Origin of the sequence: Gilvibacter sediminis (genome assembly GCF_028561565.1) — a bacterium.
Taxonomy (GTDB): domain Bacteria; phylum Bacteroidota; class Bacteroidia; order Flavobacteriales; family Flavobacteriaceae; genus Gilvibacter; species Gilvibacter sediminis.
The window spans coordinates 1019570-1077240 of record NZ_JAQQTE010000001.1; the positions used below are offsets into that span (position 1 = coordinate 1019570).

Here is a 57671-nt window from a genome sequence, read left to right on the forward strand (position 1 = left end):
CCTAAAAGCTAGTCTTCAGATCCCAGGACGCCTATTGAGCATCTACCTATCTTACAATAACTTGAACTTTGCTTCTGCTAAGCAAGCTGTTCAACTAGACTGGAATGTTAACGCTCAAGCTCCAGCCTTGACAGAGATTAGCATCGCTGCCTAGTTATAAGAGACGTTTTTGTTTTTCAAAGAAAGCATCGGCCTGCAACTGCATAAGTTTGCGGGCCTTTTTCTTTTACCATTTGTACTTCTGCACGGCTAAACACATAAATCTAAATACCCTCAGAATAAGAACTGCTAACAGATAAGGATTGGTCTTAAGCCTAAGTATCTTCAAAAGGATTTCAAAGCTTTTCATCTTAGCTTCAACTTTCGGTGAATGGTTTATCTGTCGATGAATGGTATTCGTCTACAGCAAACTGGTGCTGACCGAAAACCCCCGTAAAAAGCCGCTTCGCTGGGATATGTTTGTATGAAATAAAAACAAAAACAAATCTCTACTACGATGAAAACTGGAATTATTATCCCTTGCTACAACGAAGCCGATAGAATCAACCAAATTGCCTTTTTAAACTTTGTAAAGGAAAATGAAGGATACCATCTTTGTTTTGTTAATGATGGCAGTTCTGATGAGACTATCACCGTTTTAAACCGACTTAAGCGCAACGCTGACAACCGTATTTCTGTTGTTGACATTAAGCGCAATGGTGGAAAAGCTGCCGCAGTAAGAGCAGGAGCTCGTTACTTGCACACACGCTCAGATATTGAGTTTGTAGGCTTTATGGACGCAGACCTATCCACTGACTTTGAAGATTTCAAAGCTTTAGTGGATAGGCTTAAAAGCCAGAAAGAGTTGGTTAGCGTATTCGGATCAAGAAATCTAGGAGGAGGAAACATCCAACGTAAAGAAGATCGTGGCATCATGTCTAAGATCGTTGGGATGTGTATCCGTTTCATCTTGAGATTACCTATCAAAGACACCCAATGTGGTGCTAAAGTATTCCACCGCGACATTATTCCTGTGATCTACAGCAAGCCTTTCGTGAGTCGTTGGTTGTTTGACGTGGAGATCTTCTTGCGCTTGAAGAAGCACTTCGGAGCAAAACACGTCATGAACCATATCCATGAGCAGCCCCTAATGCGATGGATTCACGAAGAGGGTTCTAAGCTTGATTTAAAAGCTAGCCTTCAGATCCCAGGACGCCTATTGAGCATCTACCTATCTTACAACAACTTGAACTTTGCTTCTGCTAAGCAAGCTGTTCAACTAGACTGGAACGTTAACGCTCAAGCTCCAGCCCTAACAGAGATCAGCATCGCTGCCTAGTTATAAGAGACGTTTTTGTTTTTCAAAGAAAGCATCGGCCTGCAACTGCATAAGTTCGCGGGCCTTTTTTCTTTTGTAATCGTAGGCTTCTTGTTCTTCTGCAATATCTTCATAAACTCGGTTATTGAGCTGCAGATCTGTATCCACTAAAATGTTGCGTTGTTGTTTTTGCTGTGCTGCCCAAGATGCAATGGCTCCTTCTTGTTCCTCTAATTTATGGTCATAAGGACCTCTTGGAGAAAGTAGCTTTGCAAAAATTGGAGACGTTTCTACCGCCAAAAAGAGTAAAAAGATAAAGAATGATGGCAGCCAAGGTAATTTGTCCAAAGCATTCACTCGGGCCATCAAGCCGTCAAAACCTTCAATGACCGGCTGGGTTTCCACCACCTTATCGTCGTACTGCGTTTGGAGTTCGGTAATCTCAGTTTCCAGATCGGCTATTTTTGCCGCATTGGCTGTTCTGAGTGCGGTCAAAGCGGCTAGTTCTGCATCGTGTTTATCACGTTTTTCTTGATAGACAGGACCTTTACCAACCAGTTCTGTACCTGCGCGCCCTTCAGCCTCTGCAATATAGGTCTCATAAAGCGCATTCACGCTGGTCTCTTTGTCCACAACTTCTTGCTTAAGGCCTTCAATTTGCCCGTTGAGTTCGGCAATTTTAGGCTGATACTGCAAGGCAATCTGATCCTGATTGTCCAAGGTCATTTGGTTCTTTTCCTCCAACAAGACCTGATTGATCTCCTTTTCAAAGATCTTCAGCTCCAAAGGTTTGGCAATAACAATAGCAATAATAACCGCTAATAGAAGTCTCGGAGTGGCTTGCACCAGTTCGTCCCAAAACTTCCCGCGTTTCTTAATAGTAGAGACAATAAATCGATCCAAATTAAAGATCAGTAATCCCCAAACCAGCCCAAAGGCAATAGCAACAGGATAGCTGTCAAAAACTGTGAATAGGGCGTAGGTGGCCGCAATGGCAGCCATAACAGCCGTAAAGAATACCGTGGCGCCGATCCCGGCATACTTGGTGCGTTCTCCGGGAGAACATTGGTCGAGGATATCGGTATCCGCTCCCGAGCAGAAGATGAAAAAAGATTGTAACATGATTGATGAATTAATGTTTTCGGATTCAGTACAGTGCTGCTTCCGAGATTATTAGAACGCGATTTACCCCTATTTGTTACATAATAAAGCATTAAAAAGCCCCGAATTGTCGGGGCTTTCATTCATCTGTGGGTATGCTTTACTGTTTCATCAGTACTTTAGGCGGATTATTATCTACCTTTTCCACATCGATATAGTTGATCTTATCTGCTTTGACAAGTTCTAAAGCTTGGCTTGAGCTGATCTTTTTGCCGTCTAGATAGAAGGTGGCTCCTTGATCGATCAGATCCTTGATGGCCTCAATGGGTTCCTTTGGTGGTGGCGGTGGTGGCGGCGTTAAAGAATCTGGATCTTCAACCACTTCAATGATGATCACTTCTTCATCCGGATCACCTCCGTTGATATAAGCTTTGCGCTTCACCTTGGTTTGTACGTTTTCAACCTCAATGATCTCTTCAAGTTCTTCTTCAACTTCTTCAACTTCGTCTTTTTCAACGATCACGTATTGGACATTCTGAGCATCTCTAATTTCAATTTCAACCTCTTCCACAACAGGTGCTGGTGGCGCTGGTGGTGGCGGTGGAGGAGGTGGTGGATTGAGGCCATAAGGGAATTTACTCGGATCGGCCTTGTAGAGGTCAGTCTCTTTAAAGATATCATTGAGTTTATTGATGAAATCCTTGTTTGGGTTTTTGATCATGAGTTCTAAATCAACGCGATTAAAATCTGATTGACTCCAGTCTTTAGTAGCTTCATTGACCACAGCTTTGAACTGCTTCAATGAAGTTTTCACGCCGTTGACGTAAACGCTCTTGCCTTGAATACTGATCTGTAATTCCTTGTCACCGTTTACGGCTTGATCAATAAGAAACTCTTTCATTTCTTCAGGAATAAACCCAATACCCTTTTGATCTTGCCAGTAAGAATTGGACATGACATCAACTTGAACGTAGTGCTTTCCATAGTTCACTGCATTCTTGGCCAATTTACTTTCTGTAAAGTAGGGAAGATCGTCTGGGTGGTATTCAAAGATCTCCTTGTTGGCCACGCGTTTGCCGTCTATCCAAAGACCGTATTGATCGCTGTCTTGCCAGCGCTCAAAATCGTCTAAGGTTGGGTGCTTAACAGGCAGATAGGCTTCTTTGGTTGTCTTTTGAGACTGATCGGCGATTTCCTCTACAGGGATTTTCTCTTCAATCAGCACCTCATTGGTACTGCTAAAGCTGTACAGCAAGACCGCCAATAAAGGGAGCAGCAATAGGCCTTTGGCCCATTGGGTCTTTTTTGATGATGAATTTTTCATGAGTGTGAATCGTTTTTTGATAGATGAATAATTAATGGCACTGGCCAACTCCGGACAGGTCCGAGGATTTAAATAGGCCAGTAAAGTATTTTGATATTGACTCTTGGGCACGCCCGTCTTTAAAACGGCTTGGTCTGCCAAGAATTCGTGATTGAGCAAAATGCTGTGCTTTATAAAGTAGACCAGTGGATTGAACCAAAAGACCACTTGCATCAGTTCCGCAAGCAACACATCTACACTGTGAAGTTGTTCCGCATGAGCTTGTTCATGCAACAGGACTTCTTCTGGAATGGCCTGCGCTGTAAAACGTTTTTTGTTGACAAAGATGTATTGCAAAAAGGTGTGTGGTTGCACCGGACGTCCTAATAAAACAAAGAAGAGTGGTTTTTTGGCAGACTTGGGATGCGCCCAAATACTGCGGATCAGTTTGCTGAGGTTCCATAAAAATCGCATTGCAAAAAGTCCAAAGCCAATCCAATAAACGGTCCATAAAATCTTGCTGTAGTTCAGACTTTGCCAAAAGGATTGCTGTGCAAGCTCGGCGCCATTTTCTCCGCGGACCATATAGATGACGGCTTCTCCATCCACTAAGACATAAGAGGTAAAGGTGATCAAAGGAATGATGGCTCCAAGTACCAATCCGCCTAACAAATACCAACGTTTTAGATGATGCATGCTTTCACGCTCTAAGACCAATTTGTAAAAGCCGTAGAGAATCGCCCAGCAGGCTGCCGTTTTCAATGCGTAGAATTCCATGACTATTTATTTTTGATTTCGCGATCGATCAATTTTCTCAAAGACTCCAATTCCTCTTTGCTGAGGTCTGTTTCCTTGGCGAAAAAAGAAGCGAATTGAGCCGCAGAATTATCAAAGAAATTCTGGATCATGCCTTTCATTTGCTTGGAAAAGTAAGACTGCTTTTCTACCAAAGGATAGTACTGTCTAGCGCGTCCTTCTTGGGTGTAATCCACAAAACCTTTATCACGCATACGCTTCAATAAGGTGGCAATGGTGGTTTGTGCCGGCTTGGGATCTGGATAGGCAGCAATGAGATCATTCATATAGGCCTTTTCTTGTTCCCACAAGAGGTGCATGAGTTGTTCTTCTGATTTTGATAAGGACATGGTCACTAGAATATTTATTCTCTACAAATGTAGAATAATATTTTAATTCTACAACTGTAGAAAGAAAAATTTAACAAGAAATATGTTTTTAAAAGGGTTCGATCAGCTCTTTAAGCCGACTTTTTTCAGGAATGTATCCCAACGCGGATCTTGGTGTAAGCCATTGAGCAATGGCTCGGAGATCATTTCTACCATCCCAAAATCTTGGGATTCATAGGCGTTCTCCAGCCATGCAAAAGCCAGATCAGTAGCGCCCCAGTAGGCGTAGGTTTGTGCAATTTGATAGTCGGCATAACCTTCATATTGCTCAATAAAAGCGTCCAAGGCTTGTTGGGCTTGCGCCTTTTTGCCCTGCCTGTACAGCAGTAAGGTATTGAAATGCTCTTGCCAAAGCGTATCTGATTCTTTTGCTATGGCTTCCTGCGCTTTATCGGCCTCGCCCAGCATAAGGTAATTTAGGCCAATGCTGTATTGGGCGGCGTAGATGTCGGGTTCAATGGTCAAAGCTTTATTATGGGCCGCAATTGCCAACTCATATTGTTGATTGTAATAATAGGAGTTCCCCAAATTATACCAATTATCAATATTCACAGGGTCTAGCTCTGCCGATCTTTTATTGTAGGCTACAGCGCTATCCGTATTGCCCAAAACAATAGCTAAAGAAGCGGCTTGGTCAAAAACTACATCATTGTTGGGTTCCAGCATGAGGGCTTTTTGATTGTATTCACTGGCCTTTTGAAAGTCCCAATCGTACTGCCAAGCAATATCGGCAAGTGTCGTGAAGACCAGAGCGTTCTCAGGGTCCAATTCTAAGGCCGTATTCACTGCTTCTTTGATCTTGGGGTAGCCTTCTTCAAACGCAATAAAGCGCGAAGAGGTCTGCAAATCATAGATCTTGGCCAGCAGTACCCAGGCTGGAGCGTATAAAGCGTCAATCGCAATGGATTGTTCGACCAAAGTTTTGGCTTTTTCAAAATTCTCGGCCAAGAGATTGGGGTTTTGATACCAGTGTTTCCCCTCTAAATACAGGGCGTAGGCCCGTGGATCTGTCTGGTTCTTATTTCCCAATAATGGTGCATTGAACTGCAACTTTAAATTGTTTACCACCGCCATGGTGATCGAGTTTTGAACCTCAAAGATGTTCTCCAGCTTTTTGTTCCAAGTTTGGGACCAAATACCTTGATCGGCTCTACTATCAATAAGCTGAATTGTAATTCTAATAATACTGTCTGCAACCCTTACGGAACCCTCAACAATATAATTTACTCCTAACTGCTCGGCAAGCGTAGGAATGTCTATGGCCTTATTTTTAAATGAGAAGGCCGAGGTTCTTGAGGTCACCTTTAGTTCAGGAAGCCGAGTGAGCGAACTCAGCAGTTCTTCCGCCAAACCGTCGGCAAAGTATTCTTGATCCTTATTGGGCGAGAGGTCTGTAAAAGGGAGCACAACAATGGAGTTTTCAGGTATTTCGGATTGCGCAAGGGCTTCAATCTCTACTTGCTGCTGTTTTTGAAGCCGGAATCGGTCCACAAAGAGCAGGATCACCGCCAAACTCAAAAAGGAAATGATGAGGATGTTGAGTTTCTTTCCGGTGATCTTGGTTTCTGATGCTTCCTCGGGAACCTCACTGGTTTTTTTGATTCCTTCTGAGGTAAACTCGTAATACCAAGAGATCAAGATCCAAACGGGGAAAAAGATCAAAAGCACCACAAACAGCGTTTTCCCGATCCAATCCGGAGCGTCTAAAATGTCAGAAAGTAAAGCTGCAACTTGCAAGATGACCCAAGAGATCACCAAATAGGAGATGCAAGCTTTTATGACATTACGTCGCTGTAATTCTTGAAAAAAGCGATTTATTCGGTTCACCGCGAGTTAGTTGGTACTCAAAGATAACCAATAGTTTGAGACTGCTGCGTGAGAAAAGGAGTGCGAACCCCTTGTCTATCTATTATTCGGCGTCTCATTGATCCAATGGAAACCGCGATTGATGAGTCTGATCTGAGAAAGATCTCTGGCTCGCAATCGAATTTGCAGACTGTCTTGATCCAAGACACCTTTTAAGATGAGTTGAATGGAGTCGGTTTGGGTAATGGTAAAATTTGATTCCGTTAGCGTATCAGATCTTGAACGCATGGTCAAAGATTGACCGGTCGAATCCACAATAAAATTAAAGCGCTTGGTGCTGTCATTCATCATTTTAACCGCTGCATAACCCTTACGATCGATCACCAAATAGCGCCAACGGTCAGATCGGGTGATTAGTGGAGCAATGGTGTCACCGTTCTTTAAAAACTCTTCAGCTTCCCAAATTCCATAGTATTGCGGTTTGGGGCGTTTGTCACCAAAACTGTGTTCTGCATTATAGCCTTGATAGCCCATCAATGCAAAGAGTATGGCTATCCCAGCAACTTTAAACCACATTATCACGGTATGGTAGACTGGGTCTTTAGTGGGTTTATAATATTCAACAGCCTCAGTGGGTTTGTTTTTGATGAACACATGACTGAAGCGTTTCCAATCCGCAACAAAGATCAGCAAGCCAAAAAGCATCAAATGAGCAGAGAATAGCTTTACGGGGATGTCGTAGAACATATTCATCATAAAGATCTGCAGCATGACTCCAAAGACCACAATACCTCCAAGAGCTTGAGTGCGTTTAGGAATCAATAGCAAACCGCCCAAGACTTCCATAAAACCAGTAAACATATTGAAGCCCTCACTTTGCGCCATATAGGTCCATGCGAGCCCCATGGGAGACATATCGCCTATGGGTTGTAAGAGTCTGAGTAGAGAAGGTCCTGCAAACTGCGACTTGTAGATCTTGGCAAAGCCGTAGGTGAACATGAAGAATACCAAAAAGATCCGCAAGATCACGGTATACCAATAGAATGCGGCATTGTAGGAGCGCCTTTTTCGATCTAGAACAGACCACAGGACTGTACCTAAGACCACTAAAATCAATTGAGTAAAAAGGCCGGCATAGGCCATGGTGGTGTCACCGCTTCCCGTAGCGAAGAATTCATAGCGGCCTTCTATGCCCAGCACATCACGGCCAAGCCATACAGTCAATGGTTTGAACAGTCTACTGCCGCCAAACATCATTAGAATGTACAGCCAGCTGTAGAGCGCTACAAAGCGGAAAGCCCATTTCTGGGTCTGGGACCACTCACTATGGGGTTGGAAAGTAAAAAGCACTAAAAGAGATTATTTTACACGTACGCCACCAGTACTTATAGTTGCTTCGGAATCATCTTCAGGTAGGGTAAAGGTCAAGGTCTTCCAAGCGGTACCTTCCAGGCCGATTAGTTTATATTCTCCACGCATCTTAGCTATGCTGAATGAGAACTCTGAAAGTTCATCTGGGTTACTCGCTGTTTGACGGTCTCCCTTCATTCCGAATTGATCCACAGTAACTGAAAGTCCACGTCTTGGGCTTTCAAAACTTAAGGTCTCCCAAGCACATCCGGAACGGCAAGCCATAACGATCTGTTTACCGTCTTTGGCAATGGTTAGGTTAAAGGTCTTTTTTTGACTGGTGTCTCCCAACTGTGCGCTGGCAGTAAGCCCAGTGAATACGGTTAAAAGAAAAGCGATTACATAGGTTTTATTGAATTGCATAATCGTTGATTTTATGAGGTTAATTGTTGTGATTTTGTGCGTAATAATGATAGAACTGCGGAATGGTCTCAATGCCTTTTAAGTAGTTCCAGATCCCAAAATGTTCATTCGGAGAGTGAATGGCATCGCTGTCCAAACCAAAGCCCATCAAGATGGTCTTGCTTTTAAGTTCTTCTTCAAAGAGAGATACAATAGGGATACTACCTCCGCTGCGTTGCGGAATTGGTGTCTTTCCAAAGGTAGCTTTATAGGCCTTTTCAGCGGCTTTATAGCCTGGAAAGTCAATTGGCGTCACATAACCTTGGCCTCCGTGATGTGGCTTCACCTCCACACGAACACCCGCAGGAGCAATGGCCTCAAAATGCTTTTTGAACAGCTCCGTGATCTCTTGCCAGTCTTGATTAGGAACCAAACGCATGGAGATCTTGGCATATGCCTTAGAGGCAATTACCGTTTTGGCGCCTTCACCCGTATATCCACCCCAAATACCGTTAACGTCTAAGGTTGGACGGATGGAGTTGCGTTCGTTGGTGGAATAGCCTGCTTCTCCGTAAACCGAATCGATGTCCAAGGCATCTTGATAAGCTTCTAGATCAAAAGGAGCCTCGGCCATTTTTGCGCGCTCTGCGGCAGAGAGTTCTTCTACCTTATCGTAAAAACCTGGAATAGTAATGTGATTGTTCTCATCGTGCAATGAGGCAATCATCTTGGTCAAAACGTTGATCGGGTTGGCAACAGCGCCTCCGTAAAGTCCGGAGTGCAGATCGCGATTAGGCCCGGTCACTTCCACCTCTACATAACTCAATCCGCGGAGCCCTGTGGTAATGGAAGGAATATCGTTAGCGATCATTCCGGTATCACTGATCAAAATTACATCGTTGGCCAGTTTTTGCTGATTGCGTTTTACAAACCAACCTAAACTTTCACTGCCCACTTCTTCTTCACCTTCTATCATAAACTTGACATTGCAAGGCAATTGATCGGTTTTGGTCATGTATTCCAAAGCCTTTACGTGCATATACATTTGACCTTTGTCATCACAGGCGCCGCGAGCAAATATGGCACCTTCAGGGTGTAATTCTGTATTCTTGATCACGGGCTCAAAAGGTGGGCTGTCCCATAAGTCCAGAGGATCTGGTGGTTGTACATCGTAATGTCCGTAAACCAGAACCGTGGGTAAGGCTGGGTCAATGATCTTTTCTCCAAAAACGATCGGGTAACCTGGCGTCTCGCAGATCTCTACAGTTTCACAACCTGCTTCTAAAAGGCGCTGCTCAATGACCTTAGCTGTAGCGATGACATCTTCCTCATAGGCAGAATCTGCGCTGATGGAAGGAATCTTTAAAAGGTCAATGAGTTCCGAAAGGAATCGGTCTTTATTTTGTTCTATATAGTCTTTGGCACTTTTCATCTCAATTTTTTAAGGCTCACTAAGGTATCAAAAAATGCATTAAATTCAGCCTTCCATTTGATAAGCGAACTATGACCGATCATATAACTAAGGATTCAGAATTTTTTGAGCGAGTGCTTCCTTTTCTGGAGCAGGTAGGCATTCCTGTTCAATTAGAGTCTTTTGAGTTCGAATCTTTTTTGCCAGGCGTAGGATTGCATAAGGGGCAACTTTGGATTGACCTTGCTCAACTCACTGCTCCAGGGGATGTCTTACATGAAGCGGGACATTACGCGGTTACTCAGACTGACAAGCGGGCTCAAGTCGATCAGCAGGTTTTAAAAGACAACGACCAGTTGGAAGGAGAAGAGATGGCTGCCATGCTTTGGAGCTATGCCGTAGCTGTGCATTTGGAGCTTCCGCCATCAATGGTTTTTCATCAGAAAGGGTATAAAGGACAGGCAGATTGGATCCTGCAGCGTTATGCTGAGGGTGATTTTTTTGGTCTTCCTTTGCTGCAATTTTTTGGGATGGCATATTATCCCGATGAAGGCCCGTCATTCCCCAAAATGAAGCAGTGGTTGCGCGCTTAGAAAAAATTAAATAAGTCCTTTTGGATTTACCAATATTAATTATATTTGCAGCCCTAAGCGGATGTGATGGAACTGGTAGACATGCTAGACTTAGGATCTAGTGCCGCAAGGCGTGGGGGTTCGACTCCCTTCATCCGCACTTCAAAAAGCCCACAGCGAAAGCTGAGGGCTTTTTTCGTTTGCTGAAGGTGTCGAACCGCTTGCGCGGCAGTCACGCTCCTCAAATAGTTGCCTTAAATCAATGTTTTAGAAGTATCACTTCCAACGCGACAGGCCCACCCCTCACTATTGATGTCCACAGGACATCATTTTTTCGTTCGGGGGCACCCGCACTTCAAAAAGCCCACAGCGAAAGCTGAGGGCTTTTTTCGTTTAAGCGTTTGAGAGTTATCCTTCTGGTTTGTTTAGTGAGTGCTTTTGAGCTAAAGCCGGTATTACTTCTTGTAGATGGAGTCCATGATCTGCTTTGCAACATGTGGACGGTAGTGGGCGCTCTCGTAGTAGTTGCGGTAATCTTGGGTGATCTCATTGATTCCTGAGAAATCAAATACCGAATCCGTTCCGAAGGTCTCATTCAGAAAGGCTAAATCCTCTGGATTGAATTTCTTTTGATCATAAGCCGGGCTGATCACAATGCGAAGTTTTGTGTTCTGTTTTTCAACAATAGCGGCAATTTCATTGAGCATTCGCTTTTGATTCTCCTTAATGCTCGGTTTCAAATAGGTCTGCTTTGAGTCGCGGTCATAGAATACAGCCAAGCGCTCTGGCGTGTAGTATTCGCCTTTTTCAATGAGCTCTTCATAGTGCTCAAAGCGAATTTCATTGGTCAATGGGTCGTAGTTGCGTTTTCGGTCATCCAAAAGATTGCCTTTGCGCATATAAGGCTTGATCTCGTCAGTGATCTTATAATCCATAAAGGCGTACAAGAACTTTGGGTTTAAAAAGGCAGTGAAGAACTCCTTGTGGAATTCAAATTGGTTGTTGTTGTCTACCAAAGCTGGAGATATAACACCTAAGTGACCAGATTTAGGTTGATCTTGAATTAAAGTATCAAAGTCAAGGATCAACAGTATATTATCTATCTCATTGCCTTGCTCATCAATGAAAAGCACCTTTTTATGCAAGGCCCATAGCGACTCTCCAGAGGCGTCAAAGTGAAAGCATTTGGCATCAGGAGATAAATGCGGTTTCCAATCGGCTACTTCATAAAAAATAGAACGCGAGCTTCCCAGAATAAAACTGTCGTATTGCTCGTCAGGATTGTTTTTGATAAAGGTTGATGTAGACAGAAAATCTCGATTCAAATTAACCACATCCTTAGAAGCGCTGTCGTAGAAGCTATCGTACTCATAAAGGACCTTAAAGGGATCGTAGTACAAATAGATGCCGCCAAAGATCAGAACCGGAATCAATCCTATCACAGAAAACCTCAATATTTTACCAATGAACTTTTTAATCATCTAGAACTGGAAATAAATGAATTGTTGTTCTTTTCCGCTGAACCAAAAAATAGCAATGATAATGGCGTAGTAAAATGCATAGCGCAAAGAGCGCTTCCATTTTAGCCCCAGATCTGCAATGGCGAATTCACTTTCACGTCCTAACCATTCAACAAAGAGCAGAACTCCAATTAGTAGGAGCGTGGTTAGGCCTTTCCCCATTCCTAAGAACCAAGGGAGTTCAAAGAGTGAGCTTGAAAATATACCAGAGATATAACTAATGGCGTGTCCAATATTCTCAGCCCTAAAGAAGATCCAAGCCAATACGGTCAAACCAAAGGTTAGTAACATGAGGCCGAGTTCTTTGATAGTAGGTAAATATTTGCCTTTAGCAACAATCTCCATATTGTTCCTATTGTTGTTGGTCAACAGTAGCGGAAGAAAGTAAAATGCGTTCAAAGCACCCCAAACAATAAAGGTCCAATTGGCCCCGTGCCAAAAGCCACTAACAATGAAAATGATAAAGGTGTTTCTCACTTTCATGGCAGTGCCTCCACGGCTTCCACCTAGCGGGATGTAGAGATAATCTCTAAACCAGGTAGATAATGAAATGTGCCAGCGGCGCCAGAATTCTGCAATATCCCGAGAGAAATAAGGGAACGCAAAATTGCGCATCAGGTTAAATCCAAAGAGGCGAGAAGTACCAATAGCGATGTCTGAATAGCCAGAAAAATCACCGTAAATCTGGAAGGTAAAGAACAGCGCCCCAAGTACTAAGGTGCTACCGTTCATGTCTGCAGAGTTATTGAATATTTGATTTGCAAACTCTGCACAGTTGTCTGCTATCACAACTTTTTTGAACAAGCCCCAAAGGATTTGACGCATGCCGTCAACCGCTTTGGTATAGTCAAAACTTCGTTTGTTGTAAAATTGTGGCAACAGGTTGGTAGCGCGCTCAATCGGGCCCGCGACCAGCTGTGGAAAGAAGCTTACAAAGGCCGCAAATGCTACAATATCTTCCGTTGGTTCCAATTTGCGTTTATAGACATCTATGGTGTAACTCAAAGTTTGGAAGGTGTAAAAACTAATTCCAACGGGAAGGATGATATTCAACGAACTGGCCGATATCTCCATTCCAAAGAAGGAGAAGGCGGACACAAAATTATCGAGGAAAAAATTGTAGTATTTAAAAAAGCCTAAGAACCCCAAATTGACTAAAATACTGGTCCAAAGAAGCACTTTTCGCTTACCTTTGTTTTCCTCGGTTTTTAGCCTGCGACCCACTAAGTAATCGACCATCGTACTGAATACAATCAGCGAAAGAAAGCGCCAGTCCCACCATCCGTAGAAAACATAACTCGCAACAACAATTAGAAAGTTTTGACTTCTCAAATTGTTGTTCAGCACGTACCAATAGAGCAAGAACACTATCGGTAAGAATATCGCAAAGTCTAAAGAGTTAAAAAGCATTTATTCCTTCATTTGGTTTGCAACGGCTTTTAAACCGTACCAGCTTCCATTTTTTTCAATGCGCTGCAAAGGTATTAATTCTGACTGATGTATTGCTTTTAGAAAGCCTCAGTTTACAATTCAAAAAGCTTGCGCTAAAACAACCGATCAATCACATGGGTGGTCTTTGGAATTCAAGCCGCCGACCGCAGACTGAATAATGGCGTGTAATTAATTCACCGTAGCACTTTATCAAATTCAATTAGTTATTGTAAATCAGTTATTTACAAAATAATTGCTCGGTTTAAATAGTATATAAATCGGAGGATTTTGTTGTGTGCGCGGTCAAACTTCTGCCAGAAATTTGCAGTGTATTTAATTGTTAATACACACACTTATGAAGAACACCAAATTCTATCCGAGTATTTGGCAGACCTTTCCAAACAGTTTGGACCTGGCTGCCCATTGGGAGTCGCAAGCTAAGCGCACCCTTAATTTAAGTTTGACACAAAATGAGGCTGATTCGCTAAAAGTGGCTGAGATGTCTCTAAATATAAACGGTTTTGCACTGGTCGATACTAACGGCAAGACCACAAATATTGAATCTTTTACCCAGCAGACCTGTTTAAAGTTAAAAGGACAGCAGACCGGGCTTTATATAAAAACACGCGAGGCTGTTTCCTTGCCAGAGGCGGAATATACCAAGGTGCGTTTTTACTTAAAAGCTTGGGACAACTCCTTTATCTTGAACGACTACACTAAAAAAGAGGTCTTTGATACGCCTTATCTAGATTTTGATATCGTGGGTGGGTATCGTGTAAGGCAGACCCATCCTGCAGAGCTTCGTTTCCAGTTCAGTTTTTCAGCCTATAGTTTTCTGGGGATTACACGCTGGTTAAAACACCGAATTTTAGGAAAGGTAAAGCCAAAAATGGCCTACCGTTTTGCCCATTAGGGATCATTTTACACTTAAAGCGAAGAAGCAGCCTCCGGGCTGCTTTTTTTATGGCTTATCCCAACTTGGACATTTCTATTATCTTAGTGGCACAACTAAGTATGCAATGATGCGATATCTCCCTTTTTTCCTTTTTGTATTGCTTGTGGGATGTAAGGAGACTACGACCACAGATAATACAAACGCTCAGCAGTTCACCTCAAACTACGACGAACCCTATCGTTTGCAATATCATTTTTCGCCACCCGCTAAGTGGATGAATGACCCGAACGGTTTGGTTTATAATGACGGGGTTTACCATTTGTTCTATCAGTATTATCCAGAAGATATTGTATGGGGCCCGATGCACTGGGGGCATGCCACCAGCAAAGATTTGGTCCATTGGGAAAACAAGCCCATCGCCCTATATCCCGATGAGAACGGACTCATTTTCTCAGGAAGCGCAGTTGTTGATAAAGACAATACTTCAGGTTTTGGTGAAGATGGAGTTGCGCCCTTGGTTGCAATTTTCACCTATCATCTAATGGAAGGAGAAAAGGCTGGCCGTACCGACTTTCAAACCCAAGGTATAGCCTACAGTTTAGACAACGGAGACACTTGGACTAAGTATGAGGGCAATCCGGTCATTGGTAATGAGGGCATTAAGGACTTTAGAGATCCCAAGGTGTTTTGGGATAAGGATACCAAACAATGGGTCATGATCTTGGTTGCTGGAGATCACGCTAAATTCTATAAATCTCCAAACCTCAAGGATTGGAAATTGATGAGCGAGTTTGGCAAAGATCAGGGCGCTCATGGAGGGGTTTGGGAATGTCCCGATTTGTTTCCATTAGATCATCCAGATCCGGACCACTACGCTAAAAAATGGGTGCTGCTTATCAGCATGAATCCAGGCGCTCCAAATGGAGGTTCTGGGACGCAATATTTTATTGGAGATTGGGACGGGGAAAAATTCACCACGGATCAAAAGGAACCTCTTTGGTTAGATTACGGCATGGATAATTACGCCGGTGTTACCTACAACAATGAACCTTATGGAGAACGAATCTTTATAGGATGGATGAGTAATTGGAATTATGCTAGAAATACACCCACAGAAGCTTGGCGAAGCTCCATGACCTTACCCAGGACTTTGAAACTAAAACGCTTTAATGAGGGAGTACGCTTGACCAACTATCCTTATGATAAAGTAGATACCTTGGTTTATGACCGTGAACCGGTGTACTATACGGAAGGACCTGGGCAGGTTTATTTTGACTCTGTAAATCTCAATCAGCATAGAATTCAATTCAAAACTTCCGCTAAAACGGACACCTATTTTATTCTGAGCAATAATCTGCGTGAGGAGATCGAGATCGGTTTCTTCCCAGAGGCTGGGAAAATGACCTTTGACAGAAGCCAGAGTGGGAAGGTAGATTTTGAGCCCTCTTTCGGAGCCCAGCGGCAAGAACAGCCTTTTAACCCAGATGGTGATGACATTTACGTCACCGCTTATATTGATGCTTCCTCTATTGAGATTTTTGTAGATTGGGGTCGATATGTCTTTACCAACCAGATATTTCCAAACGAACCCTTTGATGAGGTCCAAGTAGTGCCCGCAGACGAAGCTGCCCTTCGCTGGTTTAGGATCGATGCTATACCTTCCATTTGGAACAAACCAACTAACTAATAGTAGATGAACAAAATTGTAATGTGGTCAGTCACTGTGGCACTGGCCGGTTTTCTCTTCGGATTTGATACCGTAGTGATCAGTGGAGCCAATAAGCCCATTCAAGCCCTTTGGGATACTTCACCTTTATTTCACGGGACCTTTATTATGTCCATGGCGCTGTGGGGAACTGTTTTAGGATCTCTAGCCGGAGGTATTCCAACCAAACGCTTAGGAAGAAAGAAGACCTTGTTTTGGATAGGAGTGCTCTTTTTTGTTTCCGCAATTGGAAGTGCACTAGCGCCAGATCCGTATTCGTTTTCCTTCTTTAGGTTCATGGGTGGAGTAGGAGTTGGGGTCTCCTCAGTCGCGGCACCGATCTATATTTCCGAGATCACTTCCGCGCAGAATCGCGGAAAGATGGTGGCCCTATATCAATTTTGTTTGGTCTTCGGAATCTTGATCGCCTTTATATCGAATTGGTTGCTCAAAGGATTTGACGGAGCCAATGATTGGCGTTGGATGCTGGGAGTAGAGGCCATTCCTGCCTTGCTCTATACCATAATGGTACTTAAAGTACCTAACAGTCCGCGTTGGCTGGCCATTGTTAAAAAGGACGATGAAGCAGCGCTTGGAGTTTTAGAGACTATTTACCTCGGAGCGGAAAAGGCGAAAAACGTTTTGCAAGAGATCAAAAAAGATCTATTACAACCCAAAACCAGTGAAAAGTTATTTCAAAAGAAGTACAACCGCGTGCTGTGGTTGGGCTTTTTGATCGCCTTTTTCAATCAGCTCAGTGGAATCAACTTTGTGCTGTATTACGCGCCTCAAATCCTGGAGCAAGCAGGTTTGGGAGGAGAAGAATCGCTTTTTAACTCTATTGCCATTGGGATTGTGAATTTGGTATTCACACTCATTGGAGTGCGATTAATTGACAAATTAGGACGCAGGCAACTCATCATTATTGGTTCCATTGGATATATCGTGAGTCTTATTATGGTAGGTTGGTGTTTCTATGCGGATGCGTCTCCGGCCATGCTGTTGACCTTTATCTGTATTTTCATCGCCTCTCATGCCATTGGACAGGGCGCGGTAATTTGGGTGTTCATTTCTGAGATCTTCCCGAATCGTGTTCGTGCTTATGGCCAAAGTTGGGGTACAAGTACCCACTGGGTATTTGCAGCTTTGATCACTTTGATCACACCTTTCTTTATTGACGAGCAAGAAGGAATCCTCAGAGACTCACTCTGGTATATCTATTACTTCTTTGCCGGTATGATGGTCTTACAACTGCTTTGGGCGATCTTTAAAATGCCTGAGACCAAAGGAGTATCCTTAGAAGACTTGGAGAAAAAGCTTGTGGATGAAGAAGCCTAAGCCTTCAAAGCTTGTATGCTACGGAGAAGTTCTGTGGGATTGTTTTCCAGACCGAGAGATTCTAGGAGGAGCTCCATTTAATGTCGCATTTAGACTGCATAGACTCGGCGCAAAGGTAGAACTCATTAGCGCTGTTGGGAACGATGCTAGAGGGCATGAAGCCTATCGGCTTTTAGAAGAGTTCGGGCTGGACACCACCTACATCCATCCCGCTAAAGATTTAGCTACTGGTTATGTTGAGGTGGCACTTGACAAGGCTGGAGCAGCTACCTATACCATTGCGCAGCCCGTCGCTTGGGATCATATTCCAGCGCCTGACATTCCCATGAAAGATAACCTACTGGTTTTTGGAAGTTTGGCTTTACGAGAAGCATTCAATTTGAGTCAAGTTCAAAAATTGATCCAGCGCTGCGGCATCGTGGTTTTTGACATCAACCTTAGACCTCCACATTACCAAATGTCCGCATTGATCGATTTGATGCAGGCCGCGGATTGTATCAAACTCAATGAAGAAGAATTACCCTTGGTCTTATCAGAACTATCTATTACAGATAATGAGCTCGGCTCACAGTTAGCAGCTTTAGCCAAGGCAACGCAGACTGCTACAATTTGTGTAACCTTAGGAAGTGAAGGAGCCGTCTTATGGCATGAAGGGCAGTTGTACCGGCAAAAGGGAATTCCGGCTCAGGTAGTAGATACCGTTGGTGCTGGAGATGCTTTTTTAGCCGCTTTTATTTACGGTTTCTATTGCTTAGAAGAAGGCCCACAGTCAGCATTGAAGCGCGGCTGCGCGCTAGGTTCTTTAGTGGCTTCCACCCCTGGGGCAACCACGGAGATCTCCAAGAATGAACTCCAAGCTTTATTGAAGGATTAAGATTTAGCAGCTACTGCCGTTTTACTCAGCATGGAAGATCCTCTTCCAATTACCTTTGTAGGCATGGCTATGGTTTCCGGTGGAAGTATTTGCCCATTCTTTTTGGCTTGCAATTCTTTAAAGAGTCTTTTGAACACTTTTTTCCCCATTTTAATACCGTCTTGGTCAACGGTACTCAAGGTCGGTGTCATTGCAGAAGAGATAAACCAATTACTAAAGCCAATGATCTTTAGATGTTCAGGAACTTTCACGCCGCGTTCGTTGAACACCGATAGTGCTCCAATGGCTACCATATCTGTGTTGGCAAAGATGCCGTCTATATCCATGTCTTGATCTAAAAGCGCCGCGGCGTGCTCTCGGCCTTTTTCGTAAATGATAGGATCGCACAAAAAGACGTGCTTAGAATTGTATTCCAAACCGTGATCCTCTAGGGCCTTTTTATATCCTAGAAAGCGATCTATGGAGTTTTGCGGAAGTAGGGGGCCTCTAAAGTGCGCTATTTTGGTACATCCTTGATCAATCAAGTGCTTGGTTGCCTCATAAGCAGCTTTACGATCGTCAATAATGATCTTGGAACAAGGAATAAGCTTGGAGATCTTGTCAAACATCACCAAAGGAATTCCCAAACGCATTACCTTTTGCAAATGCGAAGTGTCTACAGTATTGTTTGCGAGTGAGATCATAATACCATCCACGCGCTTGCTGATCAAAAGATCGATCTGTTTCTTTTCCAGTTCTGGATTGTCATCAGACTGAAGAATGATGACTAAGTATCCTTTCTTTTCGGCTTGAGTGATGATAGCGCGGACAATATTGCCGAAAAAGAAATGTACTACCTCAGGAATGATCAGGCCAATGGTTCGCGATTCTTTCGTTCTTAAATTGACTGCAAAGCTGTTGGGTTGGTAATTGAGTCTCTCGGCCTCTGCTTTTACCAAAGCCTTGGTCTTTTGACTAACGTCTGGATAGTCTTTTAAGGCTTTGGAAACAGTAGCAATGGAAATTCCAAGGTATTCGGCAATTTGTTTAAGGGTAACTTGTTCCATATAATCAGCCTGTGGCTCAGGGGTAAAGGTTGGTTTTTGATTCTGTTTTTAGCCAAGCCCATATCAAATAGGGCTTTAGCGAGTGCTCGATAATTCCAGTCCGAAATCTGTTTACGAAAACCGCAAAAAATTCAGCCAAAAATACAGCTGAAAAGATTAAACAAAAAATCGAGCTAAGGCTATAACTCACACGTTTTCGTTAATTTTTCGTTCTCAGCTAAATTCAGGAGTCGAAAATACGAAAACGTTTTCGGTTATGAAAACTGAGATTTTAAGAGTGTTTATTTTTAATAATCAAAAAAAAAGTAAATATTAGCCCTTAAATTAAGACAACGTTAAGAAATGTACGCTTAATTGTTGTCTGGCTTCAAGGCGAGAGATGTCAACCAAAGTCCCTCGTTTACAGGAAGTTAATGAACATGATAGTGCAGAAAACAAGCTCAGACCGTAGAACTGTTAAGGCCGCTTATGGTGCAAGACCACCACATGCGAGCCCTTTTTGCATGTCTAAAATGCAACTTCGGGCTCATGTTCATCCATTAAACCATCGAAACAGTACAGTTAATTTTGGAGATCAATCCCCTCGGGAAAATGCAACGGCCACAGCGGTAAAAGTACACGATATTACAGCAGGTGAACACTCTAAGCGGTGGCAGCGAATTAGCCATCACTGGAGGGGAATTGATTTTTCTTTAACTGAAGCTAAAAGCATACAATTAACAACAACCTTTCTGGTGAAAAAGTCGTATCTTATCACCTTAAAGCGTAATAGACTAAAAATAATGACAGCAGCCTGAGTAATTTTTGGCGTTGTCGAATTCTTAAACAATTTGAAATTTTAATTAATCTAAACCAAATAACTGTATGAAAAACAAATTACTAATGAGACTTTTTCTACTTCCGATGTTTGCGCTACTTGGGAGTACAGTTTACGCTCAGATTAGCGTCTCGGGTACGGTGTCTGATGCTACAGGCCCGCTTCCTGGGGTGAACGTCCTTGTAAAAGGAACCTCTAATGGAGCTCAAACAGATTTTGACGGTAACTACTCCTTGAGTGATGTTGATTCCAACGCCACGCTAGTGTTTAGTTATGTTGGATTTGTTACAACTGAAGTTTCAGTAAACGGACAGACTACCATCAACTTCGTGATGCAGGAAGACACTGAAGCGCTAGAAGAGGTAGTTATTATTGGTTATGGTTCTACGACAGTAAAAGACGCAACTGGTGCAGTTACGGCGGTTACGTCAGACGACTTTAACCAAGGGGTAATCGCTTCTCCGGAACAATTGATCCAAGGTAAAACTGCCGGGGTTCAGATTTCTCAGGATTCTGGGGAACCAGGTTCTGCTGTAGCGTTTAGAATTCGTGGTTCGAACTCTATCCGTTCGAACAACAACCCGCTTTTCGTTGTTGACGGTGTGCCATTAGCTAATGACACAAGCCAGGAATTGAGTGGAACTTCTTTCGGTTCTGCTGCTCCTCGTAACCCGTTAAACTTCTTGAACCCGAATGATATCGAGAGCATTTCTATCCTTAAGGATGCATCTGCAACGGCTATCTACGGTTCTCGTGGTGCGAACGGGGTTGTAATCATTACTACCAAGTCAGGTCGTAGTGGTCGCGGAGGATCTTTCGAGTTGAGTTCTACTTTCTCTGTAGCTGAGGCTGCAAATGAGTACGACCTTCTTGATGCTGACGCCTACCTTGCTGCTTCTGCTGCTAACGGTTTTGACATCGCAGAGCGTGACTTCGGTGCTAATACTGACTGGCAAGATGTAGCATTCAGAAGAGCTACTTCCACAACAAATAACTTGTCTTATACCAACAACTACGGTGATGGTAATGTACGTGCGAGTTTCAGTTACTCTAAGAACTTCGGTATCGTAGAGAACTCGTCTCTTGAGCGTGTTACTGGGCGTTTGAACGCACAACACCGTTTCTTGGATGACAAACTTAAATTAGGATTACAGGCTTCTTACGGTCGTACTAACGACGAGTTTGCACCGCTTTCTGGTTCTGCTGGATTTAGAGGTGACTTGCTTGGTTCTGCTTACTCAGCAAATCCAACTTGGCCAAACAATCCTGACTTTACGGGAACTGGTGGTCTGACTTCTCCAGCTGCGCTTTTGGCGTATACTGAGAACTTAGGTAACACAGACCGTATCCTTGTTAACTTCTCTGCAGAGTACGATGTTACATCTGAGCTTTCTGCTAAAGTTAACTTAGGTTATGACTATTCTGATACTTTCTTAAGCAGTGCTACAAGTGCACGTGCTCTTAACGTTGACCAAGGTGCATTCGGAAACGGTGTTGCTGGAGTAAGCCAACGTGAAGCGACTAACACGCTTTTGGAAGCTACATTAAACTATAAGAAAGAGTTTGAAAACAGCTCTTTGGACGTACTTGCTGGTTACTCTTACCAAAAGTTCGATCGTAACGGTCGTAACTTGAGCGGTTTCGGATTCTTTACTACTCAGATGGGAGACATGATCGACGATCTTGTTTCTTCTGCTGATGCTGTAGAGAGCCAAATCACTGGTTCTTACCAACAGTATGGATACGCTCCAAACATCAACGGTACTTTCGTGAACCGTCTATTCCCAGAGATCCTTCAGGATAACATCGGGAATACTTCAGGTGCACGTACGCGTTCCTTGTTCGGAGATACTTTCGATAGCTTTGATGAACTACAGTCTTACTTTGCTCGTGTGAACTACACACTTGCGGACAAGTACTTATTCACCGCTACAATGCGTGCGGATGGTTCTTCTACTTTCGGGGATAACAACAAATACGGATACTTCCCATCAGCTGCTGTTGCTTGGAAGATCAACGAAGAAGACTTCATTGGTGACAATGTATCGACTTTAAAACTACGTTTGAACTGGGGTATCACTGGTAACCAAGATGGTCTAGGATACGGTAACTTCCTACAGCGTGAGCGCTTCGGAGGTGGAGACGTGATCAACGACGGTGGTGATATCAACATCCCAGGTACAAACACACAATCATTCCGTAATGATGACCTGAAGTGGGAAGAAACTACTCAGTTCGGTGCTGGTATTGACTTTGGAGTGAACAACGATCGCTTCACTGCGACTATCGATGTTTACCGCAAGCAAACAACTGACCTGTTATTACGTACCATTTCTGCGCAGCCGGCTCCACAGCCATTCGTATTCTTGAACTTACCAGATTCAGAGGTAGTTAACCAAGGTATTGAAATCGCGTTAGGATATGACATCATCGATCAAGAGGACTTTAGCTGGAACGCTAACTTCCAATTGACTTATAACGAAAACGAAATCACCAGCCTACAAGGACAGTTCCCAGCGGGTACTATCCGTGGTCAGGGTCTATCTCTTGCATTTGCTCAGCAGTTGCAAGAAGGACAGCCACTTTTCTCATACTTCTTGAGAGAGTTTGGTGGATTCGACGCTACTACAGGACAACCATTGTATCCTGAAGGAGACGTACAAAAATTCGTAGGAAAGAGCGCTTTGCCAGATATTACTGCTGGACTCTCTACTACGTTTAATTACAAAAACTGGACGTTATCGGCATTCTTTAACGGACAGTTCGGACACTACATCTACAACAACACAGCAAACGCATTCTTTACGGCTGGTGCATTTAGAGGGGGTCGTAACGTATTACCAGAGACATTGACTTCTGGTGAGTCGTTTGATGCTGCTGCAGATGTTTCAACAAGATTCCTAGAAGCTGGGGATTTTGTAAGACTTCAGAACGCAACGTTGTCATACAACGTGCCGATGGAAGAAGATGGATTGTTTGACGCTTTACAACTGTCGCTAATCGGACAGAACTTGTTCGTGATCACTGACTACTCTGGTCTTGATCCTGAAGTTTCTGTATCACCAGGTGGTGGAGATCTATTGAACGGATTCCCAGTATACGGTATCGATTACACGGCGTTCCCAAGACCGAGAACAATTTCATTTGGTATAAATGCTAAATTCTAAAATTATTATGAAAAGAAACATTTTGATGAACACAAGATCGCTACTAGCGATGGCCCTCGTTTCTCTTTTGGCAATTTCTTGTACCGACTTAGAAATTGAGGCAACTGACTCTGTGTTAACTGACGAATCTGTTGGTTTTGACGGGGTAAACGCTGAGGCGGCTCTTAACAACGTATATAACGATGTTTACGGGCAACTCGGTGATCAGGCGAACTTCTTCGCTTTGAATGAAGTATCAACTGATGAGACTTTAGTACCAACTCGTGGTACTGACTGGGGTGATAACGGAATCTGGCGTACGCTTCACGCGCACACTTGGTCTCCAACACACCAGTACATTTTGAACACTTGGAACAACTTGAATCAGAACGTATTCCGTGCTTCGGAAGTTATCGACTCTCGTTCAAGCCCGACTCCACAGCAAGCTGCTGAGGCGAAGTTCCTACGTGCATTTAGTATGTATTTCGTATTAGATTTCTGGGGTGTTGCACCTTTCAGAAACGTAGATGACGGACCAGAGGTAAATCCTTCTGTTCTTACAGCTACTGAAGCTTACGAATTCATCTTGAATGATTTGACAACTGCATTGCCAGATCTTCCTTCTACAGGACCAAGTGCAGAGACCAACCGTGCTTCTAAAGCTGCGGCTAACTTTATGTTGGCTAAGTTGCGTCTTAACGCTGAGCGTCACAAAGGTTCTATTGACAATACAGACTATCAAGCGGTAATCGACGCGGTTGATGCTATCGCTGCTGATGGGTTTGCATTGCAAGCTGGATATTTTGATCTATTTAAGCAAGATGTAGATAACGAAACCATCTGGTGGGCTGTTACCTCTGTAGGTAACCGTATCTGGAATGGTATGCACTACAACATCAACGCTCCAGACAACGCTGGTGGTGGATGGAACGGATTTACTACTTTGGCTGAGTTCTACGATGCCTTTGAAGGAAACCCAACATCTAACTACGTAGGTGACGGTCAGGAAGAGCGTCGTGGATGGGTGCCAGATGCATCTAATGCAGACGATACTAACTTAGGTATTGGATATGGATTCTTGATCAACCAACAGTACAACGAAGACGGAACTAAATTGAAAGACCGTCCTGGAAACGACCTAGTATTTACTAAGGAGCTTCCTGGTCTTCAAGGTAACGGTGAAGCTACTGGTGTACGTTTGATTAAGTATCACCCAGTAAACGGATCGTTTACTTCTCACGAGATCGTATTCCGTTACGCAGATGCTCACTTGATGAAAGCTGAGGCTATGATGCGTATGGGCGGAGACGCTACTGCTATGGTTAACGAGCTTAGAGCACTACGTGGAGCTTCTCCACTAGGAAGTGTATCAGAAGCTGATATGTTGGCTGAGCGTGGACGTGAGCTATGGTACGAGTTCTGGAGACGTAATGACTTGTTGCGTTTCGGACAGTATACTCGTGACTGGGAATTCAAAGATCCTGCTTCTGTTGGGGCGACCTTCAGAAACTTGTATCCTATTCCAATTAACGCACTTCTTTCTAACCCTAACTTGGTTCAGAACGAAGGATACTAGAATTTTCCTTTTTCAAGATAGAAACAGGCTCCTTTTGGGAGCCTGTTTTTTTATACCCGGATAATGAATTTGAATTTTCATTACGCCTTCAAACTGCTTTAAAATATTTGTTTCACAGCTTCTTTCGATTCTAACGTAGCCCAACTACGATAGAATCTCCAAAAAGCAATATTTTCTTGCATTGTTAAGGCTCATTCTAAAAATTCTCCTCCATTATCCGGGTTGATTTTTCGCATATTTCTTGGCGATTACGTACATTTCGGTCACTTTCGAATGAAGCGACTATCCTCTAAATATCTTCACTTTTTACTTGGCTTTTCTGGCCTTTTTTTGCTGCTGATGGTGGCTTGTGATTCAAAGCCAGAAGTAGTTAAAGATTACCGTTTTGAGATCGTTGCTGCAGACAGTAGTGGAATCGATTTTGAAAATAAACTACTGAATCGACCTGAGCGAAACATCCTCAATTACATCTACTATTATAATGGCGGTGGCCTAGCTGCAGGAGACTTTAACAATGATGGTCTTATTGATCTTTACTTTACGGCCAACGAGGGTCCTAATGCGCTTTATTTGAATCAAGGGAATTTTAAATTCAAAGATGTAGCCGCTACTGCTGGAGTTTTAGATGAAACCGGTTGGAGCACAGGAGTAACCACGGTAGACATAAACAATGATGGTCTCTTGGATCTTTACGTAAGTAAAGTGGCGCCTTTAGCGCCTGAGGCTGGCGGAAACAAGTTGTTCGTCAATCAAGGGGTGTCCGATGACGGCTTACCGACTTTTAAAGAGCAGGCTGCCGACTATGGCCTTGATTTCAAAGGTTATTCCACTCAGGCTTCCTTTTTTGATTACGATCAGGATGGTGATCTGGATGTATTTTTGATGAACCATACGGTCAATCCGAACAGTAATTATGGACGAGGCAGCAAACGCAAGCAAATTGATTCGCTTTCCGGGGATCGACTTTATGTAAATGAAAGTGGTTTTTACCGAAACGCATCAGAAGAGGCTGGCATCTATCAAAGCCCTATAGGGTATGGACTGGGTTTGGGCGTGGGTGATTTGAATTCCGATGGTCTTCCCGATATCTATATCGGCAACGATTTCTTTGAGAACGACTACCTCTATTTAAATAGTTATGATCATGTTTTTCGGGAGCAGATCAGCAGTAATCAAAACCCATTGGGACATACCTCTCATTATACTATGGGTGTGGATCTCGCCGATCTAAACAACGACGGCCTCACTGACATACTCTCTGTTGATATGCTGCCTGAAGATTTGCAGACCTATAAGTCCTCTGGGGTTGAGTTCGGTTATTCCACCTATAACAACTACCTGCGTAACGGTTATGCGCCGCAGTACATGCAAAACGCGTTGCATTTCAATCAAGGCAATATGCGTTTTAGTGAAACGGCCTTTTTAAGTGGTATTTCTGCTACTGAATGGTCTTGGGCTCCGCTCATTGCAGACTTTGACAATGACGGGCTCAAGGATATTTTTATCAGCAACGGAATAGTAGGTGCTACCAACGATATGGATTTCATCAATTTCATTGCAGACGAAGCCATTCAGAAGCGTCTAGGCAAAGGAATGACTCAAGAAGACATGGCTTTCGTGGCAAAAATTCCAGAAAAGAAAACGCTCAACTATTTCTACAAAAATGAAAATGGGCAACAATTCTCTGATCAATCCAGAGAATGGGTGGCAGAAGTGCCGACTTTTAGCAACGGTAGTATTTATGCGGATTTAGATAATGATGGAGATCTAGATATAGTCTCCAACAACGTCAATCAATCAGCAACAGTCTACAAAAACCTTAGCCGAGAAAAAGATTCCAGCAATTATGTTCAAGTTCGCTTAAAGGCGAATGATTCGGAGTCTACGGCAAACTTATGGGGAACTGGTGCCAGAGTTGAAGTTTACAGTCCACAGAGCACCCAGTATCAAGAGGTTTTCCCAACGCGCGGATATCAGAGCGGTATGGATATTCCGCTTCACTTCGGGTTGGGGAAAGAGCAGCAAGTTGATTCTGTTCTTGTTTATTGGCCTGGTAAAGACAATAAGACCACAATATTGAGAAATCCAAAGATCAACGAATTGTTGATCATCTCTGGGTCAGAAGCTAGTTATCAAGCACAAAACGAGAAACATTCCAGTTACCTAACGCCCCTTGCCACAGATATTTTCACTCACAAAGAGAATGCCTCTTTGGAATTCAATTTAGACCCGCTCATTGCCTATGCCAGTACCAATGAAGGGCCTGGAGTAGCTGTGGCAGATGTCAATGGTGATGGTCTTGAGGATGTCTTTTTCTGCGGAGCTAAAGGGCAGGCGTCTGTGCTTCAATTGCAGCAAGCTGATGGTAGTTTTGTAGTTGACTCTGGAATGGATTTTTCTTCAGATAGACTATCAGAAGACGTAGCGGCTGTTTTTGCCGATCTAAACAGGGATGGTCTTCCGGATTTGGTCGTGGTCAGTGGAGGTCACGAATTCACAGACGGTAAAGCCATTCAACCCAGACTCTATTGGAATACTGAAAATGGAATGGTAAAGGATGACACCGCCTTCGCAGGTCTTTCGTTTAATGCAGCAAGCGTTGCGGCCGTTGATTTTGATCGTGATGGAGACTTGGATCTCAGCATTGCCGTAGATGGTGTGGCAAAAGATTTTGGAGCGAGTGCTTCTCAAGTTTTGTTGTCCAATGAAGGTGATGGAAACTTCAAAGATGCTACCGTTCAAACAGTGCCAGATTGGGCAGATCTCGGGAAGGTAAAAGAAATTGTTTGGGATGATTTTAATGGAGATGATTGGCCCGACGCCTTGGTCATTGGTCATTGGATGGCTCCACAACTCTTTATCAATAATAGTGGCGTATTGGAGGATCAAAGTCCTTCTGTATTCTCCATCAGTTCCGGACTTTGGGAATCTGCCGTTGTTGCTGATTTTGATGCGGACGGTGATTTAGATATCGTAGCGGGTAATTGGGGCCTTAATTCGCGACTTACCGCGAGCGTTCAAGATCCTTTGAAGCTCTATCGAGGGGACTTTAACGGCAACGGATCCACAGAGACTCTAATTACCTACAATTACAAAGGTCAAGAAACCCTCTTACCTTCAAAAGATGAGCTGGCCAAACAAATTCCGCAGATCAATAAGAAGTATTTGTCTTATGCCGATTTTGCTGCTGCTCAGACCAAAGACTTGCTTCCTAAGGAGCTGTGGGATGCTGCCGAGACCAAATCGGTCCAAACCCTAGCAACGACTTACTTTGAAAACCTCGGAAACGGTAATTTTAACACAACTATACTACCATTTGCTGCACAAATATCCGCAGTGAATGATATCTTTGTAAATGACTTTAACTCAGATGGTTTTCCCGATGTTTTCCTCGTTGGAAACCGCACTGAGGTCAGCACCCAAATAGGACGTTTAGATGCCCTTAAAGGTGCACTTTTGCTCTTTGATCCTAAAACGGGCTTTACGGCCGTCAACGATCCAAATTTGAATTTGGCTGGGAGCTGCAGAGCAATACAACCAATAACTATAAATGACCGACCGCATGTGATTGTTACCCGTAACAATGGCAAAGCGGTTGTTTTAGAAATATCAAATGATGTTATTCAAGTACCCAATGAATAAATACTTATTGACTTTTGGCCTTTTAGGGCTAATCTTTACCTCTTGTGAGGACAATCCCCAAGAAAAGGATACTGCTGTTGTTAGCGATACCCTTTTCACCAAGACAGACCCAGCAGAGACCGGTTTTGATTTTACCAATACCGTGGTGAATCAAAAGGACTTCAACATCTTCAAATACCGAAACTTTTATAACGGTGGTGGTGTCGCTATTGGCGATATCAACAACGATGGTTTGGCGGATATCTATATGACGGCCAATATGGGTCCAAACAAACTCTTCCTCAATGAAGGGAATTTTAAATTTAAAGACATTACCGAGACTGCTGGCGTTGCCGGGAACAAGCCTTGGTCTACCGGAGTGAATATGGTAGACATCAACCAAGATGGTCTCTTGGATATTTACGTGAGTAATGCCGGAAATATGGAAGGCGACAATCACGATAACGATCTTTACATTAATAACGGTGATCTAACCTTCACCGAAAAAGCTGCGGAATTCAATTTAGCAGAGACAGGCTTTTCTACGCATGCCACCTTCTTTGATTACGACAAAGACGGAGATCTAGACGCCTATATTCTCAATAACAGTAATATTCCAGTGACTTCCTTAGGATTTGCGCACCAACGTGATGTGCGCGCCCAAGATTGGGACGTGCCCAAAATGTTCCGTGGTGTTGGGGATATGCTTTTACGTAACGATGGAGGCACTTTTACCGAGGTAAGTGAAGAGGCTGGTATCTACGGAAGTTTGATTGGCTTTGGGTTGGGCGTGATGGTCACTGACATCAACAACGACCTTTGGCCTGATATTTATGTTTCCAATGACTTCTACGAGCGTGATTACCTCTACATCAACAATCAAGATGGAACCTTTACAGAAGACATCAAGAATTGGATGAACCACCTTTGCCTTTCTGCCATGGGTATTGATATGGCAGACATCAACAACGATGGAAATCAGGATATCTTCATCACCGATATGTTGCCCGATGGCGATCAGCGCGTGAAGTCTGTTATGGAATTTGAAGGCTATAACGTCTTTAAACTCAAGCAGAGTAAAGACTTCTATCAGCAATACATTCAGAACACCTTACAGCTCAACAACGGTAATGGGAGCTTTTCAGAGATCGCTTATTACAGCGGTGTTTCTGCTACGGACTGGAGCTGGTCTGGTTTGATGTTCGATATGGACAACGACGGTTACCGCGATATTTTTGTGACCAATGGGGTTAACCACGATCTTACAGACTTGGACTTCGTGGATTTCTTTGCCAATGAGATCATTCAAAAAATGGCGCTGACTGGTAAAAAAGAAGCTATCGATAGTATTATTGATAAGATGCCGGTAGTTCCTGTGCCGAACTACGCTTACCACAATCAACGCGATCTGACCTTTGACAACAAGGCCGTTAAATGGGGCTTGGGTGAGCCTGGTCTTTCTAACGGTGCCGCCTACGGAGACCTAGACAATGACGGTGACTTGGATTTGGTGGTCAACAATGTAAATATGGCTTCCTTCTTGTATCGCAACAATTCGGAGCAATTAGATAATAACTTCATTAAGCTTAGATTCAAAGGAACAGAGAACAACCGTTTTGCAGTGGGAACTCGAGTTCGTATGTACTATGACGGACAAGAGGTGTTGCAGGAATTGGTTCCGTCTAGAGGATTCCAGTCATCTATGGAGTATCCAATGACCATCGGATTAGGAAAAGCGACTACTATTGACTCGCTGCGTGTGATTTATCCTAACGATCGCACGGAACTACGGACCAATTTGGCAGCCAATACGACCTATGATTTTGACATGGCTGTGGCTACGCTAACCTATACTCCTCCAAAGCCGCAGGCGAAGAACACTTTTGTCAGCAAAATGGAAACCAGTCTCGCCGCTCATGATGAAAACAACTATGAAGATTTTGACTATGAAGGAATGATCTATAAAAAGATCTCTCAAGAAGGTCCCGCTTTGGCAGTAGCAGATATTAATGCCGATGGCCATGAAGACGTATTCATTGGAGGTGCAAAAGGCCAAGCCGGGATGATCTATCTCCACAGCGGTAACGGAAATATGCGCGCACTAAATCAACCGGGTCTAGCTGCAGATGCAGAATTTGAAGATACGGCAGCGAGTTTCTTTGACATGGACGGTGATGGTGATCTTGATCTCATGGTAGGTTCAGGAGGGAATCAGCGTGACGAGAACACCTCCTTGACCGCTAGAATTTATATCAATAACGGCAATGGTGTTTTTCAAAAAGCAGCCTTGAATTTGCCTCCAGGAACTACAAACATCTCAGCCATAGCGCCATACGATTATGACGGCGATGGCGATATGGACGTATTCCTAGCCGCGCGTTCTGTGATTGGTATTTACGGAATCGATCCGTCGTCTATGTTCTTAGAGAATACTGGCGGAGGACAATTTCAGTTAGCCAGTGCCAAGGTTTTAAAGAACCTTTCTCGTTTGAGCGGAATGATCACCGATGCAATGTGGATCGATCTACTAGGTGATGATACCAAAGAACTGCTCACTGTTTCTGATTGGGGAGCACCAATGGTGTATCAACTGCAAGACGGTGTGCTCAATATGGTCACTACAGATTTAGAACAGCAAACTGGTTGGTGGAATGCCGTTGAGGCCGCAGACTTGGACGGAGATGGAGATCTTGACCTTGTTTTAGGAAATCAGGGAGAGAACATCCACTATAAACCCACCTCAGACAGTCCAATGAAGATTTGGATCAATGACTTTGACAATAACGGAACCATTGAACAGCTGGTTACACAAACCTTGGACGGTCGCGATATGCCGATCCACCAAAAGAAGGAAATTGTGAACCAAATGGTATCGCTCAAAAAAGAAAACCTACGCGCCTCAGAATACGCTAAAAAGAGCATTCAAGAACTCTTTACGCCAGCGGTGTTGGGTCGTGCTTTGGTGAAAGAAGTGGTGACCTCTCAAAATATGGTGGCCATCAATGAAGGCAACGGAAAATTCAAGTTTGTTGCTCTGCCAGCTCGCGCACAGCTTTCTTGTGTTTGTGGAATTCAATGTACGGACTTGAACAAGGACGGAACTTTAGATCTGTTGCTCGGTGGAAACAATTACGAGTTCAAACCTCAATACTCGCGTTTGGATGCGAACTACGGTAGCGTTTTACTCAATGACGGAGCAGGAAACTTTGCTTGGCAAGAATATGAGGATTCTGGATTCTTTGTAAAAGACGAGGTGAAGCACATGCAGATCTTCTCAGACGCCAACGGCAATCGTTTTATGATCACTGCTATTAACGACTCGGAACCTATAATTCATCGTTTGAATGAGTAAATGGAGCTTGCTTGCTGGACTCTTCTTTTTGTGGTCCTGCACGGAGCGAGACCAAGCACCTTCTTTGGCCTTTAAACAGCTTCCTGCGGATAGCACCGGGATCGCTTTTGCCAATACCTTAGTTGAAAGTGATAGCCTAAACATACTGGATTATCTCTATTTCTACAACGGTGGTGGCTTAGCCGTGGGCGATGTCAACGGTGATGGTCTTCCAGATATCTATGCCTCGGCCAATATGGGCCCCAATAAGCTCTACTACAACAAAGGCAATTTTGAGTTTGAAGAAGCTCCTGAATCTGCTGGAGTAGCTGGGAATAGCAGTTGGAATACGGGTGCGGTTATGGTAGATGTTAATGCGGATGGACTTTTGGACATCTATGTCTGTGCGGTAGTAGGCATCAATGGATTTACTGGGCATCACGAACTTTTTATCAACCAAAGCGATGGTACGTTTAAAGAAGAAGCCGCCCAGTACGGTCTAGATGCACAAACCTACGGTACTTCCGCGGCCTTTCTAGATTATGACCTTGATGGAGACCTGGATCTATATTTGCTCAATCACGCGGTTCACACCCAAGGTTCTTTTGGGCGTTCCAGTCAGCGTGAGAAACGCAACGAGAAGACCGGAGATCGTTTGATGCGCAATGATGGAGGTATTTTTACCGATGTCAGTGAGGAGGCAGGGATCTATGGCGGGATCAGCAGTTATGGTTTGGGTGTTGCGGTGGCTGATTTCAACAATGATGGTTATCCAGACCTTTACATCGGAAACGATTTCCACGAAGACGATTATTACTACATCAACAATACCGACGGAACCTTTAGTGAACAACTCCGTGACGCCTTTGGCCATGTCTCGCGGTTCTCTATGGGCAATGATGCTGCCGATATCAACAACGACGGACGCCCAGATCTGATCACTTTGGATATGCTCCCTGAGGAAGAAGCGGTGGTAAAAGCCTCTGAGGGTGATGAGAATTTTCAAACCCAACGCATGCGCCTGTTGCAATACGGATACCACTATCAGTTCAGCCGAAACATGCTCTTTCTCAACCAACCGGATGGTAATTTTGTAGAAACCGCTTTAATGAGTGGAGTCGCTGCTACTGATTGGAGTTGGGCGGCTTTATTTCACGATTTTGACCAAGACGGTTATCAAGACCTTTGGATCTCTAACGGCATTCCCAAGCGTCCGAATGACTTGGATTTCATTCGATTTGTTTCCTCCGGAGCTATAGACGAGAGTCGGGACAACACCAAACTGATGGATCAAAAGGCCTTGGAGATGATGCCTTCTGGGGCGATCTCCAACAAGGTGTTCAAAGGAAGCGCGGATCTCAAATTCACAGATCAATCAGCAGCTTGGATCGGAAAGGATGCGCAGATCGCTGGCGCCACTGTTCTGGCAGATTTAGACGCTGATGGTGATATGGATGTGATCAGTAATGTATTGAATGCGCCGCTATTGGTGTATCGCAATGATATAGAATCCACGGGCAACTATATACAATTAGCGCTTGAAGGAAGCCCGGAGAATCCATTCGCTATCGGTGCCAAAGCCTATGCCTATCAGCAAGGTAAAATGTATTACAAAGAACTCTATACCGCACGCGGTTTCCAATCCAGCAGCGAGCCTTTGATAGAATTCGGGCTCGCAGACAGTACGGCTTTAGATTCTTTAGTGGTGATCTGGCCAGATGGCAAGCGACGCGTTGAAAATGGTGTTGCTTTGGGGCAGCGATTGCAGCTCAACTCAAATGACCAAACTGCTGCTGTCAGTGGTAAAGACATGAATATCGATTCAGATTCAATATTCACTTGGGTACCCGATGGACTTGGGCTTGATCACACACATAAAGAAGACAACTACCTGGATTTTAATCGTCAGAAGCTCTTGCCTTATCGGCTTTCAGATAAAGGACCTGCAGTTGCGGTTGGAGATTGGGACAATGATGGAACTACTGAACTTTTCATAGGAAGTTCCAAATTTGAAAAGGCGGGAATGTATCGCCTGGAAGAATCTGGAATCACTGCAATTGATCTTCCGCAATTAGAGACAGACCAAGTCTATGAAGAGGTTGCTGCCAATTTTGTAGATATTGACAATGATGGTGCTTCAGAATTATTGTTGGGAAGCGCAGGTGCTGATTTTAGTGGAAACGCCGATCCGTTGTTGGAGCGCGTGATCTCATCAGCACAACCCGATTCTGCCATCGTATTGCCAGAAACTTATTCCAACGCCAGCGTAATAGCTCCCTTTGATTTTGATGCCGATGGAGATGTGGATGTCTTTGTTGGTGACTATGCGGTGACCAATGATTTTGGTAAGCAACCCCAATCGTATGTATTGATCAATAACAACGGCCAATTGAAACGTGAAATTCCTAAAGCTTTTGCCAACTTAGGCATGATTACTGATGCTATTTGGTATGATTTTGATGCTGATGGAACTCAAGATCTAATTGTAGTGGGAGAGTGGATGCGTCCGCGTTTCTTTAGTTACAAGAATGGCGATTTTATTGAGGCAAATCCACTGGAGGATAAATACTTAAACGGTCTATGGCAGTTTGTGATCCCCTTTGATATTGATGCTGATGGTGATCAGGACTTGGTATTGGGCAACTGGGGACTCAATGCAAAATTCAAGGCAAGTGCCGCTGATCCGCTGCTGATGTACTATGAAGATTTTGATGCTAACGGAGCTACAGAGACCGTTTTGGCACAGAAAACTGGAGATACCTACTATCCCTTGCTCTCCTTGGATGAGCTTGCAGGGCAAATGGTAAGTTTGAAGAAGAGGTTTCCCAATTTCTCAGATTTTGCCGGTAAATCCATAGCCGAGGTTATGGGCGAGGAGGCGCTTTCTCAAGCCGAAACCTATAAAGTACACGAGTTAGCCTCTGGCTATTTGCGAAATGACGGTGGAGGTTATAATTTTGTAGCCTTCGGATCTAAATTGCAATTGGCGCCCTTAAAGGCAGGAGTGGTCTTTGACTTTCTCAATGACGGTTCTGCGCAGCTTCTTTTAGGTGGAAATTACGACGGCGTGATTCCGTTCCACGGTCGCTTTGATTCGCAGCCAGGAACCTTAATTATTCCTGGAGAGGATCCGCAGCTAATTTGGTCGCAAGAATTGGCGTTTTTAAGAAAATCATTGCGACATTTACAGATTATAAAAATTGGCGGTCAGCCGTATTTGCTGGCAGTCTTCAATAATGATAAAACACAGATTTATGAAATTGATTCCTTTAAACAGAACCCTTAGCCTTGCATTTTTTGGCTGTTTCCTGTTTTTAAGCCTTGTGGCTTGTAAGGATAATGGTGGTGAGCAAGTGGAGGATACTCCTGTGGCCTACGAACCCTTGACGGTTGAGGCCTCGGATTTTCAGAATGCTGTAGACCAAATAACTCAAGTTATGGTTCACGATATCTTCTCGCCTCCTGTAGCGAGTAGAATCTATGCCTACCCTAACGTGGCGGCTTATGAGATCATGGCTCAGGCAGATCCAAAGTATAAATCATTAGCGCTTCAATTGCCGGGACTAACTCCGGTTCCTCGAATGAACAACGATACAATTGTTCCAGGAGTGGCTGCACTAGTGGCGCATATGGAGATCAGCAAGTCTTTGATTTTTTCTGAGGATATGATGCAGACTTATGCAGACAGTATCTACGCCCAATGGGAAGCAAAGAACCCAAAGCAATTTGAGCGATCTAAAGAATACGGCCTGGCTGTGGCCGATCACATCAAAGCATGGTTAGATGGAGATATGTACAAGCAAACCCGTACCATGCCTAAATTCACCGTTGATATTGACGATCCTGCGCGTTGGCAGCCAACCCCTCCTGCTTATATGGAAGGCATTGAGCCGCATTGGAAAAAGATCCGTCCTATGGTTTTGGATTCGGCTGCCCAGTTTAAGCCTAAAAATCACCCGAAGTTCTCTTTAGAGCCAGGCAGTGCGTTCTATAAAGAGCTCAAGGAAGTTTATGACATCAGTGAAGAGATCACCGCCTCTGGAGACAAATCAGAAGAGGTGGAGATCGCGCAATTCTGGGATTGTAATCCTTATGTTTCGGTAACTCGCGGTCACTTGATGTTTGCTACTAAAAAGATCACCCCTGGTGCTCACTGGATGGGTATTGCCAAAATTGCCTGTAAGCAAGCTGACGCAGATCTCAACAAAACGATCTATGCATATACCAAAACCTCAATTGCCTTGTTTGACGGGTTTATCAACTGTTGGGCAGAAAAGTACCGTTCTAATTTGGTACGTCCAGAAACCTTGATCAACAAGCATATTGATGAGAACTGGGAGCCTATTTTGCAAACACCTCCGTTCCCGGAATACACCAGTGGACACTCTGTGGTTTCCAATGCCGCAGCCACTGTTTTGACAGACGTCTTTGGAGATGACTTTGCGTTCTTAGACGATACAGAAATGGCCTACGGTTTGCCAGCTCGTTCCTTTGCCTCATTTGATGCAGCGGCTAAAGAAGCGGCAATTAGCCGTATGTACGGTGGAATTCACTATCGCGCAGCGGTAGAGAACGGCATTGACCAAGGAAAGAGCGTGGGTGGTTTGGTTATTGAAAAACTAGACTGGACCAATGAGTAAAAAAAGTGGATTTTGGACGGTATTGGCGCTGGTCTTGGTGCTGCTTTTGTCCTGGCACTTTTTGATCAAGCCTTACAATTACCGCATCAGCTTTGTCACAAAAGACCCTGCGGGCTTGGTGTACAGCAATCTTGGAGCTTGGCTTGCAATTCCAGGGGAGACGGATAGCTCCAGCGTAGAATTGATCTCAAGAGTTCCTTATGAGTCCTATCAGCAAAAGGTCCGCTTAAAGGATTCTCTTTTTGAATACCGATGGGAAATAGAACCAGAGACTGATAGTACAACTAGGGTAACAGCTTATATCACCGACCTCAACAATACTTGGGTTCAGAATTTTTACGCACCTGTTTTTAAAACTGATTTTGTCAAGCGTAGCATCTCTACAGTTGAGGATCTTGCAACGGAATGGGTGAACTACCGGGAACGCTACCGAGTCAATGAGATCACTGTAGGACAGGTGGATGCTCGTTTTTGTGCCTATGTCTCTGTAAAGACCACGGCGAAACAAAAAGCGCGCACCATGATGGGCAATATTGCCGATGTCATGGGTTATATCAATAGCAATGAGCTTGAATTGCAGGGAGACCCTTTTCTACAGGTCACTCAATGGGACCAAAAAACAGACAGCATAACCTTTGACTTTTGTTTCCCGATAAAACGAAGTGATAGCCTAGCGGCTTCTCCTATCGTGAAATTTAAAGAGGTTCAGGCTTTTAGCGGAATAAAGACTATTTTTAATGGAAACTACAGCATTTCTGAAAAGTCATGGTATTGGCTGTTAAGAGCTGCTGAAAATAAGAATCTTGAGGTAGAAGCTTTGCCTTTTGAGGTGTATAAGAGCGACCCACATATGGGTGGTGATGCACTCAAGTGGGAAGCCGAGATCTATCTCCCTTTAAAAAACCAATAATCTATGAGAACTTTTACTGGTGCGATGATCGCATTAATTACTCTGGCGATTTTTTCAATTTCTTGTTCAAAGGAACAAACCCTAAGTAGTATTACCTCTCCGGATGGCAATTTGGTGGTTAACACTGCCTTAAATGCGGAAGGTACGCCTATCTATACTGTGAGCTATAAGGGAAAAACTATTATTGACACCTCTGCTGTTGGGTTCGAATTTAAAGGGCAGGAGTACCTTGGGAAAAATATGATTATTGAAGGAGCCACCACCAGTTCTAAGGAAGAGACCTGGGAAATGCCTTGGGGTGAACAGCGTGAAGTTGAAAACAACTATAACGAGCTCAAAATGAGTTATAGTGAACAAGGGGATTCACCAAGAAAATTCAATATTTTCATTCGCGTTTTCAATAACGGTTTTGGTTTGCGCTTTGAATTCCCAGAACAAGAATATATGACGGACGTATTGCTTTTGGACGAGCATACGGAATTTGCCCTTACCGGAGATCACGACGTGTGGTGGTTGCCGGGAGATTGGGACATTTACGAACAGCTATACAGCAACACTAAGTTTAGCGCTATTGACGCTATTGCCATGCGAGACCATCCGGCACTTGTTGCAACCTATATTCCAGAGAACGCCGTGAATACACCGGTGACCATGAAAACGGATGACGGGCTTTATTTGAGTTTTCACGAGGCAGACTTGACCAATTACGCCGGCATGACGCTTAAAGTCGATACCCAAAATTTTAAAATGACCTCAGAACTGGTAGGTTCGGAAAGATTGGGTGGGAAAGCCCAATTGACGGTTCCTTTTAACACGCCTTGGCGAACCATGCAGATCGGAGAGTCAGCTGGAGATCTTATCGAATCCAACCTAATTGTAAATCTGAATGAGCCCAATGAAATTGGTGATGTGAGCTATTTTACCCCGATGAAGTACGTCGGAATCTGGTGGGAGATGCACATTGGTAAATCGACCTGGGACATTGAGGGAAGCCAAGACATGAACACTTACATTGAAGGAGCCAAGAACTCCTCACGTCACGGAGCAACTACAGAAAACGCCATGCGTTATATCGATTTTGCTTCAGAAAACGGAATCAAAGGCCTCTTAGTTGAAGGTTGGAATACCGGTTGGGACCAATGGATCAACACCACCGATAGAGAAGGAGTGTTTGATTTTATGACTCCCTATCCAGATTATGATTTTGATGCCGTAATGGCCTACGCCAAAGAAAAGGGCGTTGAGGTGATCATGCACCACGAGACCTCTGCAGCGCCTCGTACCTATGAAAAGCAGATGGACGTGGCTTACAATTTTATGAAGGAGAACGGAATGAATTCGGTAAAGACAGGATATGTTGGGAAGATCATTCCAGAGGGAGAATACCACCACGGGCAGTGGATGGTCAATCATTATCACAAGGTGTTGACAGAAGCGGCTAAGAAGAAGATCGCTATCAATGCCCACGAACCCATTAAAGCAACAGGGAAACGCAGAACCTATCCGAATGCTATTTCGCGTGAAGGATTGCGCGGCCAAGAATTCAACGCTTGGTCTCCAGACGGCGGGAATCCACCAAGTCACTTACCAACAGTAGCATTTACGCGCATGCTTTCTGGTCCCATTGATTTTACACCTGGAGTTTTCAACATTAAGTTTGACGAGTACAAAACAACCAATCAACTCAATACTACTTTAGCACAACAGCTCGCGTTATACGTGGTGATCTATAGCCCGATCCAAATGGTAGCAGACCTGCCTGAGCACTATATGGTGGATGGTGAGATTCACCCAGCGTTCCAGTTCATTCGCGATGTTGCCGTAGACTGGGAACAATCTGTAGTTCTTGACGGTGAGGTTGGAGATTATGTGGTAATTGCCAGACAAGAAAGAGGGTCTGATAACTGGTTTGTCGGAGGAATTACGGGTGAGACTGTTCGAGCTCAAGAAGTAAACTTTGACTTTTTGCCAGAGGGTAAGACCTATACGGCTACCATTTATAAAGACGGTGATGGCGCGCATTGGAATGACAATCCAACGGCCTATGCCATTGAGACGATGGAAGTGACCAAAGACTCAAAAGTAACCATTCCTATGGCTGCCGGTGGTGGCTTTGCGATTAGTGTAATGGTAAAATAATTCTCGGATGATCTCAGCCCAGAAAACCATTGCTTGGCAACTCTTAGACGATCTTTCTACGCCTAATGGATTTTTGGCCAGTACTTTAGATGAGGACAATTACAAGCGTATTTGGTCTCGTGATTCTATGGTGTGTGGTTTAGCGGCCTTGATCACAAAGGCTCCTAAGCACCTTGAAGCCTTTAAGAACTCTCTGCTGACGCTAGCGGCGAATCAGTCCGAAGAAGGAATCATTCCCTCAAACGTAGATCCCAGAAACGGCAAGGTCTCCTACGGCTCCTTGGTTGGACGTATTGATGCCAATACTTGGTTCATACTTGGGGCTTGTTTGTATTTCAAACATACCGGTGATCAAACCACTTGGAACGCAATTAAAGCTCAAGTCTTGAAAACCAGAACTTATCTGGTCAATTTAGAATTCAACAACAAGGGTTGGCTCTATACGCCATTGAGTGGTAATTGGGCGGACGAATACCCCGTTCACGGTTATACGCTGTATGATAATTTACTTCGGATTTTAGGAGAGAAGGCCTTAGCAGATTTAAGTCACGATCGCGGTTTTGACGTTGACAGGAAGAGTCTGGTCAATTTTTGGCCAGAGGCGAAAAATATCGACTTAGCACACCATAAAGCAGGTTTTGAGGATGCCCTAGATAAAGGTGTTCAGAATTTTGCAGCCTTCATTTTGCCAGGCATGTATGACCTGCGTTTTGATGCGGGAGGCAATGCCTTAGCCTTATTGTATTGGCAGTTGAATGACACTCAAAAAGAAGCTTTACACAGTCAAATTAACGGATTTAAGCAACAGACAGGTGCTTGTTTAATTCCAGCATTTTGGCCCGTGATCAATGAAGATTCTTATGATTGGAACCTGCTTAAGACCAATTACTCCTACAGCTTTAAAAATCATCCTGGAGATTTTCATAACGGAGGCGTTTGGCCTGTGTGGATGGGCTTGTTTACCCTAGGGTTAGCAGCACAGGGCGAATCAGCATTAGTCACTGATATCACCGCTGCTTTTGAGCAAGAGATGCTGGCAAAACCAGACTGGGCATATCAAGAATACTACAATCCCATCAGTCAAAAACTCGGTGGTAAAACTCAAATGGGCTACAGCGCATCGGGTGTGATCTTCATGCAAGAAGCGCTGCGAATGATACAGGCCAATGAGCGCACAACGGTGTTCGGTTAAAATCCCCAAAACAACCTTCCGATAACGTTTTCGTTGCATATATCTCAATTTATGGGAGGGATTCTTAGAATTGCCTAAAAAATTGCAGATATTAGGTACTCATTCGCAACTAAATAAACAGGTATGAGTATCATTTCTAAGATTCCGAAGCCACAACTTTCCTTTTGGCAGATCTTTAATATGAATGTTGGTTTTTTGGGCATCCAATTCAGTTTTGGACTGCAGCAAACAGCGATCAACCCCATCTTTTCATTTTTGGGAGCGCAACCAGAAGACCTGCCATTACTCAATATCGCTGGGCCTGTCACTGGCCTTATCGTACAACCAATCATTGGAGCGATTTCTGATAAAACCTGGTCACCCAAATGGGGAAGGCGTAAACCCTTCTTTTTGATCGGGGCGCTCTTGGGAAGTATCTGTTTATTCTTGTTCCCTTACAGTCCAGAATTGTGGTTCGCTGTGGGATTGCTTTGGATATTAGATGTTGGAAACAATATGGCTATGGAGCCTTATCGTGCCTTTGTGGGAGATAAATTGCCAGAAAAGCAATTGAGTCTGGGGTATCAGATGCAAAGTCTTTTTGTAGGTGCGGGAATCGTAATTGCGAATCTATCGATCTTTCTCTTCCAAGACTGGTTTGGCGGTGATGCTGTAGAAACAGCAGGGACCATACCTACCTGGTTGTATTATTCCTTTTTCATAGGAGCAGCGCTCTCTGTGATTACCATTGGCTGGTCGGTCTATACTACGCCAGAAATACCTCCGTCCGATGAAGAATACGAAGAAATTAAACGGCAGAAAAAACTGCCCTTTATGCAAAAGGTGCGGCAGCCTTTCTTAGAGATCAAAGAAGCGGTCAAAGACATGCCGAAGTTCATGTGGAAGCTCTCTGGAGTCTATCTGTTCCAATGGTATGCTTTGTTTTGTTATTGGCAAATGATCGCACCAATGTTTGAAAAAACCATGGGCTTTGATAAATCTGAGGCCCTTGCGCAGGCTGCTAAAATGAGCAGTACGTATAATGTTACCACCATGATCGTTGCCTTGGCTTTGGTGCCGCTTATGGTCCGTTTTGGAGGAAAACGAATCTACGCGCTGAGTTTATTAGGAACCGGTTTGGCCCTGCTGGCCATTCCGCATATAAACGACTCCGTTACTGTGCTGTTCCCAATGATCCTCTTCGGTATTGGTTGGGCAGCCATGATGGGTATTCCGTACTCTATGGTTTCTAAAATTGTTCCTCAAGACAGACGTGGAGTGTATATGGGAATTCTCAATATGATGATTGTGATCCCAATGGGGATTCAAACCTTGACCTTTGGACCTATTTTAGAACATTTAATGGGTGGAAACGCGGTAAATGCCATTCTTTTTGCCGGAGTGTTCTTCATTATCTCCGCAGCATTGGCCATGCGACTTAATGTGAAAAAAGCACAAAACGAAGCCTAATGAAAGGACTGGGAATTAAAATCGCTTTACTGCTCAATTATTTCGTTTTTGCGATCCTATTGAACAGCGTGGGAACGGTGATCCTTCAAGTACAACGCAATTACGATATTGCCAAAGATGCCGCGAGTGTCTTAGAGGGTTTTAAAGATCTGCCCATTGCAATAACCTCTTTCTTACTCGCTTCTTTCTTGCCTAAGATAGGTCTTAAACGCTCCATGATCATTGGTTTGATCCTAGTGGCCGGCTGTTGTTGTTTAATGCCATTTACGGATGCCTTTTGGTATTTCAAAATCCTCTTTATGGCCATTGGAATTTCCTTCGCGCTGATCAAAGTGTCTGTTTTTGCTACCATTGGTTTAGTTACCGATGACGCCAAACAACACGCCAGTTTTATGAGCGTTTTGGAAGCCTTTTTTATGGCTGGGATCCTGGTTGGAAACTTCGCCTTTAGTTTGTTTGTGGACGATGCCAATCCCAAATCACAAGAATGGTACAATATGTATTGGTTCCTCGGGGCATTGTCGCTATTGGCCTTGGTGGTGTTGTGGTTCTCCAAGTTGGATGAAAGTGCAGCCAAGATCGAATCTAGAAGTTTATCTGAGGATTTCTACGAGATGTTCGCAACCATTGCCAAGCCGTTAGTTCTGGTCTTTATTGTGAGCGTATTCTTGTACGTGCTCATTGAGCAGAGCTTCCAAACGTGGTTCCCTACCTTTTATCAAGATATTCTCAATACACCATCTTCTATGGCTATTCAAGCTGGAGCGGTGTTGGGAGGCGCAACCATGATCGGCCGATTCGCCTCTGGAGCAGTATTGGCTCGGATCAAATGGATCTATGTCTTGTCGGTCTGCTTGATTGCCGTAGCCGCAATTATATTGCTGGCTTTACCTTTAGCGGGCAAGAGTGAAGTGAGTGGAGATATCAGCTGGACCAATGCACCTTTGGTAGTCTACCTGATGCCCTTATTGGGCTTCTTTTTAGCGCCCATCTATCCGACGATCAATTCTACAATACTCAGTTCACAACCTAAGCATATGCACAGTTCGGTTTCTGGACTTATTGTAATATTCTCCGCCTTAGGAGGAACCACAGGATCTATCATAACGGGACATGTCTTTGAGGCTTATGACGGAGCAACTGCTTTTTATTTTGCGCTTGTTCCTGTGACCTTGATCTTGATTGCGATCTGGATATTCTACCGTATGATTCAAAAACAAAGAGCCTTAACAGCTTAAATCAGACGAAAGTTTCATGGAATTCAAACTCAATATAGCGCAAACGCTTAAGGAGCTTTTGACTCAAGAAGATACTGATGGTGACAAAAAGATCACTATCAATGATCAAGGGTCTAAATCCTTTGCCTTGAAAAGCACAACAGGCGCTGTTCATACGCTTAAAGGCACGTATGCGCTATCTAATTTGTTGCAAGAATTGGTTATTGCCAGTCGAGGTGATCAGGCGGAAGCACTAATTCCTTTGAGTAAATTGGAGGAACCTCCAGCCGATCGGGTTTCTAGAATGATCCGCGATTATTTCTGGGAAGGACTTACAAGGAGTATTGATGCGGATGGCATTGCCGCTTTGGTTGCCGATACCAAAAATGAATTTTTAGCAGAGCAACAACTCAAGGTTTATGTGCCCTATCAAGATCAGTTGGCTTATGATTACTACAAAGCATTAGAAACCACCCATCCTATTGAAGTGGTTCGCTTACCTGCAGATATTTCACCACAATATGTAGCTGATCTAAACGACAAGCCGGGTATTCTCGCGCTGCGTTTATATAAAATTGACGGGTCTGTCAAAGGAGCTCCTTTCGTAGTTCCCGGAGGCCGTTTCAATGAAATGTACGGTTGGGATTCCTATTTTGAAAGTATTGGGTTACACTTGGATGGGAAGTCGCATCTGGCGCAGTCCATGGCCGATAATTTTCAATACCAGATTGAACATTACGGCAAGATCCTCAATGCCAACCGATCCTATTATTTAACCCGAACGCAACCGCCATTTTACTCGAGCCAGATCCGGGAAGTATTTGAGAAGAAAAAGGACGTACAGTGGCTAGCTTCTCATTTGTCAACAGCCATAAAGGAATATGAAACAGTTTGGATGGTGCCTGGAAAGCGTTTGACGGCTATTGGTTTAAATCGTTTTTTGGCTGAGGGAATTGGGATCACACCTGAGGCCGAATTTGGACATTATGACGCCGTTCTAAAGCCCTATGCTGACCAAGCAGGTTTGTCCATTGAAGCCTATATTGAGGGTTATTCACAGGGACAGATCACCAACAAGGAATTAGATGCCTATTTCGTTCACGATAGAACAGTCCGAGAATCTGGACACGATACCTCCTACAGAATTGAAGGTCGCTGTGCGGATATGGCTTTGGTAGAGCTCAATGCTTTTTTGTATAAATACGAGGAAGACTTTGCTGAACTTATTAAAACGGTCTTTGACGATCATTTTGTGGTTGGAGATAAGGTCTATCATAGCAAGCAATTTGAGCAGGCAGCAGCCAAACGTAAAGAGCTGGTAGATCAGTATCTGTGGAACGAAGCCGATGGTGTGTATTACGATTATGATGTTGAGAAACAAGCACAGGTCGTCTTTAATTCTGCTACCGCTTTAACCCCGCTTTGGTGTGGATTGGCCTCTGAGCAGCAAGCGAGATCTTTGGTCGCAAATCTATTGCCAAAGCTCTTGGAGAAAGGCGGAATTGCCTCTTGCGATGGAGAAAGTCGAGGAGCTGTTGGACCTGAAAGACCACAGCGTCAGTGGGATTATCCTAACGGTTGGGCACCGCATCAAATGATGATTTGGAAGGGCCTTGATGACTATGGATACACTGAGCAATTGCATGAGGTGGTCTATCGCTGGCTGTATATGATCGTCCGCAATGCAACAGATTATAACGGAACCATTCCCGAGAAATACGACGTGGTACAAGCCACGCATTTAGTCTTTGCAGAATACGGCAACGTAGGGACAGAATTTGAATACATAACTACGGAAGGCTTTGGATGGATGAACGCTTCCTTCCAGTATGGCCTTACTTTTTTAACGGACCAATTACGCGAGGAGCTCAATGCTTTGACTCCTCCTGAAGATTTATTTTAAGATGTCACAGAACCAACAACTCGATATCATTTGCGCAGGGGAAACCTTGATTGATTTCATCGGAAACCAAAAGGAAAAACCCATTGCGGAGATCAAAGATTACCACAGATATTTAGGTGGATCGCCTACCAATGTCGCGATGAATTTAGCCCGATTCGGTTTGAATGTAGGCTTAATCGCTGCTATTGGTAAAGACGGTTTTGGCGCCTATATCAAGGCGCGCTTTGAGGAGGCTGAGATCAACCTCGATGGTTTGCAAGAGGTAGATGGCCACCCGACCACGGTGATCTTTGTATCCCGGACTGAAGGGAGTCCGGAGTTTATTCCGATGCGGGGAGCAGACTTTCAAATCAGTCAAAATGAACTTCCAGCGGCAAACTTGAACAACACGCGATTGTTTCACTGCAGTTGTTTTGGATTGAGTAGACAACCAGCAAGATCAAGTATCCTTGCCGCTGCAGCACAGGCTCATGCTGCTGGAGCTACTTTGAGTATTGATATTAATTATGCGCCTTCCATATGGCCAGATCGAGAAGAGGCTTTGGAAGTAGTCAAGAATTACTGTGCTATGAGTCCCTTGATCAAAGCGAGCTTAGATGATGTGGAGCGGATCTTTGGGTATGCTATGGCACCAGATGAACTCTTTAAAACCCTACATGATTGGGGCGCTAAAATGATCTGTTTGACTTTAGGTAAAAAAGGAGCCATACTCTCTCAACCAGGTGAAGCACCAATAGAATTACCTGCAATGAAAGTGGAAAAGATCATGGATGCAACTGGTGCCGGAGATGCTTTTTGGAGTGGATTCTTGTTTGCTTATCTCAAGGAGATGGCGCCCAGAGATTGCATGAGCACAGGTCTTAAAACTGCCGCAATCAAATTGCAGAATGTAGGGCGGATCCCTGATTACGCGAGTATGCTACACACCGTTCTCAATCTTTAAACAATGGAAAATTTCACCTATGATGTGGTGATTGTTGGAGGTGGAGCGGCTGGCTTTTTCACTGCGATCAATTTGGCAGAAGCTCGCCCGGAGCTCAAGATCGTGATCTTGGAAAAATCAAAAGCCGTTCTGCAAAAAGTGCGCATATCTGGCGGTGGGCGCTGTAATGTTACTCATGCAGAGTTTGATCCAAAAACGATAACGACCTATTACCCGCGAGGCGAAAAGGAACTATTAGGCCCCTTTCACAAGTTTATGACGGGCGACACTGTTGCTTGGTTTGAAGATCGAGGTGTCCCTTTAAAGATTGAAGAAGACGGCCGAATGTTTCCAGTATCCGATAGCTCTCAATCCATAATTGACTGTTTGGAATCTGAGGCAGATCGATTGAATATTGAAGTAAAACTTTCTCAAAATGTAATCGATTTTAAAACTGTCGACATAGGATTTCAAGTGAACACTGCACTCGCTAACTATACTACTAAACGCTTGGTGATAACTGCGGGGAGTTCCAAAAAGATCTGGCAATTGCTGTCCAGGAAAGGACATACAATAGTTTCGCCGGTGCCGTCTTTGTTTACCTTTAATATAGATGTCCCTGAATTATTAGCCCTCCAAGGCCTGAGTCAGCCTGCAGAGGTACAACTGTTGGATGCTAACCAAAAGCCTTGGCTCTCACAAAGTGGACCGGTCTTAGTGACCCATTGGGGATTGAGCGGCCCTGGAATATTAAAGCTTTCAGCAGTGGGGGCTAGAGAGTTATCCGCCTGCGATTATAACTTCAAAATCAGGATTCGTTGGGTCGAGATGCAAACGGAGCAGCTAGAGGAGATCTTTAAGAAGCTGCGATTGGATCGTGCCAAGCAGCAATTGAATAACGGCAATGTCTTGGAAATGCCCAAGCGGCTGTGGAACTATCTTTTAAGGCGATCCGATTTAGACCCTACTGACCTTTGGAGTGATCAATCCAACAAAAACCTCAAAAAACTAAGCGCGACAATTATTGGGGATCAGTATGCGGTTGTTGGCAAGAGCACCTATAAAGATGAGTTTGTTACTGCTGGAGGGGTGGTGCTGCAAGAGATCAATTTCAAATCTTTTGAAAGTCGTGTTATTCCTGGCTTACACTTAGCAGGCGAGGTAATTGATGTAGATGCGCTTACGGGTGGCTTCAATTTTCAGAATGCCTGGACAGGTGGTTATTTGATCGCTCAGGGAATTGCCTCTAGTCTTTAAGCAAGCTCGATATGGCAGCTTGAGTAAATAGTTCTGGGGTGTTCCAAGCTTGTTCATGGGGTTGGTCAATGGCCAACTTGGCATGAGTGCAAATTTGTTCAAAGAAAAGCTTTCCTGCTGTTTTATTAGAAAAGTTTCTGATCAGTACTGCAGATTTACCCACCTCTGTGATTTGAGCGAGCTGCTGTTCCAAAAGTTCCTGTTGTTTTTTGGCAAAGGGCGTGTAATTGTTCAAGGTTCGCAACTGCAGGAAGAGTTCAAAGGCGGTTGGGTCTTCTGTTAGCACGCAGAAGAGGCTCTGATAGGTTTGTTCCATCAAGGGAATAAAGTCCAATTCTAGGTTTAGGCTATCTAATTTGCTGTTCAATTTCTGGTAGAAGAGCTCGAGGAGGTTTCCGTAGAGTTCGTCTTTTGAAGGGTAGAATTGGTAAATGGTTCCCACAGCAATATTGGCTTGTCTGGCAATGGATTTCATGGAAGTAGCATGTAATCCCTGCTGGGCAGCAAGCGCTGTAGCGGCAATAAGTAGGCGTTCTTTTTTCATAATGAATGAACGTTCATTTTATAAATGTACAAAAAAGAAAATCAACCAAACATCTCTACTTTCCCCTCTCGAGGATTCCTTTCAATATCAGTATCTTTGTAACCATGTCAGAACTGCATCAGGAATTTCTTCCTCAAGCTTACACTAATACGGTCGAATCAGGTTCCGTAGCTTGGAAATCACCCAGTAATATTGCCCTTGTCAAGTATTGGGGCAAGCACGGCCAACAATTACCTAAGAATACTTCCATCAGCTTCACCTTGGATCATTGCGCCACATCCACGCGTTTAGCCTTTGATCCCAAGTCTAGACCAGGCTTTGACATTACCGTATTATTAGACGGGAAGCCTCAAGCCGATTTTGTTCCGAAAATTGAAAAGTTCTTCAGTATTGCCGGGCCTTATCTCCCTTTTTTAGAAGATTACAGCTTTACGCTGCACACCAGCAACAGTTTTCCGCACAGTAGTGGAATAGCCTCTTCTGCCAGTGGTATGAGTGCGCTTGCGCTGTGCTTGCTGGAGATTGAATCGCAATTGCTTGAAACCCCTTTAAGTGATACCGATTTCAAAAAGAAAGCTTCATTTTTAGCTCGACTGGGAAGCGGTAGTGCCGCACGCAGTATTGACGGTGGCCTAGTAGTTTGGGGGGCTCATGAGGAAATTCCAGGTTCAAGCGATTTGTTTGCCATCCCTTACCCTGATATGGTTCATGAGGTCTTTCGCGATTTTTGTGACACGGTCTTACTTGTAGATACTGGAGAAAAAGTGGTCAGTAGTACAGTAGGTCACGGCCTTATGCATGATCACCCTTTCGCCTCGCAGCGATTTGACCAAGCCCAATCCAATATGCTGGCCATTAAGCCTATTTTGGCTACCGGTGACTTGGATGCCTTTATCGCCTTAGTGGAGTCAGAAGCCCTGAGTCTGCACGCCATGATGTTGACCTCTTCGCCTTACTTCATCCTCATGAAACCCGCTACACTTGCGATCATTAACAAGATCTGGAGTTTTAGAAAAGAAACGGGTATCCCAGCCTGCTTCACCTTAGATGCTGGTGCGAATGTGCATTTGCTCTATCCGGCAAAGCACAAGGAAGCGGTCAGAGAACTCATTGAAAGCCAGCTTAAACCGCATTGCAAAGAGGGTGCTTATATTCATGATCAAGTTGGAGCAGGAGCGGTAAGGCTGTAATGCTCAGCGATTTAAATTGTCAGTATTTTACTGTTAATGTCAAAATCAAATTGTATTTTTGTATTTAGAGGTTGGTTGTAACGTTTTAAGCCAACCTGCGCCCAATACTATATCATGAGAGGACCACTCTTTTATTCTAAAATCTTACTCTTTGGTGAATATGGAATCATCAAGGATTCTAAAGGCTTATCCATTCCGTATAACTTTTATAACGGAGCTTTAAAGATCGACGCCCACAAAACTGTGGCTACACAACGATCCAATCAAAGTCTCAAACGCTTTGCTGCTCATTTAAAACAGTTGCAACAGGATCAGCCTGAATTGGTTCAATTCGATATTGAATCTCTTGAAGCAGATGTAGCGAATGGCCTTTATTTTGACTCCAGCATCCCAGAAGGATACGGCGTTGGAAGCAGTGGTGCATTGGTCGCTGCGATTTACGATAAGTATGCCGCTGAAAAGATCACTGTTCTAGAAAACTTGACTCGCGAGAAGCTACTGCAACTCAAGCAGATCTTTGGAGCCATGGAATCATTCTTCCATGGAAAATCCTCGGGCTTGGATCCTCTGAATAGTTATTTGAGTTTGCCGATTTTGATCAATTCTAAAGACAGCATTGAGCCTGCGGGAATTCCATCACAAGATCAAAAAGGGCAAGGAGCTGTGTTCCTTTTGGATAGTGGAATTACTGGAGAGACCGCTCCAATGGTGCAGATCTTCATGGAAAACATGAAGCAAGAAGGCTTTAGAAAAATGCTTAAGGACCAGTTTGTCAAGCATACTGATGCCTGCGTGGAAGATTTCCTCAAAGGTGACGTAAGTTCCTTGTTCAGAAATGTGAAAGACCTCTCCAAGGTTGTTTTAGACAACTTTAAGCCGATGATCCCAAAGCAGTTTCATACCCTTTGGAAAAAAGGAATTGAAACCAATGCTTACTACCTTAAACTCTGCGGATCTGGCGGAGGAGGTTATATGCTCGGGTTCACCCAAGATATGGAAAAGGCGCGTAAAGCACTACAAGGTCACAAGCTAGAGGTGGTTTACACTTTTTAAAAGAAATTCCCCCAACTTTCAATAGTTCACAACAAAATGTTGTCTCGCAAAAACAAACTGCTTATTACCAAGGCACTGAGTTTGTTTTCTGTGGTGCGCGGCTATAACGTATTGATATTGGTTTTGGCCCAATACCTAACTTCCATTTACATTTTGGCGCCTCAGTTACCTTTAAAAGAGGTGATTTTTGATCTCAATTTGTTGATGTTAGTCTTGGCTTCTTCCGTTGCGATAGCCTCGGGTTATATCATCAATAATTTCTACGACAGTGAAAAGGACTTGATCAACCGACCGCGAAAATCCATGTTGGACCGCTTGGTAAGCCAACGGACCAAACTCAGCGTGTATTTTGTGCTGAACTTCTTATCTGTGGTCTTTGCGAGCTATGTTTCCTTTAAAGCGGTGATCTTCTTTTCTGCCTATATTTTTGGAATTTGGTTGTACTCGCACAAGTTTAAAAGGATCACAGGGCTGGGTAATATTATTGCTGCCATGCTTTCTGTGACCCCATTCTTTGCCGTGTTTATCTACTACAGCAATTTTGAAACGGTGATCTTTGTGCACGCAACCTTTTTGTTTCTATTACTGTGGATGCGTGAGGTGGTCAAAGATCTGGAGAACATCACTGGGGATCTAACGCTGAACTACAAAACAGTTCCCGTGGTCTATGGAGAGCGTATTGCTAAGGGATTGATCACTGGGCTTTGTTTAACCACACTAGTTCCTATTGCCTTACTGCTAATGTATTTTGAAGTCGGCTATATGGACTATTACTTTTACGCAAGTGCCTTAGCGCTGATCCTGTTTTTAATTGTCTTGTGGCGTTCCAAACGCAAACTACATTACTTAATTTTACACGGCCTTTTGAAAGGAATCATAGTCCTGGGCGTCTTTAGTATAGTACTGATTAATGTCGATCTGATCTTGAAACGATTTTTATAATGAGCAATTCCAATACCCTTAATGTAGCCATGGCGCAGATCGCGCCGGTTTGGTTGAATAAATCAGCAACACTAGATAAGGTCATGCACCACATAGAGCAGGCCGCTAAGGAAAGTACAGAGCTGATCGTCTTTGGAGAAGGTGTAGTTCCCGGTTATCCTTTTTGGTTGGCCTTGACGCATGGCGCCGGATGGAATTTGGACATCAACAAGACCTTGCACGCCCATTATGTGAACAATGCAGTTTGTATTGAAAAAGGTGAGCTGGATGCCGTATGCGCATTAGCTGCCAAACATCAGATGGCTGTTTATCTAGGAATCATTGAACGTCCGTTAGATCGTGGAGGCAAGAGTATTTATGCTTCCTTAGTCTACATTGATCAGCAAGGGCAAATCCAATCGGTCCACAGAAAACTACAACCTACCTATGACGAGCGACTCACTTGGTCTCCTGGTGACGGCCACGGTTTGCGCGTACATCCTTTAAAGCGTTTTACGGCCGGTGGCTTGAATTGCTGGGAGAATTGGATGCCATTACCTCGTGCCTCTCTCTATGCGCAAGGAGAAGACTTGCATATAGCCGTCTGGCCAGGAAGTGATCACAATACCAAAGACATCACTAGATTCATGGCGCGTGAAGGCCGCAGTTTTGTGATCTCTGTTTCTGCTTTGATGCGCCCTTCGGATTTTCCAAAGGACACCCCTTATTTAGAAGAGCTGCTTAAAAATGCTCCTGATGTTTTGGCCAATGGCGGAAGTGCTATTGCCGGCCCCGATGGGGAGTGGATCATTCCTCCTGTTTTGCATGAAGAAGGAAATATCTACGCAGAGCTCGATTATGAGCGGGTTTTGCAAGAGCGACAGAATTTTGATCCAGTGGGTCATTACTCCCGACCTGACGTCACTCAGCTTCAAGTCAATAGAGCCAGACAGTCGACAGCAAGTTTTAACGATTAAAAATTTTTGCATTGCCCTTTATACTATCTTTGCGGCAAAATTTAAGACATGCAGCGCGGAGGTAGAAAAGGCAATCCCAAAAACAAAGGCGGTAACTTTAAAAAGTCACCCGCCAAAAAAGAAGCACCCAAAGAGCAATCGGGGATTCGTTTGAATAAGTATATCGCGAACAGCGGAGTTTGTTCCCGCCGTGAGGCTGATATGTATATCGCTACGGGTCAGGTAATGGTCAACGGCAAGGTAATTGATCAAATGGGATTCCGCGTGCAACCAGGAGATGAGGTGCGATTTGACGGTGCGCGAATTCAGCCAGAACCCAACGCCTATGTCTTGTTGAACAAGCCCAAAGGCTTTGCAACTACCACAAGTGAAGAGAAGGGCAATACCGTTATGGATTTGGTTGGGAATAGCACTAAGGCCAACATTAAGCCTATTGGACGTTTAGGGCGTAATGCTACAGGATTACTACTTTTTACAAACGATGCGAGCATCAATTCTAAATTCACCAATTCCCCTAAGGCACCGGGACGTTTGTTTCATATTGAGTTAGACAAGAACCTAAAAGCAGAAGATCTGCGTAAGATCAAAGAAGGTTTTAAGATCGATAACAAAGAGGTAATGGTGGAAGACATCTCCTATGTGGATAAAGCGCCTAAAAAAGAGGTCGGTTTAAAGATCAAGCATACGGGGACCAGTATTGTGCGTACCATTTTTGAACACTTCGGATATCAAGTGGTGCGTATGGATTGTGTGACTATCGGTAGCTTGACTAAGAAGGATCTGCCTCGAGGCCGCTGGCGTCATTTGACTGAGCAGGAAGTGGCGTACTTGAAGATGCTCTAAACCCAATCCGCTTTAAATCCCAAATAAATACTGCGAGTACCACCAGGTATTCTATGGCAACCATATGTAGCTTTTCATCAAAGCCTTGATGGCCGTATGCGCTGTAGGATAAGAAGATCATTAATGACCAAACCAAGGCAAAACGGTAGCGTGTAAAAATAGAGAGCAGCAATGGAGTAGCTACATACCAAGGATGCACGGTTGTTGAAAGCAAGAAGTAAAAGCTAACCGCCAACAGAAGACCGCTAAATAGGTCTTTTGGACTGCTTATCTTTCTAAACAAGCCAAGCAAACACAACACGCCAATAATGATCAGCGGCAGGATCTTGCCCACGTCGGCAATAATATTCCAACCCACCGTTTGATAGCCAATCCAGCGAATGATATAATACACGCTCGCATTGAATTCAAAGGTTTGGAACCACAAACCAATAGACTTGGAAAAATTATCCAAGAAGTCCATCGATAAAAAGGCCAAGAAGCTTCCGGCGGCGATTATCAAAGCAAATCCGTAGAACTCAAAGAGGTTTTTAAAACCACCTTGAAAAGTCTTTTTGGGAATAAAATAGCGGAAGAACAGCGGCAACAGCATTAGCGGAATCAGCTTAACAGAAATTGAAAAGCCGATCAAACAACCTGCAAGAACATAGTGCTTGCGAAGTACCAGATAGATTCCTGCCAATAAAAAGAACAACATGCTGCCTTCAAAATGAAGGTTCCCGGTGAGCTCAATAATGATATAGGGATTCAAGAAGTACCAAAAGATGCGCTTGCTGTCCATTTTGAGGTATTCTAAGGTCTTTTTACCAATCCACAGAATACCCAGGTCCGCGAGAATAAGCAAGACCCGCATGGCCACCACAGTGCCCAAGATGGAGTTTCCTCCCAACCACGCTGCCAGTACAAAAAATCCTTGGTTTAAAGGCGGATAGTTGCTGTAATGGCTGGCATTGAGATCACCCATTCCATTAAATAGGGTTTGCGCATCGGCTATGCTTACAGGGTCTTGGAAGTTGCTGATGTATTGTTCCGTTAGAATTTCAAAAACGGTGAAATCATAGGGGTTCAGCCCAGCCAATATGATTCTTCCGTCCCAGATAAAGCGGTAAAAATCTTGTGATAAATTGGGCGTGACCACAATGTGAATCAACCTAAAGACCACACCGATCAAAACCAAATGCCAAAACTTAAGCTTGGGGTTGTAAATTAAAAGCCCTGCTGCTGCAAATAAAATGAGTACGCCGCCCATCAGTTGGCCAAAGTCAGAGCGGTCCAGTTCATAGCCCATAAAATAATAGGCTACTAAACTAAAAAGGATCGCCAGCACGGCTGCAGGCGACCCTTGAAGATATGTTTTAAGTGCGTTCAAAAACTAGTCTTTCCACTCAGCAATGAACAGGTTGGTGTCTCGCGTTCCGCCATTGTTTCTGTTGGATGAGAAGGCTAGGTAGCGTCCATCGTTAGAGAAAACTGGGAAGGCATCAAAGGTCTTTCCGTGGGTGATGCGCTCTAAGTTGCGACCGTCCAGATCAATCATGTATAAATTGAACGGAAATCCACCGGTGTTTTCATGATTACTGGAAAAGATGATCTTCTCTCCAGAAGGGTGGAAGAAAGGACTCCAGTTGGCATTGCCTAAGTTGGTCAATTGACGCAGATCAGAACCGTCTGCATTACAGATGTAAAGCTCCATTTCTGTAGGTTGCACCAATCCGCGAGCTAGTAAATCTTTGTATTCTTTGATGGCTGCATCCGTTTTTGGACGGCTGGATCTAAAAATGATCTTGGTTCCGTCTGGCGAGAAGAAGGCGCCTCCGTCGTAACCGAGTTCATCAGTGATCTGCACTACATCGCTTCCGTCTAGATTCATGGTGTAAAGCTCCAGATCTCCAGAACGCGTGGAAGTAAACACAATTCGATCTCCTTGAGGCGATACGGTAGGTTCTGCATCATAACCAGGCTCGTTGGTGAGCTGGGCAGTGATGTTTCCTTCTAAGTCGGCAACAAAAATGTCAAAGGAGTCGTAAACCGGCCAAACGTATTTTCCATTCTCTCGCAATGGCACTTCCGGGCAATTTTCATCCACCAAGTGAGTCGAAGCATAAATGATGTGCTTGTTGTCCGGCAAGAAATAAGAACAAGTGGTGCGTCCCTTACCAGTGGAAACCATAGGAGGTTGCTTGTCCATTAGATCTTCACCAACGTTCAATAGGAACATCTGGTCACATTCTACGCCCCATTTGCCGTAATCTGCCTGAAACACCATTTGCTTATCGTCAAAACTCCAATAGGCTTCTGCATTGTTCCCACCAAAGGTCACTTGTTTAATGCTTTTGAAGTGCTTTTCCTCCGGGTAAATGAGGGTGTCAGAACTCATCTCCATCATGTTGGGACGCTCTTCAGTTTTTGGAGTTGCGTCACTTAGATTTTCGGCAGGGGTTTCGCTTGTATTTTGCTTACAACCAATCAGTAATAATAGTAAAGCAAAGATTGGGATACGGATCATTTTTGAACTAATTTTACGCAAAAATAAGGATATGAAGGCAATTATTGGCATCCTAGCAGCAATCGCTTTGATCGGTTGTAAAAATGAAGTGGAAACGTCCGTGAGCATGAAAGACGATGTAGCTTTTTTAGCTTCGGATTCTTTGAAAGGTAGAGATACTGGAACACCCTATGAACTCATGGCTGCGGATTATATTCAAATGCGCTATGGAGCCCTTGGTTTAGAACCAAAAGGAGCCGGCGGATATTACCAGACCTTCACTTTTACTCCTTCCAACGATCCGCATCGCGAAGCCACTTTTGATACGATTAAGTCTGATGGGACCATCACCGGAACCAACGTGATCGGTTATTTGGACAATCAGGCAGAAACTACAGTCGTGATCGGAGCGCACTATGACCATTTGGGTATGGGCGGAGAAGGATCCCTTTATCGCGAAGGAGAAGCCATTCACAACGGAGCTGATGATAATGCCAGCGGGGTTGCCATAATGCTCAATCTAGCCAAGAAGGTTCAGGACAGCGCTATGACTGAGAACAACTATTTATTCATTGCGTTCTCTGGAGAGGAATTAGGCTTATTAGGATCTAACTTCTTTGTGAAGAATCCAACCATAGATTTAGAAAAAGTGACCTATATGATCAATATGGATATGGTAGGTCGATTGAATGAAGACAAGCAACTGGCTGTGCATGGAGTAGGGACGTCGCCAATTTTCAAGCAAACCCTGTTTGTCAATAATAACGATCGTTTTCAGATCTCAGAGCACGAATCTGGAGTTGGGCCGTCAGACCATACTTCCTTCTATCTTCAAGACATTCCCGTGCTGCATTTCTTTACCGGGCAGCATGAAGATTATCACAAACCCGGTGATGACGCTGAAAAGCTGAATTATGAGGGAATGGAAACCATCTCAGGCTTTATTTTAGATGTGATCAAAGACCTAGGTGCGCAAGGAGAAATCGCCTTTAGAAAAACCAAGAATGAAAGTGAAGAAGTACCTCGATTTAAGGTGGGTCTTGGTGTGGTGCCTGATTACCTTTACAGCGGAACCGGCATGCGCATTGATGGGGTTTCAGAAGATCGTCCCGCACAGAAAGCCGGACTGATCAAGGGAGACATTGTTATTAAAATGGGAGATTCCTTGGTGACGGATATGATGAGTTATATGCGCGCACTATCTTCATTTGAAAAAGGACAATCCACTAAGGTTACCGTACAGCGTGAAGGTGAAGAGGTCACCGTGGACGTGGAGTTTTAAGCGAAAAGACTAAAAAGCAAAAAGGGATGAAGCTAACTTCATCCCTTTTTTTTTGATCGATAAACCACTACTAGAAGAATCCTAGTTTTTTCTTATCGTAAGAGATCAACATGTTTTTAGTTTGGCGGTAGTGATCCAACATCATCTTGTGAGTCTCACGACCAATCCCTGACTTTTTATAACCTCCAAAAGGAGCATGTGCAGGATAGGCATGGTAATTATTCACCCAAACACGTCCTGCCTCAACCTCTCTTGAGATCTGATAAGCTTGATGCATATCACGCGTCCAAACACCAGCTCCTAATCCATACGCGGTATCGTTTGCAATAGCAATAGCTTCTTCCTCATCTTTAAAGGTGGTTACGCAGACCACAGGTCCAAATATCTCCTCTTGGAATACGCGCATTTTGTTGTTTCCTTTGAGGATGGTAGGTTGGATGTAGTATCCGCCTGTTAGGCCTTCATTAAAGGCAGAACCTCCTCCGGTAAGTACTTCACAACCTTCTTCTTTTCCTAGATCTATATAGCTCAATATTTTGTTGTATTGCTCTTCTGAAGCTTGTGCTCCCATCATGGTGTTTTCATCCAGCGGGTGGCCCATAACGATTGCTTCCGTACGCGCAACTACGCGCTCCATAAACTGATCGTAAATATCTTCTTGTACCAGAATTCTTGAGGGACAGGTACATACTTCCCCTTGATTGAAAGCAAAGAGTACCGCACCTTCAATGGCTTTGTCTAAGAACTCATCATCTGCATCCATGACACTTTTAAAGAAGATATTGGGCGATTTTCCTCCCAACTCCAAGGTGACTGGAATGATATTTTTAGCAGCGTATTCCATGATCAATTGCCCGGTTCCGGTTTCTCCGGTAAAGGCAACCTTGTTGATGCGTTCACTAGTCGCAAGTGGCTTTCCGGCTTCCAAACCAAAGCCATTGACAATATTCAATACTCCTGCGGGTAGGACATCTTCAATGAGTTCTGCTAGGATCATAATGGCAACAGGAGTTTGTTCTGC

Annotated in this window: 40 protein-coding genes and 1 tRNA gene (1 of these 41 cut by a window edge); 27 read left to right on the forward strand and 14 right to left on the reverse strand. The window is 44.0% G+C overall.

Annotated elements, in window-relative coordinates; translation table 11 throughout:
- The first annotated feature begins 496 nt into the window (after positions 1 to 496).
- Entirely contained in the window at positions 497 to 1318 is an 822-nt protein-coding gene (locus POW22_RS04660; RefSeq protein WP_272831460.1) for a dolichyl-phosphate beta-glucosyltransferase, read from the forward strand.
- On the opposite strand, the gene POW22_RS04665 is transcribed toward POW22_RS04660, so the two are convergent.
- The 7 genes from POW22_RS04665 to POW22_RS04695 form a co-directional block, all read right to left on the reverse strand.
- Positions 1319 to 2419 (reverse strand): DUF4407 domain-containing protein, encoded by a 1101-nt coding sequence (locus POW22_RS04665; RefSeq protein WP_272831461.1) that lies wholly within the window; start codon positions 2417 to 2419, stop codon positions 1319 to 1321.
- Positions 2420 to 2558: 139 nt separating this feature from the next.
- Positions 2559 to 4478 carry a M56 family metallopeptidase gene (locus POW22_RS04670; protein ID WP_272831462.1) on the reverse strand — a complete coding sequence of 640 codons (1920 nt, stop codon included), beginning with the start codon at positions 4476 to 4478 and terminating at the stop codon, positions 2559 to 2561.
- A gap of 2 nt (positions 4479 to 4480) precedes the next feature.
- Positions 4481 to 4846, reverse strand: a complete 366-nt coding sequence (locus POW22_RS04675; protein WP_272831463.1) for a BlaI/MecI/CopY family transcriptional regulator — start codon at positions 4844 to 4846, stop codon at positions 4481 to 4483.
- Positions 4847 to 4948: 102 nt separating this feature from the next.
- Positions 4949 to 6712 carry a tetratricopeptide repeat protein gene (locus POW22_RS04680; RefSeq protein ID WP_272831464.1) on the reverse strand — a complete coding sequence of 588 codons (1764 nt, stop codon included), beginning with the start codon at positions 6710 to 6712 and terminating at the stop codon, positions 4949 to 4951.
- 75 nt (positions 6713 to 6787) lie between these two features.
- Positions 6788 to 7915 carry a DoxX family protein gene (locus tag POW22_RS04685; protein WP_272831465.1) on the reverse strand — a complete coding sequence of 376 codons (1128 nt, stop codon included), beginning with the start codon at positions 7913 to 7915 and terminating at the stop codon, positions 6788 to 6790.
- Positions 7916 to 8050: 135 nt separating this feature from the next.
- On the reverse strand, positions 8051 to 8464 hold the full coding sequence (locus POW22_RS04690) for a hypothetical protein (RefSeq protein WP_272831466.1): 414 nt from the start codon (positions 8462 to 8464) through the stop codon (positions 8051 to 8053).
- 19 nt (positions 8465 to 8483) lie between these two features.
- Positions 8484 to 9875: a dipeptidase gene (locus POW22_RS04695; protein ID WP_272831467.1), complete on the reverse strand. Its 1392-nt coding sequence runs from the start codon at positions 9873 to 9875 to the stop codon at positions 8484 to 8486.
- A 71-nt stretch (positions 9876 to 9946) separates the two neighbouring features.
- Between POW22_RS04695 and POW22_RS04700 the strand changes: the two genes are divergently transcribed.
- Positions 9947 to 10447 (forward strand): hypothetical protein, encoded by a 501-nt coding sequence (locus tag POW22_RS04700; RefSeq protein ID WP_272831468.1) that lies wholly within the window; start codon positions 9947 to 9949, stop codon positions 10445 to 10447.
- A 57-nt stretch (positions 10448 to 10504) separates the two neighbouring features.
- Positions 10505 to 10586, forward strand: a tRNA-Leu gene (locus tag POW22_RS04705).
- A gap of 295 nt (positions 10587 to 10881) precedes the next feature.
- Here the strand turns inward: POW22_RS04705 and POW22_RS04710 are convergent.
- Together POW22_RS04710 and POW22_RS04715 are read right to left on the reverse strand one after the other, a co-directional pair.
- Entirely contained in the window at positions 10882 to 11907 is a 1026-nt protein-coding gene (locus tag POW22_RS04710) for a hypothetical protein (RefSeq protein ID WP_272831469.1), read from the reverse strand.
- Complete coding sequence (locus tag POW22_RS04715) at positions 11908 to 13356, reverse strand: MBOAT family O-acyltransferase (RefSeq protein WP_272831470.1); 1449 nt, start codon at positions 13354 to 13356, stop codon at positions 11908 to 11910.
- A 376-nt stretch (positions 13357 to 13732) separates the two neighbouring features.
- On the opposite strand from POW22_RS04715, the gene POW22_RS04720 reads away from it, so the two are divergent.
- The 4 genes from POW22_RS04720 (at position 13733) to POW22_RS04735 (ending at position 18189) form a co-directional block, all read left to right on the forward strand.
- Complete coding sequence (locus POW22_RS04720) at positions 13733 to 14290, forward strand: hypothetical protein (protein WP_272831471.1); 558 nt, start codon at positions 13733 to 13735, stop codon at positions 14288 to 14290.
- 106 nt (positions 14291 to 14396) lie between these two features.
- Positions 14397 to 15959, forward strand: coding sequence for a glycoside hydrolase family 32 protein (locus tag POW22_RS04725; RefSeq protein WP_272831472.1), 1563 nt, complete (start codon positions 14397 to 14399; stop codon positions 15957 to 15959).
- A 6-nt stretch (positions 15960 to 15965) separates the two neighbouring features.
- Entirely contained in the window at positions 15966 to 17315 is a 1350-nt protein-coding gene (locus POW22_RS04730) for a sugar porter family MFS transporter (protein WP_272831473.1), read from the forward strand.
- Positions 17302 to 18189 (forward strand): carbohydrate kinase family protein, encoded by an 888-nt coding sequence (locus tag POW22_RS04735; RefSeq protein WP_272831474.1) that lies wholly within the window; start codon positions 17302 to 17304, stop codon positions 18187 to 18189. Before POW22_RS04730 ends, POW22_RS04735 begins: the two co-directional genes overlap by 14 nt.
- Here the strand turns inward: POW22_RS04735 and POW22_RS04740 are convergent.
- Positions 18186 to 19235: a LacI family DNA-binding transcriptional regulator gene (locus POW22_RS04740; protein ID WP_272831475.1), complete on the reverse strand. Its 1050-nt coding sequence runs from the start codon at positions 19233 to 19235 to the stop codon at positions 18186 to 18188. The genes POW22_RS04735 and POW22_RS04740 overlap by 4 nt on opposite strands.
- An 882-nt stretch (positions 19236 to 20117) precedes the next feature.
- On the opposite strand from POW22_RS04740, the gene POW22_RS04745 reads away from it, so the two are divergent.
- The 14 genes from POW22_RS04745 to POW22_RS04810 all read left to right on the forward strand — a co-directional run bounded on the left by POW22_RS04745 (position 20118) and on the right by POW22_RS04810 (position 47355).
- A complete protein-coding gene (locus POW22_RS04745; RefSeq protein ID WP_272831476.1) occupies positions 20118 to 23219 on the forward strand; it encodes a SusC/RagA family TonB-linked outer membrane protein in 3102 nt (1033 codons plus the stop codon).
- Positions 23220 to 23226: 7 nt separating this feature from the next.
- Complete coding sequence (locus tag POW22_RS04750; RefSeq protein WP_272831477.1) at positions 23227 to 24774, forward strand: RagB/SusD family nutrient uptake outer membrane protein; 1548 nt, start codon at positions 23227 to 23229, stop codon at positions 24772 to 24774.
- Between the two features lie 273 nt (positions 24775 to 25047).
- Positions 25048 to 28416, forward strand: coding sequence for a VCBS repeat-containing protein (locus tag POW22_RS04755; protein ID WP_272831478.1), 3369 nt, complete (start codon positions 25048 to 25050; stop codon positions 28414 to 28416).
- A complete protein-coding gene (locus tag POW22_RS04760) occupies positions 28409 to 31747 on the forward strand; it encodes a CRTAC1 family protein (RefSeq protein WP_272831479.1) in 3339 nt (1112 codons plus the stop codon). Before POW22_RS04755 ends, POW22_RS04760 begins: the two co-directional genes overlap by 8 nt.
- Positions 31740 to 35012, forward strand: a complete 3273-nt coding sequence (locus tag POW22_RS04765) for a VCBS repeat-containing protein (protein ID WP_272831480.1) — start codon at positions 31740 to 31742, stop codon at positions 35010 to 35012. The genes POW22_RS04760 and POW22_RS04765 overlap by 8 nt, the downstream gene beginning before the upstream one ends.
- Complete coding sequence (locus tag POW22_RS04770) at positions 34981 to 36366, forward strand: vanadium-dependent haloperoxidase (protein WP_272831481.1); 1386 nt, start codon at positions 34981 to 34983, stop codon at positions 36364 to 36366. Before POW22_RS04765 ends, POW22_RS04770 begins: the two co-directional genes overlap by 32 nt.
- Positions 36359 to 37276, forward strand: a complete 918-nt coding sequence (locus POW22_RS04775; RefSeq protein WP_272831482.1) for a GyrI-like domain-containing protein — start codon at positions 36359 to 36361, stop codon at positions 37274 to 37276. Before POW22_RS04770 ends, POW22_RS04775 begins: the two co-directional genes overlap by 8 nt.
- Before the next feature lie 3 nt (positions 37277 to 37279).
- Positions 37280 to 39415 (forward strand): glycoside hydrolase family 97 protein, encoded by a 2136-nt coding sequence (locus POW22_RS04780; protein ID WP_272831483.1) that lies wholly within the window; start codon positions 37280 to 37282, stop codon positions 39413 to 39415.
- 7 nt (positions 39416 to 39422) lie between these two features.
- On the forward strand, positions 39423 to 40607 hold the full coding sequence (locus POW22_RS04785) for a glycoside hydrolase 100 family protein (protein ID WP_272831484.1): 1185 nt from the start codon (positions 39423 to 39425) through the stop codon (positions 40605 to 40607).
- 123 nt (positions 40608 to 40730) lie between these two features.
- Positions 40731 to 42056, forward strand: coding sequence for an MFS transporter (locus POW22_RS04790; protein ID WP_272831485.1), 1326 nt, complete (start codon positions 40731 to 40733; stop codon positions 42054 to 42056).
- A complete protein-coding gene (locus POW22_RS04795; RefSeq protein ID WP_272831486.1) occupies positions 42056 to 43294 on the forward strand; it encodes an MFS transporter in 1239 nt (412 codons plus the stop codon). Before POW22_RS04790 ends, POW22_RS04795 begins: the two co-directional genes overlap by 1 nt.
- 16 nt (positions 43295 to 43310) lie before the next feature.
- Positions 43311 to 45176, forward strand: a complete 1866-nt coding sequence (locus POW22_RS04800; RefSeq protein ID WP_272831487.1) for a trehalase family glycosidase — start codon at positions 43311 to 43313, stop codon at positions 45174 to 45176.
- A gap of 1 nt (position 45177) precedes the next feature.
- Positions 45178 to 46119: a carbohydrate kinase family protein gene (locus tag POW22_RS04805; RefSeq protein WP_272831488.1), complete on the forward strand. Its 942-nt coding sequence runs from the start codon at positions 45178 to 45180 to the stop codon at positions 46117 to 46119.
- 3 nt (positions 46120 to 46122) lie between these two features.
- Positions 46123 to 47355: a BaiN/RdsA family NAD(P)/FAD-dependent oxidoreductase gene (locus POW22_RS04810; RefSeq protein WP_272831489.1), complete on the forward strand. Its 1233-nt coding sequence runs from the start codon at positions 46123 to 46125 to the stop codon at positions 47353 to 47355.
- Here POW22_RS04810 and POW22_RS04815 read toward each other — a convergent pair.
- Positions 47345 to 47899, reverse strand: coding sequence for a TetR/AcrR family transcriptional regulator (locus POW22_RS04815; RefSeq protein WP_272831490.1), 555 nt, complete (start codon positions 47897 to 47899; stop codon positions 47345 to 47347). The genes POW22_RS04810 and POW22_RS04815 overlap by 11 nt on opposite strands.
- Positions 47900 to 48003: 104 nt before the next feature.
- Here POW22_RS04815 and POW22_RS04820 point away from each other — a divergent pair, with 104 nt between their 5' ends.
- The 5 genes from POW22_RS04820 (at position 48004) to POW22_RS04840 (ending at position 52883) form a co-directional block, all read left to right on the forward strand.
- Positions 48004 to 49089, forward strand: a complete 1086-nt coding sequence (locus POW22_RS04820; RefSeq protein WP_272831491.1) for a diphosphomevalonate decarboxylase — start codon at positions 48004 to 48006, stop codon at positions 49087 to 49089.
- 114 nt (positions 49090 to 49203) lie between these two features.
- Positions 49204 to 50142 carry a mevalonate kinase family protein gene (locus POW22_RS04825; RefSeq protein WP_272831492.1) on the forward strand — a complete coding sequence of 313 codons (939 nt, stop codon included), beginning with the start codon at positions 49204 to 49206 and terminating at the stop codon, positions 50140 to 50142.
- 36 nt (positions 50143 to 50178) lie between these two features.
- On the forward strand, positions 50179 to 51084 hold the full coding sequence (locus POW22_RS04830) for a geranylgeranylglycerol-phosphate geranylgeranyltransferase (protein ID WP_272831493.1): 906 nt from the start codon (positions 50179 to 50181) through the stop codon (positions 51082 to 51084).
- Positions 51084 to 52040, forward strand: a complete 957-nt coding sequence (locus tag POW22_RS04835) for a carbon-nitrogen hydrolase family protein (RefSeq protein WP_272831494.1) — start codon at positions 51084 to 51086, stop codon at positions 52038 to 52040. The genes POW22_RS04830 and POW22_RS04835 overlap by 1 nt, the downstream gene beginning before the upstream one ends.
- 48 nt (positions 52041 to 52088) lie before the next feature.
- Complete coding sequence (locus tag POW22_RS04840) at positions 52089 to 52883, forward strand: pseudouridine synthase (RefSeq protein ID WP_272831495.1); 795 nt, start codon at positions 52089 to 52091, stop codon at positions 52881 to 52883.
- Here the strand turns inward: POW22_RS04840 and POW22_RS04845 are convergent.
- Together POW22_RS04845 and POW22_RS04850 are read right to left on the reverse strand one after the other, a co-directional pair.
- Positions 52810 to 54252, reverse strand: a complete 1443-nt coding sequence (locus POW22_RS04845) for an MptA/MptB family glycosyltransferase (protein ID WP_272831496.1) — start codon at positions 54250 to 54252, stop codon at positions 52810 to 52812. The two genes, POW22_RS04840 and POW22_RS04845, sit on opposite strands and share 74 nt — an antisense overlap.
- 3 nt (positions 54253 to 54255) lie before the next feature.
- Positions 54256 to 55260 (reverse strand): TolB family protein, encoded by a 1005-nt coding sequence (locus POW22_RS04850; RefSeq protein ID WP_336407702.1) that lies wholly within the window; start codon positions 55258 to 55260, stop codon positions 54256 to 54258.
- A 160-nt stretch (positions 55261 to 55420) separates the two neighbouring features.
- Between POW22_RS04850 and POW22_RS04855 the strand changes: the two genes are divergently transcribed.
- The gene (locus POW22_RS04855) at positions 55421 to 56650 is read left to right on the forward strand and encodes a M28 family peptidase (RefSeq protein ID WP_272831498.1); all 1230 of its coding nucleotides are present in this window, start codon (positions 55421 to 55423) and stop codon (positions 56648 to 56650) included.
- Positions 56651 to 56720: 70 nt separating this feature from the next.
- On the opposite strand, the gene POW22_RS04860 is transcribed toward POW22_RS04855, so the two are convergent.
- Positions 56721 to 57671, reverse strand: partial view of an aldehyde dehydrogenase family protein gene (locus tag POW22_RS04860; protein WP_272831499.1) — the 3' portion only. 573 nt of this gene lie beyond the right edge of the window; the window shows 951 of its 1524 coding nt (coding positions 574-1524); its start codon lies off the right edge, out of view; its stop codon occupies positions 56721 to 56723.

What these genes read in the sequence shown, in the direction of transcription:
- POW22_RS04770 (WP_272831481.1), top strand. Translation starts at nt 34,981, where the DNA reads ATGAAATTGATTCCTTTAAACAGAACCCTTAGCCTTGCATTTTTTGGC.
- POW22_RS04830 (WP_272831493.1), top strand. Translation starts at nt 50,179, where the DNA reads ATGTTGTCTCGCAAAAACAAACTGCTTATTACCAAGGCACTGAGTTTG.
- POW22_RS04675 (WP_272831463.1), bottom strand. Translation starts at nt 4,846, where the DNA reads ATGTCCTTATCAAAATCAGAAGAACAACTCATGCACCTCTTGTGGGAA.
- POW22_RS04715 (WP_272831470.1), bottom strand. Translation starts at nt 13,356, where the DNA reads ATGCTTTTTAACTCTTTAGACTTTGCGATATTCTTACCGATAGTGTTC.
- POW22_RS04815 (WP_272831490.1), bottom strand. Translation starts at nt 47,899, where the DNA reads ATGAAAAAAGAACGCCTACTTATTGCCGCTACAGCGCTTGCTGCCCAG.
- POW22_RS04700 (WP_272831468.1), top strand. Translation starts at nt 9,947, where the DNA reads ATGACCGATCATATAACTAAGGATTCAGAATTTTTTGAGCGAGTGCTT.
- POW22_RS04660 (WP_272831460.1), top strand. Translation starts at nt 497, where the DNA reads ATGAAAACTGGAATTATTATCCCTTGCTACAACGAAGCCGATAGAATC.
- POW22_RS04855 (WP_272831498.1), top strand. Translation starts at nt 55,421, where the DNA reads ATGAAGGCAATTATTGGCATCCTAGCAGCAATCGCTTTGATCGGTTGT.
- POW22_RS04735 (WP_272831474.1), top strand. Translation starts at nt 17,302, where the DNA reads ATGAAGAAGCCTAAGCCTTCAAAGCTTGTATGCTACGGAGAAGTTCTG.
- POW22_RS04755 (WP_272831478.1), top strand. Translation starts at nt 25,048, where the DNA reads ATGAAGCGACTATCCTCTAAATATCTTCACTTTTTACTTGGCTTTTCT.
- POW22_RS04670 (WP_272831462.1), bottom strand. Translation starts at nt 4,478, where the DNA reads ATGGAATTCTACGCATTGAAAACGGCAGCCTGCTGGGCGATTCTCTAC.
- POW22_RS04850 (WP_336407702.1), bottom strand. Translation starts at nt 55,260, where the DNA reads ATGAGTTCTGACACCCTCATTTACCCGGAGGAAAAGCACTTCAAAAGC.
- POW22_RS04695 (WP_272831467.1), bottom strand. Translation starts at nt 9,875, where the DNA reads ATGAAAAGTGCCAAAGACTATATAGAACAAAATAAAGACCGATTCCTT.
- POW22_RS04795 (WP_272831486.1), top strand. Translation starts at nt 42,056, where the DNA reads ATGAAAGGACTGGGAATTAAAATCGCTTTACTGCTCAATTATTTCGTT.
- POW22_RS04710 (WP_272831469.1), bottom strand. Translation starts at nt 11,907, where the DNA reads ATGATTAAAAAGTTCATTGGTAAAATATTGAGGTTTTCTGTGATAGGA.
- POW22_RS04740 (WP_272831475.1), bottom strand. Translation starts at nt 19,235, where the DNA reads ATGGAACAAGTTACCCTTAAACAAATTGCCGAATACCTTGGAATTTCC.
- POW22_RS04800 (WP_272831487.1), top strand. Translation starts at nt 43,311, where the DNA reads ATGGAATTCAAACTCAATATAGCGCAAACGCTTAAGGAGCTTTTGACT.
- POW22_RS04785 (WP_272831484.1), top strand. Translation starts at nt 39,423, where the DNA reads ATGATCTCAGCCCAGAAAACCATTGCTTGGCAACTCTTAGACGATCTT.
- POW22_RS04690 (WP_272831466.1), bottom strand. Translation starts at nt 8,464, where the DNA reads ATGCAATTCAATAAAACCTATGTAATCGCTTTTCTTTTAACCGTATTC.
- POW22_RS04790 (WP_272831485.1), top strand. Translation starts at nt 40,731, where the DNA reads ATGAGTATCATTTCTAAGATTCCGAAGCCACAACTTTCCTTTTGGCAG.
- POW22_RS04745 (WP_272831476.1), top strand. Translation starts at nt 20,118, where the DNA reads ATGAGACTTTTTCTACTTCCGATGTTTGCGCTACTTGGGAGTACAGTT.
- POW22_RS04780 (WP_272831483.1), top strand. Translation starts at nt 37,280, where the DNA reads ATGAGAACTTTTACTGGTGCGATGATCGCATTAATTACTCTGGCGATT.
- POW22_RS04810 (WP_272831489.1), top strand. Translation starts at nt 46,123, where the DNA reads ATGGAAAATTTCACCTATGATGTGGTGATTGTTGGAGGTGGAGCGGCT.
- POW22_RS04730 (WP_272831473.1), top strand. Translation starts at nt 15,966, where the DNA reads ATGAACAAAATTGTAATGTGGTCAGTCACTGTGGCACTGGCCGGTTTT.
- POW22_RS04820 (WP_272831491.1), top strand. Translation starts at nt 48,004, where the DNA reads ATGTCAGAACTGCATCAGGAATTTCTTCCTCAAGCTTACACTAATACG.
- POW22_RS04775 (WP_272831482.1), top strand. Translation starts at nt 36,359, where the DNA reads ATGAGTAAAAAAAGTGGATTTTGGACGGTATTGGCGCTGGTCTTGGTG.
- POW22_RS04805 (WP_272831488.1), top strand. Translation starts at nt 45,178, where the DNA reads ATGTCACAGAACCAACAACTCGATATCATTTGCGCAGGGGAAACCTTG.
- POW22_RS04765 (WP_272831480.1), top strand. Translation starts at nt 31,740, where the DNA reads ATGAGTAAATGGAGCTTGCTTGCTGGACTCTTCTTTTTGTGGTCCTGC.
- POW22_RS04750 (WP_272831477.1), top strand. Translation starts at nt 23,227, where the DNA reads ATGAAAAGAAACATTTTGATGAACACAAGATCGCTACTAGCGATGGCC.
- POW22_RS04720 (WP_272831471.1), top strand. Translation starts at nt 13,733, where the DNA reads ATGAAGAACACCAAATTCTATCCGAGTATTTGGCAGACCTTTCCAAAC.
- POW22_RS04725 (WP_272831472.1), top strand. Translation starts at nt 14,397, where the DNA reads ATGATGCGATATCTCCCTTTTTTCCTTTTTGTATTGCTTGTGGGATGT.
- POW22_RS04760 (WP_272831479.1), top strand. Translation starts at nt 28,409, where the DNA reads ATGAATAAATACTTATTGACTTTTGGCCTTTTAGGGCTAATCTTTACC.
- POW22_RS04825 (WP_272831492.1), top strand. Translation starts at nt 49,204, where the DNA reads ATGAGAGGACCACTCTTTTATTCTAAAATCTTACTCTTTGGTGAATAT.
- POW22_RS04665 (WP_272831461.1), bottom strand. Translation starts at nt 2,419, where the DNA reads ATGTTACAATCTTTTTTCATCTTCTGCTCGGGAGCGGATACCGATATC.
- POW22_RS04840 (WP_272831495.1), top strand. Translation starts at nt 52,089, where the DNA reads ATGCAGCGCGGAGGTAGAAAAGGCAATCCCAAAAACAAAGGCGGTAAC.
- POW22_RS04835 (WP_272831494.1), top strand. Translation starts at nt 51,084, where the DNA reads ATGAGCAATTCCAATACCCTTAATGTAGCCATGGCGCAGATCGCGCCG.